The sequence below is a fragment of the Pedococcus sp. P3_C7 genome (assembly GCF_056402615.1).
On the sequence record NZ_JBFUHC010000001.1, the window covers coordinates 571,568 to 629,238 of the forward strand.

Annotated in this window: 49 protein-coding genes and 2 pseudogenes (2 of these 51 running past the window's edge); 31 read left to right on the plus strand and 20 right to left on the minus strand. The window is 70.4% G+C overall.

Annotated features, from left to right (window positions below):
• Positions 1–765, minus strand: partial view of a PAC2 family protein gene (locus tag AC1DS4_RS02715; protein WP_477612906.1) — the 5' portion only. Its footprint begins 87 nt before the window's first position; the window shows 765 of its 852 coding nt (coding positions 1–765); its start codon is at positions 763–765; the stop codon falls past the left edge of the window.
• 126 nt (positions 766–891) lie between these two features.
• Between AC1DS4_RS02715 and AC1DS4_RS02720 the strand changes: the two genes are divergently transcribed.
• A complete protein-coding gene (locus AC1DS4_RS02720; protein ID WP_477632151.1) occupies positions 892–1,617 on the plus strand; it encodes an HAD family hydrolase in 726 nt (241 codons plus the stop codon).
• Between the two features lie 15 nt (positions 1,618–1,632).
• Here the strand turns inward: AC1DS4_RS02720 and AC1DS4_RS02725 are convergent, their stop codons facing one another.
• The 4 genes from AC1DS4_RS02725 to metH all read right to left on the minus strand — a co-directional run bounded on the left by AC1DS4_RS02725 (position 1,633) and on the right by metH (position 8,370).
• On the minus strand, positions 1,633–2,478 hold the full coding sequence (locus tag AC1DS4_RS02725) for a RecB family exonuclease (RefSeq protein WP_477632152.1): 846 nt from the start codon (positions 2,476–2,478) through the stop codon (positions 1,633–1,635).
• Positions 2,479–2,595: 117 nt separating this feature from the next.
• Complete coding sequence (locus AC1DS4_RS02730) at positions 2,596–3,528, minus strand: hypothetical protein (protein ID WP_477623780.1); 933 nt, start codon at positions 3,526–3,528, stop codon at positions 2,596–2,598.
• A complete protein-coding gene (locus AC1DS4_RS02735) occupies positions 3,525–4,076 on the minus strand; it encodes an RNA polymerase sigma factor (protein ID WP_477623779.1) in 552 nt (183 codons plus the stop codon). The genes AC1DS4_RS02730 and AC1DS4_RS02735 overlap by 4 nt, the downstream gene beginning before the upstream one ends.
• A gap of 496 nt (positions 4,077–4,572) precedes the next feature.
• Positions 4,573–8,370, minus strand: coding sequence for a methionine synthase (gene metH, locus AC1DS4_RS02740; RefSeq protein WP_477632153.1), 3,798 nt, complete (start codon positions 8,368–8,370; stop codon positions 4,573–4,575).
• 59 nt (positions 8,371–8,429) lie between these two features.
• On the opposite strand from metH, the gene AC1DS4_RS02745 reads away from it, so the two are divergent.
• From AC1DS4_RS02745 to AC1DS4_RS02760, 4 genes are all read left to right on the plus strand, one after another.
• Positions 8,430–9,542 carry a site-2 protease family protein gene (locus tag AC1DS4_RS02745; protein ID WP_477632154.1) on the plus strand — a complete coding sequence of 371 codons (1,113 nt, stop codon included), beginning with the start codon at positions 8,430–8,432 and terminating at the stop codon, positions 9,540–9,542.
• Positions 9,543–9,553: 11 nt separating this feature from the next.
• A complete protein-coding gene (locus AC1DS4_RS02750; RefSeq protein ID WP_477612913.1) occupies positions 9,554–10,600 on the plus strand; it encodes a tRNA (adenine-N1)-methyltransferase in 1,047 nt (348 codons plus the stop codon).
• Positions 10,601–10,693: 93 nt separating this feature from the next.
• Complete coding sequence (arc, locus tag AC1DS4_RS02755) at positions 10,694–12,433, plus strand: proteasome ATPase (RefSeq protein ID WP_477612914.1); 1,740 nt, start codon at positions 10,694–10,696, stop codon at positions 12,431–12,433.
• A 54-nt stretch (positions 12,434–12,487) separates the two neighbouring features.
• The gene (locus AC1DS4_RS02760; RefSeq protein WP_477632155.1) at positions 12,488–13,336 is read left to right on the plus strand and encodes a sterol desaturase family protein; all 849 of its coding nucleotides are present in this window, start codon (positions 12,488–12,490) and stop codon (positions 13,334–13,336) included.
• Here AC1DS4_RS02760 and AC1DS4_RS02765 read toward each other — a convergent pair.
• From AC1DS4_RS02765 to AC1DS4_RS02775, 3 genes are all read right to left on the minus strand, one after another.
• Positions 13,263–15,938, minus strand: a complete 2,676-nt coding sequence (locus tag AC1DS4_RS02765; protein ID WP_477632156.1) for an AMP-binding protein — start codon at positions 15,936–15,938, stop codon at positions 13,263–13,265. The genes AC1DS4_RS02760 and AC1DS4_RS02765 overlap by 74 nt on opposite strands.
• An 86-nt stretch (positions 15,939–16,024) precedes the next feature.
• Entirely contained in the window at positions 16,025–16,432 is a 408-nt protein-coding gene (locus AC1DS4_RS02770; protein WP_477612917.1) for a DUF3054 domain-containing protein, read from the minus strand.
• An 18-nt stretch (positions 16,433–16,450) separates the two neighbouring features.
• Positions 16,451–17,440, minus strand: coding sequence for a ribose-phosphate diphosphokinase (locus AC1DS4_RS02775; protein ID WP_477612918.1), 990 nt, complete (start codon positions 17,438–17,440; stop codon positions 16,451–16,453).
• Positions 17,441–17,593: 153 nt separating this feature from the next.
• Between AC1DS4_RS02775 and dop the strand changes: the two genes are divergently transcribed.
• From dop to prcA, 4 genes are all read left to right on the plus strand, one after another.
• Positions 17,594–19,111: a depupylase/deamidase Dop gene (dop, locus tag AC1DS4_RS02780; RefSeq protein ID WP_477632157.1), complete on the plus strand. Its 1,518-nt coding sequence runs from the start codon at positions 17,594–17,596 to the stop codon at positions 19,109–19,111.
• A 69-nt stretch (positions 19,112–19,180) separates the two neighbouring features.
• Positions 19,181–19,387 (plus strand): ubiquitin-like protein Pup, encoded by a 207-nt coding sequence (locus AC1DS4_RS02785; protein ID WP_056914404.1) that lies wholly within the window; start codon positions 19,181–19,183, stop codon positions 19,385–19,387.
• Positions 19,384–20,211: a proteasome subunit beta gene (prcB, locus tag AC1DS4_RS02790; RefSeq protein ID WP_477612920.1), complete on the plus strand. Its 828-nt coding sequence runs from the start codon at positions 19,384–19,386 to the stop codon at positions 20,209–20,211. Before AC1DS4_RS02785 ends, prcB begins: the two co-directional genes overlap by 4 nt.
• Positions 20,208–21,029 (plus strand): proteasome subunit alpha, encoded by an 822-nt coding sequence (prcA, locus tag AC1DS4_RS02795; protein ID WP_477632158.1) that lies wholly within the window; start codon positions 20,208–20,210, stop codon positions 21,027–21,029. The genes prcB and prcA overlap by 4 nt, the downstream gene beginning before the upstream one ends.
• A 97-nt stretch (positions 21,030–21,126) precedes the next feature.
• Here prcA and AC1DS4_RS02800 read toward each other — a convergent pair whose 3' ends face one another.
• From AC1DS4_RS02800 to AC1DS4_RS02820, 5 genes are all read right to left on the minus strand, one after another.
• A complete protein-coding gene (locus AC1DS4_RS02800; protein WP_477632159.1) occupies positions 21,127–21,762 on the minus strand; it encodes a peroxiredoxin in 636 nt (211 codons plus the stop codon).
• A 49-nt stretch (positions 21,763–21,811) separates the two neighbouring features.
• Positions 21,812–22,747 carry an alpha/beta fold hydrolase gene (locus AC1DS4_RS02805; protein WP_477612923.1) on the minus strand — a complete coding sequence of 312 codons (936 nt, stop codon included), beginning with the start codon at positions 22,745–22,747 and terminating at the stop codon, positions 21,812–21,814.
• Positions 22,748–22,877: 130 nt separating this feature from the next.
• Positions 22,878–23,870: an NAD-dependent epimerase/dehydratase family protein gene (locus AC1DS4_RS02810; RefSeq protein WP_477632160.1), complete on the minus strand. Its 993-nt coding sequence runs from the start codon at positions 23,868–23,870 to the stop codon at positions 22,878–22,880.
• 76 nt (positions 23,871–23,946) lie between these two features.
• The gene (locus tag AC1DS4_RS02815) at positions 23,947–25,122 is read right to left on the minus strand and encodes a hypothetical protein (RefSeq protein WP_477632161.1); all 1,176 of its coding nucleotides are present in this window, start codon (positions 25,120–25,122) and stop codon (positions 23,947–23,949) included.
• Positions 25,115–26,674, minus strand: a complete 1,560-nt coding sequence (locus AC1DS4_RS02820; RefSeq protein WP_477632162.1) for a coiled-coil domain-containing protein — start codon at positions 26,672–26,674, stop codon at positions 25,115–25,117. Before AC1DS4_RS02820 ends, AC1DS4_RS02815 begins: the two co-directional genes overlap by 8 nt.
• 64 nt (positions 26,675–26,738) lie before the next feature.
• Between AC1DS4_RS02820 and pafA the strand changes: the two genes are divergently transcribed.
• From pafA to AC1DS4_RS02835, 3 genes are all read left to right on the plus strand, one after another.
• On the plus strand, positions 26,739–28,106 hold the full coding sequence (gene pafA / locus AC1DS4_RS02825) for a Pup--protein ligase (protein WP_477612927.1): 1,368 nt from the start codon (positions 26,739–26,741) through the stop codon (positions 28,104–28,106).
• Positions 28,107–28,211: 105 nt separating this feature from the next.
• Positions 28,212–29,162, plus strand: coding sequence for an FKBP-type peptidyl-prolyl cis-trans isomerase (locus AC1DS4_RS02830; protein ID WP_477612928.1), 951 nt, complete (start codon positions 28,212–28,214; stop codon positions 29,160–29,162).
• Between the two features lie 58 nt (positions 29,163–29,220).
• A complete protein-coding gene (locus AC1DS4_RS02835; RefSeq protein ID WP_477612929.1) occupies positions 29,221–29,607 on the plus strand; it encodes an FKBP-type peptidyl-prolyl cis-trans isomerase in 387 nt (128 codons plus the stop codon).
• Between the two features lie 33 nt (positions 29,608–29,640).
• Here the strand turns inward: AC1DS4_RS02835 and AC1DS4_RS02840 are convergent, their stop codons facing one another.
• The gene (locus AC1DS4_RS02840) at positions 29,641–30,786 is read right to left on the minus strand and encodes a DUF3866 family protein (protein ID WP_477623820.1); all 1,146 of its coding nucleotides are present in this window, start codon (positions 30,784–30,786) and stop codon (positions 29,641–29,643) included.
• A gap of 52 nt (positions 30,787–30,838) precedes the next feature.
• Between AC1DS4_RS02840 and AC1DS4_RS02845 the strand changes: the two genes are divergently transcribed.
• The 7 genes and pseudogenes from AC1DS4_RS02845 to AC1DS4_RS02875 all read left to right on the plus strand — a co-directional run.
• Positions 30,839–31,828, plus strand: coding sequence for a helix-turn-helix transcriptional regulator (locus AC1DS4_RS02845; RefSeq protein WP_477623768.1), 990 nt, complete (start codon positions 30,839–30,841; stop codon positions 31,826–31,828).
• Positions 31,825–32,838, plus strand: coding sequence for a helix-turn-helix transcriptional regulator (locus tag AC1DS4_RS02850; RefSeq protein WP_477623767.1), 1,014 nt, complete (start codon positions 31,825–31,827; stop codon positions 32,836–32,838). The genes AC1DS4_RS02845 and AC1DS4_RS02850 overlap by 4 nt, the downstream gene beginning before the upstream one ends.
• A gap of 10 nt (positions 32,839–32,848) precedes the next feature.
• Positions 32,849–33,160: a hypothetical protein gene (locus AC1DS4_RS02855; protein ID WP_477632163.1), complete on the plus strand. Its 312-nt coding sequence runs from the start codon at positions 32,849–32,851 to the stop codon at positions 33,158–33,160.
• A 72-nt stretch (positions 33,161–33,232) separates the two neighbouring features.
• On the plus strand, positions 33,233–33,520 hold the full coding sequence (gene tatA, locus AC1DS4_RS02860) for a Sec-independent protein translocase subunit TatA (protein WP_477612934.1): 288 nt from the start codon (positions 33,233–33,235) through the stop codon (positions 33,518–33,520).
• Between the two features lie 32 nt (positions 33,521–33,552).
• Complete coding sequence (gene tatC, locus AC1DS4_RS02865) at positions 33,553–34,359, plus strand: twin-arginine translocase subunit TatC (protein ID WP_477612935.1); 807 nt, start codon at positions 33,553–33,555, stop codon at positions 34,357–34,359.
• Positions 34,360–34,368: 9 nt separating this feature from the next.
• Positions 34,369–35,289 (plus strand): diacylglycerol/lipid kinase family protein, encoded by a 921-nt coding sequence (locus AC1DS4_RS02870; RefSeq protein WP_477632164.1) that lies wholly within the window; start codon positions 34,369–34,371, stop codon positions 35,287–35,289.
• Positions 35,290–35,299: 10 nt separating this feature from the next.
• Positions 35,300–35,797, plus strand: a pseudogene (locus AC1DS4_RS02875) (DEAD/DEAH box helicase); the annotation flags it as partial.
• Here AC1DS4_RS02875 and AC1DS4_RS02880 read toward each other — a convergent pair.
• Positions 35,749–36,012: a hypothetical protein gene (locus AC1DS4_RS02880; RefSeq protein ID WP_477645982.1), complete on the minus strand. Its 264-nt coding sequence runs from the start codon at positions 36,010–36,012 to the stop codon at positions 35,749–35,751. The pseudogene AC1DS4_RS02875 and the gene AC1DS4_RS02880 sit on opposite strands and share 49 nt — an antisense overlap.
• A gap of 80 nt (positions 36,013–36,092) precedes the next feature.
• Here AC1DS4_RS02880 and AC1DS4_RS02885 point away from each other — a divergent pair, with 80 nt between their 5' ends.
• Positions 36,093–38,060, plus strand: a complete 1,968-nt coding sequence (locus AC1DS4_RS02885) for a DEAD/DEAH box helicase (protein WP_477645983.1) — start codon at positions 36,093–36,095, stop codon at positions 38,058–38,060.
• Positions 38,061–38,205: 145 nt separating this feature from the next.
• On the opposite strand, the gene AC1DS4_RS02890 is transcribed toward AC1DS4_RS02885, so the two are convergent.
• Positions 38,206–39,201, minus strand: coding sequence for a 5'-3' exonuclease (locus tag AC1DS4_RS02890; protein WP_477612938.1), 996 nt, complete (start codon positions 39,199–39,201; stop codon positions 38,206–38,208).
• Positions 39,202–39,249: 48 nt separating this feature from the next.
• Between AC1DS4_RS02890 and AC1DS4_RS02895 the strand changes: the two genes are divergently transcribed.
• Positions 39,250–39,672 (plus strand): Lrp/AsnC family transcriptional regulator, encoded by a 423-nt coding sequence (locus AC1DS4_RS02895; RefSeq protein ID WP_477612939.1) that lies wholly within the window; start codon positions 39,250–39,252, stop codon positions 39,670–39,672.
• 5 nt (positions 39,673–39,677) lie between these two features.
• Here the strand turns inward: AC1DS4_RS02895 and AC1DS4_RS02900 are convergent, their stop codons facing one another.
• From AC1DS4_RS02900 to AC1DS4_RS02915, 4 genes and pseudogenes are all read right to left on the minus strand, one after another.
• On the minus strand, positions 39,678–40,901 hold the full coding sequence (locus tag AC1DS4_RS02900; RefSeq protein WP_477612940.1) for a glycoside hydrolase family 15: 1,224 nt from the start codon (positions 40,899–40,901) through the stop codon (positions 39,678–39,680).
• Positions 40,902–41,038: 137 nt separating this feature from the next.
• The gene (locus AC1DS4_RS02905; RefSeq protein ID WP_477645990.1) at positions 41,039–41,458 is read right to left on the minus strand and encodes an aminoacyl-tRNA deacylase; all 420 of its coding nucleotides are present in this window, start codon (positions 41,456–41,458) and stop codon (positions 41,039–41,041) included.
• A 34-nt stretch (positions 41,459–41,492) separates the two neighbouring features.
• A pseudogene (locus AC1DS4_RS02910) lies at positions 41,493–42,014 on the minus strand (biotin transporter BioY); the annotation flags it as partial.
• A gap of 86 nt (positions 42,015–42,100) precedes the next feature.
• Positions 42,101–43,546, minus strand: coding sequence for a KamA family radical SAM protein (locus AC1DS4_RS02915; RefSeq protein ID WP_477612943.1), 1,446 nt, complete (start codon positions 43,544–43,546; stop codon positions 42,101–42,103).
• A gap of 86 nt (positions 43,547–43,632) precedes the next feature.
• Here AC1DS4_RS02915 and kdd point away from each other — a divergent pair, with 86 nt between their 5' ends.
• The 10 genes from kdd to AC1DS4_RS02965 form a co-directional block, all read left to right on the plus strand.
• Positions 43,633–44,685: an L-erythro-3,5-diaminohexanoate dehydrogenase gene (kdd, locus tag AC1DS4_RS02920; RefSeq protein ID WP_477612944.1), complete on the plus strand. Its 1,053-nt coding sequence runs from the start codon at positions 43,633–43,635 to the stop codon at positions 44,683–44,685.
• A 54-nt stretch (positions 44,686–44,739) separates the two neighbouring features.
• Positions 44,740–47,187 carry a phosphoketolase family protein gene (locus tag AC1DS4_RS02925; protein WP_477632166.1) on the plus strand — a complete coding sequence of 816 codons (2,448 nt, stop codon included), beginning with the start codon at positions 44,740–44,742 and terminating at the stop codon, positions 47,185–47,187.
• Positions 47,188–47,196: 9 nt separating this feature from the next.
• Entirely contained in the window at positions 47,197–49,254 is a 2,058-nt protein-coding gene (gene pta, locus AC1DS4_RS02930; protein ID WP_477632167.1) for a phosphate acetyltransferase, read from the plus strand.
• Complete coding sequence (locus AC1DS4_RS02935; protein ID WP_477632168.1) at positions 49,254–50,459, plus strand: acetate/propionate family kinase; 1,206 nt, start codon at positions 49,254–49,256, stop codon at positions 50,457–50,459. Before pta ends, AC1DS4_RS02935 begins: the two co-directional genes overlap by 1 nt.
• A 9-nt stretch (positions 50,460–50,468) precedes the next feature.
• Complete coding sequence (locus AC1DS4_RS02940; RefSeq protein WP_477632169.1) at positions 50,469–52,112, plus strand: amidohydrolase; 1,644 nt, start codon at positions 50,469–50,471, stop codon at positions 52,110–52,112.
• Positions 52,113–52,194: 82 nt separating this feature from the next.
• A complete protein-coding gene (gene kamD, locus AC1DS4_RS02945; RefSeq protein ID WP_477623761.1) occupies positions 52,195–53,784 on the plus strand; it encodes a lysine 5,6-aminomutase subunit alpha in 1,590 nt (529 codons plus the stop codon).
• On the plus strand, positions 53,781–54,629 hold the full coding sequence (gene kamE / locus AC1DS4_RS02950; RefSeq protein WP_477623760.1) for a lysine 5,6-aminomutase subunit beta: 849 nt from the start codon (positions 53,781–53,783) through the stop codon (positions 54,627–54,629). The genes kamD and kamE overlap by 4 nt, the downstream gene beginning before the upstream one ends.
• Positions 54,626–55,036 (plus strand): 3-aminobutyryl-CoA ammonia lyase, encoded by a 411-nt coding sequence (kal, locus tag AC1DS4_RS02955; RefSeq protein ID WP_477645984.1) that lies wholly within the window; start codon positions 54,626–54,628, stop codon positions 55,034–55,036. Before kamE ends, kal begins: the two co-directional genes overlap by 4 nt.
• A 417-nt stretch (positions 55,037–55,453) precedes the next feature.
• On the plus strand, positions 55,454–57,094 hold the full coding sequence (gene lnt / locus AC1DS4_RS02960) for an apolipoprotein N-acyltransferase (protein ID WP_477632171.1): 1,641 nt from the start codon (positions 55,454–55,456) through the stop codon (positions 57,092–57,094).
• Positions 57,087–57,671: the 5' portion of a polyprenol monophosphomannose synthase gene (locus tag AC1DS4_RS02965; protein ID WP_477612953.1), read on the plus strand. Its footprint extends 201 nt past the window's final position; the window shows 585 of its 786 coding nt (coding positions 1–585); it begins with the start codon at positions 57,087–57,089; its stop codon lies off the right edge, out of view. The genes lnt and AC1DS4_RS02965 overlap by 8 nt, the downstream gene beginning before the upstream one ends.

Below are 57,671 nucleotides of genomic sequence, written 5' to 3' on the forward strand. Positions count from 1 at the left end.
GGTGTCCTGGGCCTCCTCGAGGGACTGGACGTACTCGGCGACCTCCTCGTCGGTGTCGGCGAGCTCGTTGATGCCGCGCTCCCACGCCTTGGCGCCCTCGGCCAGGTCGCCGTGGGGGATGGTCGCGTCGAGCAGCTCCTCGAGCCGCGAGATCAGCGCGAGGGTGGCCTTCGGCGAGGGAGAGTGGCCGGCGTAGTGCGGCACCGCGGCCCAGCAGGACAGCGACTGCATCCCCGACTGGGTGGCGGCGTCGGCCAGCACCCCGACGATGCCTGTCGGCCCCTCGTAGCGGCTCGGCTCGAGGTCGAAACGGTGGATCACGTCGTCGTCGTCGGAGGTCGCGGTCACCGGGATCGGGCGGGTGTGGGCCACGTCGGCCATGAGCGCACCGAGCGTGAACACCGTGCTCGCGCCCACCTCCTGGGCGAACTCCATGAGCTCGATGGTGAAGGCCCGCCAGCGGAAGGAGGGTTCGATGCCCTGGATCAGGATCACGTCGCGGTCCAGCCCTGCCGAGCGGGCGACGAGGATCCGGGTGGTCCGCCAGTGGATCCGGCGCCGGCCGTCCTCGAGCACCACGCGGGGCCGGTTGACCTGGAAGTCGTAGTACTCCTCCGGGTCGAGTGCTGCGATGGCCTCGGCGTCCCACACGTCGACGAGGTGGTCGACGGCTGCGGTCGCCGCCTCTCCTGCGTCGTTCCAGCCCTCGAAGGCGGCAATCACGACGGGGTTGTTGAGCTCGGGGACGTCTTCGAGTTCTATCACCACCGCTCCTTCCTCTGCTGGCGATGCGCGGTCCAGGTCCAGCCTACGGTCCGTGGTCCGGAGCCCTCCGCACGGCTGCGTATAGTCGGGCGCGCCGCCATCCCCGCACCACGAAGGCCACCCGCAATGCCGCCTCCCGAGTCCGATCAGTCCGAGGACCCCTCGCCTCGCGTGGACGGTCTCCCGTCCGCGGTCTTCTGGGACATGGACGGCACGCTCGTGGACACCGAGCCCTACTGGATCAACGCCGAACACGCGATCGTCGAGGAGGCCGGCGGGATCTGGAACGACGAGTACGCGCACCAGCTCGTCGGCAACGACCTCATGGTGTCGGCGGAGTTCATCCGGGACAACAGCCCTGTCTCGCTCGACCCGGTCGAGATCATCGAGGAGCTGCTCAGGCGGGTCATCGCCCAGGTCACCGAGCACGTGCCCTGGCGCCCGGGTGCGGTCGAGCTGCTGACAGCCCTGGGCGAGGCCGGCGTGCCGAACGCCCTCGTGACCATGTCCTGGCGGTCGCTGGCCGACGCAGTCGTCGAGGCACTGCCACCGGGCACCTTCACCGCGGTCATCACCGGTGACGAGGTGGAGCACGGCAAACCCCACCCCGAGCCCTACCTCGCCGCGGCTCGGGCCCTCGGGGTCGAGGTCACCGACTGCGTGGCGATCGAGGACTCGCCCACCGGGGTCCGGTCTGCCGTGGCCGCCGGCGTCCCGACCCTCGCGGTGCCGCACGTCGTGCCGGTGCCCGTGATCGTGGGTGCGGTCCAGGCGCCCAGCCTGCGTGGGCTGACGCCCCGGGACCTTCGGACCCTGTTCGTCGGTGCCCGAAGTAACGAGGCTCGCGGATAGCCCAGGGCACGGGGCTCACTCGTCGATCGGGGTCACCTGGCCGGAGACGGAGGGGTTCAGCGCGATCTGGGCGGCGTTCTCGGGCAGCGGCGGGGGAGTGCCACCCCAGGCGGGGCAGAACTCGCGGTAGTCGCACCAGTCGCACAGCCGTGAGGTCTTGGGCCGCCAGTCGCCGGTGGTGGCGGCGTGCTCGATGGCCGTCCACACAGCCTTGAGGTTGCGCTCGAGGCTGAGCAGGTCGTGCTCGTCGGGGGCGTAGCGGACCACCTCCCCGTTGCCGAGGTAGACCAGCTGGAGCAGGCGCGGGATCTCGCCGCGCAGCCGCCACAGGACCAGGGCGTAGAACTTCATCTGGAAGAGCGCCTTGCCCTCGAAGAGCTCGCTCGGCGACCGGCCGGTCTTGTAGTCCACGACCCGCATCGCGCCGTCGGGGGCAACGTCGAGACGGTCGACGTAGCCACGCAGGACGAGACCGTCCACGTCGGCCTCGACGTAGAGCTCGCGCTCGGCGGGCTCCAGCCGGGTCGGGTCCTCCAACGTGAACCAGGTCTCGATCAGCGCCTGCGCGTCACCGAACCAGCCCGCCTCGGTGAGCTTGTCGTCCGACAGGATCATCTCGGCCAGCTCGGGTTCCTGCTCGACGAGTGCCTCCCACTGCGGACCGAGCAGGGCCTGGGCGGCGGCCGGCGTGCGCTCCTCGGCCGGCAGGTCGAACAACCGCTCCAGGACGGCATGCACGAGCGTGCCCCGTGCGGCTGCCGGGCTCGGCGGGGACGGCAGCTTGTCGATCGTGCGGAACCGGTAGAGCAGCGGACACTGCTTGAAGTCCGATGCTCGGCTCGGTGAGAGGGCTGGAACCATGGACCACACGGTATGCCGCGCCGCTGACAGCGGTGCCGCGGCGCACCGGCGGTGCCCGGCGGCATACCGCTCGATGCCGGTGCCGCTCGTCCGGCGCGGTGCCGTGACGGGTGGGGGTCAGCGGGTGCTCACTAGGACCCAGCCGGCCTGGACGGTGGCCCGGGCACAGGTGGGGGTCACACCGCCCTTGGCCTCGACGCTCTGGGCCGCGACCACCATCACATCCCGCAGGACAGTACGAGGGCGTCCGGGGCTGGCGCACCCGGCGGTGGGGGACTGCGAGCTGGTCAGGGTGACGGTGCCGTCCGACGAGACCGTCACGGTGCCGGAGTCGCGAGGGTTCCTGGCCAGGTTGCCCCTGTCGTCCAGCGCGTAGGTGCCGCGGCTGCCGTCGATCGCGAGGAGCATGCCGGTGCCCGGCATGATCCACACGCCACCCACCTGCGCGACCCGACGAACGGGTGTGGCGCCCGTCATCGAGAACATCGGGATCTCCGTCCCCGCGGGACTTGCCGGGGACAGTCGCACCAGGGACACAGGGGGTGCGGTGTTGCCGCAGAACTCCAGGACGTCTCCCGTGAGCTGCCTGCTCTGGCGGTACCCCGTCAGGCGGAAGGAGAAGTCGCATCCAGTGGCGTCGCGCACCCCGAGCTTGTTCCCCTTGAGGGTGTAGTGGAAGGGGGTCTCCAGGGTGTTCGCGTTGTTGCTGTACCCGCCCGTCCCGTCCGCGTAGAAGGTCCAGAGCCCGAGACCGGTCCAGACGCCGACCATCTCCTCGGGCGAGATGACCGACGGGGTTGCGGCGGGCACGGGAGGTGGCCGGTGGTGGGTGCCGCGTTCGGCCACCGCCCAGTAGGCGGTCGCCCCGCCCAGCAGGAGGGCCGCGGCCGCGCAGGCCGCTGCCAGGCGCTGTCCGCGCCGACGGCGCGACGCGCGGGCCGAGCGGTCCGTGAAGTCGGTGAACGCCGCGTCGACGTCCGCCGCCTCGAGCACGACCTCGTCCGCGAGGCTCGCGATTGCGCGTTCGAGATCTCGATCCTGCAGCGTCATCGGCCGGCTCCCATCACTGCCTGGAGGGCGGCTCGCGCCCGGTGGGTGTGCTGTTTGACGCTGCCCACACTGATGTCCAGCTCGGCCGAGGTCTCGGCCTCGCTGAGTCCCAGCAGGAACCGGCACACGATGACTTCGCGCTGACGGAGTGGGAGTGCCCGGATGGCCCTGCCCAGGCGGTGCGTCTCGTCGAGCAGGACGGCAGAGTCCTCCGAGCTGGGCACCAGCTCCGGCGATCCGAGCTCGCTCACCGCCCTCCGACCCCGGATGAGCCACCGCTGCCTGGATCGGCACTGGTTGAACACCACGGACCGGAGGTAGGGCAGCAGGGCGCCGCGGTCTCGCAGGGTGCCCCAGTGCAGGTGCAGGGAGACGAACGCCTCTTGTGCGACGTCCTCGGCGGCGCTGCGGTCGCCGAGCAGGCAGTAGGCGAGGCGGACCATGCTGCCGAACTGCTCGCGGAACAACGCCTCGACCACGGCGTCCTTGTCGTGGGATGTGGGCGCCTCGAAGGCGAGCACGACCGCTGACTCCTCGCCACCGTTCACTCCGGCCTCCCGGCACCAGTCTCCTGCGGTGTAGTCGTCACAGCGCGCTGGAGGTTGACACGGATGTCGGGGAATTTTCGAAAAAGCTGGAAACGGCAGGAGTCGGCATCGGGATCGGCGGGGCCAGAGACCTTCAAAGAATCTTCCGCGGCGCCGACGTCAACCTTTTGGTCGGCATCGACGACTACCCCACATGCAACCAAAAACTATGCAGCAGAGGCACATTCGTCGCCTGGCGCCCACCGCAGCAGCTGTTGCCGCTGCGCTCATTCTATGCGTTTCCTCGACCGCCACTGCGCGGCAGGACCCAGGGCCACGGCCCCATGCCACCACCGTGTTCTGGGACTCCACCCCGTTCCGGTGTCCGGTGGAACGTGTTGGGTCCCAGATCGTCCGCTGCGACAACCTCTCGGGCGCCGGCGTCTCAGCCCCGCTCGGCATTCCCCAGCAGCACTGACTGTCGCCTGCGGCCGTGGGACTGGGGCCTGGTGGCCGGTCAGTCCTCCGGCAGGTAGCCGAGGTTGGGAGAGAGCCAGCGCTCTGCCTCGGCGAGGGTCCAGCCCTTGCGCTTGGCGTAGTCCTCGACCTGGTCCCGGCCCAGCCGACCCACGACGAAGTACTGCGACTGCGGGTGCGAGAAGTACCAGCCCGACACCGACGCGCCCGGCCACATCGCCATCGACTCGGTGAGCTCCATGCCGGTGTTCTGCTCGACCTGGAGCAGGTCCCAGAGCAGGGCCTTCTCGGTGTGGTCGGGGCAGGCCGGGTAGCCGGGAGCCGGGCGGATGCCGACGTACTTCTCGGCGATCAGGTCCTGGTTCTTCAGGTGCTCGTCGGGAGCGTAGCCCCAGAAGTCGTGACGAACGCGCTCGTGCATGCGCTCCGCGAAGGCCTCGGCAAGGCGGTCCGCCAGTGCTTCGAGCAGGATGGCGTTGTAGTCGTCCATCGCAGCCTTGAACTCGTTGACCTTGTCGTGCGAGCCGAGTCCGGCGGTGACGGCGAACGCCCCGACGTGGTCGGACCTGCCGGTGTCCCGCGGCGCCACGAAGTCGGACATGGCGCGGTTGGGGATGCCCTCACGGTGCTGCCCCTGCTGGCGCAGGGTGTGCAGCGTCGTGGCCACCGTCTCTCGGGACTCGTCGGTGTAGACCTCGATGTCGTCACCGACCGAGTTCGCGGGGAACAGTCCGATGACACCGTTGGCCCGCAGCCACTTCTGGTCGATGATCTGGTCGAGCATCTTCTGCGCGTCCTGGTAGAGCCTGGTCGCGGCCTCGCCCGTCGCCGGGTTGTTGAGGATGTCCGGGAACCGGCCCTTCATCTCCCACGCCAGGAAGAACGGTCCCCAGTCGATGTAGTCGCGCAGCTCGGCGATGGGGTAGTCCTTGAAGGTCCGCACGAACTGGGTGACGGTGCGGTTGCGCGTGCCGGACTGGCGACGCAGCAGCTCCTTCTCCTGGGCCGCGACGAGGTGCGGCACCGGCGGCCGGTAGCCGCTCCAGTCGATCGGGGTCGCCTGTTCCCGGGCCTTCTCGATGGACACGAGCGGCCGCTCGGTCGTCTTGGCCGCGTGGCGGGCGCGCAGCGAGTCGAAGTCCGCCTTCACCTCGGCCATCAGCTTGGGGCGCAGCTCGTCGGACAGCAGCTGCGCGACGACGGGCACAGAGCGGGAGGCGTCCTTCACCCAGACCACGGGGCCGTGGTACTTCTGGTCGACCTTCACGGCCGTGTGCGCCCGTGACGTGGTGGCGCCGCCGATGAGCAGCGGCAGGTCGAACCCCTGGCGCTCCATCTCCGTGGCGAAGTTGACCATCTCGTCGAGGCTCGGCGTGATCAGGCCGGACAGCCCGATGACGTCGGCCTTCTCGGCCTTGGCAGCATCGAGGATCTTCTGCGCCGGCACCATGACGCCGAGGTCGACGACGTCGTAGTTGTTGCACTGCAGGACCACGCCGACGATGTTCTTGCCGATGTCGTGGACGTCGCCCTTGACGGTGGCCATGACGACCTTGCCCTTGGCCCTGTTCTCGGCCACCTCGGCCTCGGTCTTCTCGGCCTCGATGAACGGGATGAGGTAGGCCACGGCCTTCTTCATGACCCGGGCCGACTTCACGACCTGCGGCAGGAACATCTTGCCGGCCCCGAACAGGTCGCCGACGACGTTCATCCCGTCCATGAGGGGGCCCTCGATGACCTCGATCGGACGACCGCCGCGGGCCGAGATCTCCTGGCGAAGCTCCTCGGTGTCGGTCTCGGCGTGCTCGTCGATCCCCTTGACCAGGGCGTAGGTGATGCGTTCGCCGACGGGCAGGGAACGCCACTCCTCGGCGATCGCCTCCTGCTTGGTGTCGCCGGTGTTGAACCGATCGGCGATCTCGAGCAGTCGCTCGGTGGAGTCGGGCCGCCGGTTGAGGACGACGTCCTCGATGCGTTCGCGCAGCTCGGGGTCGACCTGGTCGTAGACCACGAGCGCACCGGCGTTGACGATTCCCATGTCCATGCCCGCCTGGATGGCGTGGTAGAGGAACACGGCGTGGATCGCCTCGCGCACGGCGTTGTTGCCGCGGAACGAGAAGGACACGTTGGAGACGCCGCCCGAGACCAGCGCCCCGGGCAGGTTCTCCTTGATCCAGCGGGTGGCGTCGATGAAGTCCGTGCCGTATGCCGCGTGCTCCTCGATGCCCGTCGCCACGGCGAAGATGTTGGGATCGAAGATGATGTCCTCGGCGGGGAAACCGACCTCGGTCGTGAGGATGTCGTAGGCCCGCTTGCAGATCTCCTTGCGGCGCTGCAGGGAGTCTGCCTGGCCGTCCTCGTCGAAGGCCATCACGACGATGGCGGCGCCGTACTTGCGGCACAGCCGGGCGTGTTCGATGAAGGGCTCGACGCCTTCCTTCATCGAGATGGAGTTGACGATCGACTTGCCCTGGACGCACTTGAGCCCGGCCTCGATCACCTCCCACTTGGAGGAGTCGACCATCAGGGGCACCCGCGAGATGTCGGGCTCGGTCGCGACGAGCTTGACGAAGCGGTCCATCGCGGCGACGCCGTCGATCATGCCCTCGTCCATGTTGATGTCGATGACCTGCGCGCCGGACTCGACCTGCTGTCGCGCCACGTTGAGCGCCGTGCCGTAGTCCTCGGCCTGGATCAGCTTGCGGAACCGCGCCGACCCGGTGATGTTGGTCCGCTCCCCGACGTTGACGAACAACGACTCCTCGGTGACCGTCAAGGGCTCGAGCCCGGACAGGCGCAGGGCGGGGGCGATCTCGCTAGGCACGCGCGGCGACTGGTCGCTGGCCGCCTTCGCGATGGCGGCGATGTGGTCGGGGGTCGTCCCGCAGCAGCCACCCAGGAGGTTGACCAACCCGGACTGCGCGAACTCGCCGACCACCGACGCCATCGCATCAGGGGTCTCGTCGTACTCGCCGAAGGCGTTGGGCAGCCCTGCGTTGGGGTAGCACGAGACGAAGGTGTCGGCGACGCGAGCCAGCTCCGCGGCATACGGGCGCATCTCGGCGGCGCCCAGGGCGCAGTTGAGCCCGACCGCGAGGGGACGGGCGTGGCGGACCGAGTTCCAGAAGGCCTCGGTGACCTGACCCGAGAGGGTGCGGCCGGAGGCGTCGGTGATGGTGCCGGAGATGATGACCGGCCAGCGACGGTCGTGCTCCTCGAACAGCGTCTCGAGGGCGAAGATGGCGGCCTTGGCGTTGAGGGTGTCGAAGATCGTCTCGACGATCAGCAGGTCCGAACCACCGTCGACCAGGCCGCGGGCCTGTTCGAGGTAGGCCTCGACCAGCTCGTCGAAGGTGACGTTGCGCTTGCCGGGGTCGTTGACGTCGGGGGAGATGGACGCGGTGCGGTTCGTCGGGCCGAGCGCCCCGAGCACCCAGCGCGGCTGGTCCGGCGTCCTGGCAGTCATCTCGTCGCACGCCTGGCGCGCGAGGCGCGCGGCGGCGAGGTTGATCTCGTAGCCGAGGTCCTCCATGCCGTAGTCGGCGAGGGAGATCCGCTGCGCGTTGAAGGTGTTGGTCTCGATGAGGTCGGCACCAGCTTCGAGGTATGCCGTGTGGATGCCGCGGATGATCTCCGGCTGGGTCAGGCTCAGCAGGTCGTTGTTGCCCTTGAGGTCGCTGTCCCAGTCGGCGAAACGCTCGCCGCGGTAGTCGGCCTCGCCGAGCCCCTCGCGCTGGATCATCGTCCCCATCGCGCCGTCCATGACGAGGATGCGCTCGGTGAGCGCGGTCGTCAGCTGGTCGGTGGCATCGGGCCGAAGCGTGGGGGAGTCAGGCACCGCACAAGTATGGCCCAGTGCGGGAATCGACGTCGGGGCCGGTCACGTAGGGTCACCCCATGACGACCAGGGCTCCCGAGACGGAACCAGAGGAGTCCGGTCACGGGGTGCGGATCGCGAGGGTCGGCGGTGTGCCGGTCTACCTCGCGCCGAGCTGGTTCGTCATCGCACTGGTGATCGTGGCGATCGTGGCAACGCCCTACTTCCCGGACCGGGTCGGCACGGGGATCGCCATCGGCATCACGCAGGCACTGCTGCTCCTCGTCAGCGTCCTGGTCCACGAGGCCGCCCACGCCGTGAGCGCCCGCATGTTCGGAATGCCGGTCATCCGCATCGTCGCGAACCTGTGGGGCGGGCACACGTCCTTCGAGGCGGCGCGAAGCACTCCCGGGAGGTTGGCGGCGATCGCGGCCGCCGGCCCTGCCTCGAACGCGGTCCTCGCCGTCGTGGCGTGGCTGCTCCTGCTGGGGACGACGGGCGACCGCACGAGTGCACTCCTCACGGGGCTCGTGATCATCAACGGCTCCCTCGCGGTGCTGAACTTCCTCCCGGGTATGCCGCTGGACGGTGGGCAGGTCGTGGAGAGCCTGGTCTGGAAGACCACCGGCGACCGCAGCAAGGGTTCCGTGGTCGCGGGGTGGTGCGGCAGGGTGCTCACCGTCCTGCTCGTCCTGTGGTTCTTCGTCCGACCGCTCACCGACGGCCAGCAGGTCGGCTTCGACTCCATCTGGGTGCTGGTCGTGGGCTCGGTCCTGTGGGCCGGCGCCACCGACTCCATCCGCCGCGGGCGAGCTCTTTCCCAGTTCGCGGGCCTCCGGGTGTCGCAGGTCATGGAGCACGCAGTCTTCCTCGACCCGCAGACCCCCTTGGGGGTGGCCATCGACCATCCTGACGCCGTCGTGACGGCCGACGCACGCGGCATTCCCTGCCTGCTCCTCGCCTCGCCGGGCGGCGTCACCCCTGTGGGACTCGACCCGGCCGCCCCGCTCATCACCGCGGTCATGCGCATCCCCGAGGAGAACGTCCTCGAGGTCTCGCCGGACGCCAACGCGCTCCCCGTGGTCGAGCTCATGCAGTCGACCCGCTATCAGGACGTGGTGCTCACCTGGCACGGCCAGGTCTACGGCATCGCCCACGGCCGCCTGGTCATCGCGGCACTGTCGCGCAATTAGACTTCCCGCCCATGAGCACAGCCCCCGAGCCGACCAGTCCCGCCCCGGCCTCGCCGATCGGCGCTGCGCTGCGTCGCGGAACGTTCACCGAGGGGGAGCGGGTCCAGCTGACCGACCCGAAGGGCCGGTTGCACACGATCACCCTCGAGCCCGGGCGCGAGTTCCACACCCACCGCGGGCGGCTGGCCCACGACGACCTCATCGGTGCACCCGACGGGTCCGTCGTCCGCAACACGGCTGGGGTCGAGTACCTCGCCCTGCGGCCACTGCTGTCCGACTACGTCATGTCCATGCCACGCGGGGCTGCCGTCGTCTACCCCAAGGATGCCGGCCAGATCGTGACGATGGCCGACATCTTCCCGGGGGCGCGGGTCGTCGAGGCCGGCGTGGGGTCCGGTGCATTGTCGATGTCGCTGCTGCGGGCAGTGGGCGAGCTCGGCCACGTGCACTCCTTCGAGCGGCGTGAGGACTTCGCCGACATCGCCAAGGGCAATGCCCGGGCGTTCTTCGGGCTCGACCACCCCGCGTGGCAGGTCACCGTGGGTGACCTCGTCGAGACGTTGCCGTCCGTCGAGGAGCCCGGGTCCGTCGACCGCGTGGTCCTGGACATGCTGGCCCCCTGGGAGTGTCTCGAGGTCGTGGCCCAGGCGCTCGCCCCCGGGGGCGTCCTCATCTGCTACGTCGCCACGGCCACGCAGCTGTCCCGGGTCGCCGAGGCGCTGCGCGACCATGGCGGCTACACCGAGCCCGAGGCGTGGGAGTCCCTGGTGCGCGGCTGGCACCTCGAGGGTCTCGCGGTGCGCCCCCAGCACCGGATGCACGGCCACACCGGCTTCCTCATCACCAGCCGTCGGCTGGCGCCCGGGGTCACCCCGCCCCTGCGCAAACGCCGTCCGGCAAAGGGCTCCACGGACGAGGAAGGCGCCCTCGAGAGTGGACTCGCGTTCGGTGCCGAGAGCGACTTCACCCCCGAGGACGTCGGCGAGCGCGTCCCATCAGACAAGAAGATCCGGCGGCTTCGCCGTTCTGTGACTCAAACCTCCCCGACACCCGAGTAGTTCGGGGTTAGGTTTGTGTCATCGGCCGCGCCAGGCGCGGGCAGGGCACGGTCGGTAGCTCGATCGCCACCGCGTTGTCTTGAGGGAGCCGACATGACCGATCACAGCACCCCTGCAGGCCACTCCGAGGAGCGCCGCCAGGCGGAACTCCTCGCGGAAGAGGTTGCGGCGCTGCGCCAGCGGCTGTCCGACGCCCCAGTCCGATCCCGCGAGCTCGAGACCAAGGTGCTGCAGCTGCAGTCCAACCTCGCCACGGTGTCCTCGCAGAACGAACGGCTGGTGCGGACCCTCAAGGAGGCGCGCGAGCAGATCGTCACCCTGAAGTCCGAGGTGGACCGGTTGGCCCAGCCGCCCGCGGCCTACGGCGTGATCCTCGAGTCCTACGACGACGCCACGGTCGACATCCTCACGGGCGGACGCAAGATGCACGTTGCCGTCAGCCCGGCGGTCGACCCGGCCGAGCTGTCCAGCGGACGCGAGGTCCGCCTCAACGAGGCGATGAACGTCGTCGCCACGTGCGGCTACGAGCGCATCGGTGAGGTCGTCATGATCAAGGAGCTGCTCGGCGAGGGCCGAGTGCTCGTCGTGGCGCACGCCGACGAGGAGCGGGTCTGCCGGATGGCCGACTCCCTCGAGGGCGAGCCGATCCGGGTCGGCGACGCGCTCATGCTGGAGCCGCGGTCCGGCTTCGTCTACGAGCGGATCCCCAAGGCCGAGGTCTCCGAGCTCGTCCTCGAAGAGGTCCCCGACATCGCCTACGAGGACATCGGTGGCCTGGCCGGCCAGATCGAAGCCATCCGTGACGCGGTCGAGCTGCCCTACCTGCACCCCGACCTGTTCACCGAGCACAAGCTCAAGCCCCCCAAGGGTGTCCTCCTCTACGGGCCGCCCGGGTGTGGCAAGACACTGATCGCCAAGGCCGTCGCCGCGTCGCTGGCCCGGAAGGTCGCTGAGAAGGAGGGCAAGCCGGTCGGCAAGTCGTTCTTCCTCAACATCAAGGGCCCCGAGCTCCTCAACAAGTACGTCGGGGAGACGGAGCGGCACATCCGGCTCATCTTCCAGCGGGCTCGCGAGAAGGCGTCCGACGGCACGCCGGTGGTGGTGTTCTTCGACGAGATGGACAGCCTGTTCCGCACCCGTGGGTCAGGTGTCTCCTCGGACGTCGAGACGACGATCGTGCCGCAGCTGCTGTCGGAGATCGACGGCGTCGAGCGGCTCGAGAACGTCATCGTGATCGGCGCCTCAAACCGCGAGGACATGATCGACCCCGCCATCCTGCGCCCGGGACGGCTCGACGTGAAGATCAAGATCGAGCGCCCCGACGCCGAGAGCGCCCGCGACATCTTCACCAAGTACCTCGTCGCCGACCTGCCCCTGCACGAGCACGACCTGGCCGAGCACGGTGGGTCACCGCAGGCCACCGTCGACGCCATGATCACCGCGGCCGTCGAGCGGATGTACTCCGAGATCGAGGAGAACCGCTTCCTCGAGGTGACGTACGCCAATGGCGACAAGGAGGTCCTCTACTTCAAGGACTTCAACTCCGGGGCGATGATCCAGAACATCGTCGACCGGGCCAAGAAGATGGCCATCAAGGACTTCCTCACCGTCGGGGCCAAGGGCATCCGCGTCGAACACCTGCTGGCCAGCTGCGTGGACGAGTTCAAGGAGAACGAGGACCTGCCCAACACGACGAACCCGGACGACTGGGCCCGCATCTCCGGCAAGAAGGGCGAGCGGATCGTCTACATCCGCACGCTCGTCACCGGCAAGAGCGGCACCGAGCCGGGTCGCTCGATCGACAACGTGGCCAACACCGGCCAATACCTGTGAGGCGGCGCACAGCGGACTTCCCGACCTAACTTACTCTGGGTAACATCGTGGTCCATGGACCACCTGCTCGAGGACCCGGCGTTGCTCGCCGTGCCGTTCTTCGTTCTGTGCATCGTGCTGGAGCTGGTCGCACTGCGGGTGCTCGAGACGGACGAGGACGCGCCGCGGGTGGGGTACGCCAGGCAGGACTCGGCGGCGAGCCTGTCGATGGGCGTCGGCTCGGTCGTCGTCAACCTCGGGGCGCGGGCGCTGGCCCTGCTGGGCTACGCCGCCCTGTATGCCGTGACGCCCCTGCGCCTCGACCCGCGTGACTGGTGGACCTGGCTCGTCGCGCTGCTGCTCGTCGACCTGCTCTGGTACTCCTACCACCGCAGCAGCCACCGGGTCCGCGTGCTCTGGGCGATGCACCAGGCCCACCACAGCAGCGTCCACTTCAACTACACGACCGCCCTGCGGCAGAAGTGGAACCCGTGGGGCGAGCTGCTGTTCTGGGTGCCGCTCCCGCTGCTGGGGCTGCCCCCGTGGATGATCTTCTTCGTCTTCTCGCTCAACCTGACCTACCAGTTCTGGGTGCACACCGAGACGATCCCCAAGCTGTGGCGTCCCATCGAACTCGTCTTCAACACGCCCTCCCACCACCGGGTCCACCACGCCAGCGATGCCGAGTACCTCGACCGCAACTACGGCGGGATCCTCATCGTCTGGGACCGGCTCTTCGGGACGTTCCGCGAGGAGCAGCAGCGCCCGACCTACGGCCTCACCCACCCCGTCACGACGTTCAACCCGTTCAGGTTGCAGTACGCCGAGTTCGCGCTGATGTTCCGCCAGGTCAGAGCAGCGGGTCGCTGGCGCGACCGGCTGGGCTACCTTTTCGCCCCACCCGGGTGGGCACCCCGGTCGTGAACGCGGTCGTGAACCCGGTCCTGAGGCCCGGACGGGAGCGCAGGGCGCGGCGCGCGCTCGCCTCGAGCCAGGTCCACATGCGGCAGTAGGCGATCCCGACCGCGAGGCAGCAGGCCATCGCGAGCACCGAGCTCGTCCCCATGATGCGCGGGTAGACCACGAAGTGGGTGAGGTAGACGAACAGCGACGCGGTCGCGACCTGCGATGCCGCGCGGCCGACGAAGCCTGGCACCCTCGCGGTCGGGAACCAGATGAGCGCGAGCAGCCCGACGATGATGGTCACCTCGCGCCCGGGCATGCTCGGCCAGAAACCGGGCACCGTGAGCACCGGGATGGCGGACACGAGGACCCGCTGCCAGGTGGTGGAGGCGCGGGCCGCGGCCCAGCCGGTCGCAAACAGCCAGACGAGCACGTAGGCGTTCGCGCCCCGGTAGGGCCCGGCGTCCGGCACCACCACGGCATACCTCGTCAACAGGCCCAGGCCCATGAGCGCGACGGGGAAGGCGAAGGGCCACCGCCGCTCCCACCGGTCCACAGCAGGAACCGCCATGAGCACGGCCGTGCCGACGAGCAGCGACGTCACCGCCTCGATGAACCAGAAGTGCCAGTGGTCGGACCAGCGCCCCCAGTCGCCGAGCACCTGGTTGAGCATCAGGACGTTGCGCCAGTCGTACGTCCCGGCCACGAGCGCGACGACCCCGATCCACGCGGCGCTCGGCAGCACCACGCGGGCGACGCTGCGCCCGATCCCGCGGACCCGTTCGCCGCGCGGGCGTGAGGTCAGCTGGAAGCGGGCGACGTTGTAGCCGACGAGGGCGAGCAGGGTGTGGGCGCCACCGGGCACGAACGACAGGTGGGTGTGGTTGGCGAGGATGAGCAGGATGGCGAGGGCTCGCACCAGGACGGTGGTGTCGACGGTGTGCAGCCGCCGGCCAGGACGCCTGCGGGCAGGCTCCGACGCGGCCAGCTCGCCGGGGGACAGCAGGTGCCAGCCGTCGGGAAGGGTGTGCAGCAGCGCCTCCAACCGAACCGACACCTCGACGTAGGACAGCGAGTCGCCGCCGAGGTCGACGAAGCTCGTCGTCGTGTCGGCGCGCGGCGCCGCGAGCAGCTCGCGATAGAGGGTCACCACCGCGTCGGTTCGTTCCTCGGCGGAGCGCGCGGCACCACCAGCGAGTCCGTCGGCCTCGGCCGCGCCAGCCCGGTGAGCTCCGATCAGCTCCGCCATGCCGCGATAGTCGGGCTTCCCCGTGGGGAGGCGCGGAGCCTCCAGCCCGTCGAGGACGACGACTCCGGACGCGGGTATGCCGTGCCGCCGGGTCACCGTCTCCGTCACCTCGGGCCCGGCGCCCACCGCCGTCGCGAGGACGCCGACGGCGTCGCCGAGGTCGACGCAATGCGCTTCGTGGCCGGCATTGGCGAGGTCACGCTCGACCTGGTCGAGGTCGATGCGCAGACCCACCACCTTGGCGAACCGGCTCCGGCGGCCGACGATCTCGACCAGGCCGTCAGGGCCGAGGCGGGCGAGGTCGCCGGTGCGCAGCTCGTGCACCTCGCGTCCCCGCGACAGGTCCAGCACGGACTCGGCATAGCCCAGCATCACGTTGGGTCCGGAGTACACGAGCTCGCCCAGCCCGCAGTCGAGGTCGCTGAGCGGGTCGAGGCGGAACGAGCCGCCGGGCACGGGCAGTCCGACCGTCTCGGGCCTGGTCTCGAGCAGGTCAGGGGGCAGCACGGCCATGCGCGCGGTTGCCTCGGTCTGCCCGTACATCATGAAGAGGTCCCAGCCCCGCTCCCGACCGAGGGCGGCATACCGCCGCACCCTGTCCGACGGCAGCCGGCCGCCTGCCTGCGTGACCACCCTCAGGGTGGGGTGCGCGCGGTGGGCGAAGCCGCTGCGGTCCAGCAGGTCGAAGCTGTGGGGGACGCCGGCCAGGGTCGTGGCGCCGACGTCGTCGAACAGGGTCCAGAAGCAGGGGTCGACGACGGACAGGTCGGTGAGCACCACGGCAGCCCCCGCGCTCAGGTGGCTGTGAAGGACGGACAGCCCGTAGCAGTAGTGCAGCGGGAGGCTGGTGATGGCCCGGTCGCTGCTCCGCACGCCGAGCGACTCGGCGATGGCGGTGGCGTTGCTGTCGAGGTTCTCGTGGGAGAGGCGCACCAGCTTGGGGGAGCCGGTGGAGCCGCTCGTCGTGAGCAGCAGGGCAAGGTCGGCGTGCAGGTCGTGCGCGGCGCCCGCGTGACGCGAGACCACCTGCCACCCGGAGTCCCCGCGCCCGGCGACGACGTCGGGGTCGTAGGCCTCGATCAGTCCGTCCAGGTGCTGGAGGCGGTCGCCGGGGGCCAGCAGTGGGACGTGTCCGGCGTGGAGTGCGCCGAGGTAGGTGACCAGTGCCTCGACCGAGTTCTCGGCGGCAATGAGGACCAGACGCCGTCCGGTGCCCAACTGGGCACCGGCGCCGGCCACGAGGGCAGCGAGGTCCGCGTAGGTGAGCGTCGTGCCGGGGGAGAGGAGGACCGCGGTCGCCTCGCCCCTGTCCGCCAGCGTCGCGACGAAGTCGACGCGGTGGCGCTGTGGTGCAGACAGGAGATCGGCGGTCACGCGGGGATGGTATTAGGTAAGCCTTACCAAACTCAAATGGCGTTCACAGTGGCGTCACAGAGAGGGGCGGAGCGTTCACGCGACCGTCAGCGGCGCGCCGCCGCCCTGTCGGCCCAGCGGTTCAGCCCCTCCTGAACGAAGCGGAACACCTCGACGGCGCAGCGCCAGCCGATCAGGAACAGGCCCAGCGTGAGCAGGGTGACCACGCCGAAGCTCCAGGCGAAGCCGCCACCTGTGGCGACGCGCAGCCCCAGGCCCAGGGCGACCGTGACCAGCCAGACCGTGGTGGAGCCGGGCATCCGGACCGGCCAGCCGCCACGCCGGTGGGCGATGGCCCACCCCACGAGCAGGGCCGCCACGAACGGCCAGGCGACGGCGAGGACGCCAGTGACGGTGACACCCTCCGCGTGGCTGATCCGTCCGACGGTGGCGAAGAGGAGGACGAAGGTCAGGTCGACGAGCAGGGCGAGCCGGGCAGACCCCGGTGCCCTCACGAGGCCCTCACCGAGATCTCAGACATGGACCTTGTCGAACAGGGAGGCCTGAGGTGGCGCATGGGTGGGGTCGACGCCGTCGAACAGGCTGCTCACCGACTCGCCGGCGTGGATCCGCTTGATCGCCTCCGCGAACAGCTGCGAGACCGAGCGGACCCGCAGCTCGGGCCAGTGACCGGGAGCGGGGACGGTGTCGGTCGTGACGACCTCACCGACCATCGGGTGCTCCCTGAGGCGCTCAACCGCCTTGCCGGCGAACAGGCCGTGGGTGCAGGCGACGTCGGCACGCGGGCAGCCGAGGTCTGCCAGCCGGTCCAGCAGCTCGACGATCGAGCCTCCGGTGGCGATCTCGTCGTCCAGGATGATGGCGCGCTTGCCGGCGACGTCACCGACGATCGAGTCGATGATGACCCGGTCGTCCGCGAGGCGTTGCTTCGACCCGGCTGCGACCGGGAGTCCCAGGAGTCGCGCGAACTGGGTGGCCGTCTTGGCGTTGCCGAGGTCGGGGGAGACCACCACCGAGTTCTCGAGGTTCGCCCCCCGGAAGTGGTCGGCCAGCACGCCGATCGCCGTGAGGTGGTCCACGGGCACCGAGAAGAAGCCGTGCACCTGCGGTGCGTGCAGGGTCATCGTCAGGACCCGGTCCACGCCTGCCGCCACCAGCATGTCGGCGACGAGGCGACCCCCGAGCGAGATCCGGGAAGCGTCCTTCTTGTCGGAGCGGGCGTAGGCGTAGTGGGGGATGACCGCGGTGATCTGGGCGGCCGAGGCTCCCCGGGCCGCGTCGATCATCAGGAGCAGCTCCATGAGGTGCTCCTGCGTCGGGGGCACCAGCGGCTGCACGATGTAGACGTCGCGCTGGCGGCAGTTCGCGAGCAGCTGCGCCTGGAGGCAGTCGTTGCTGAACCGCTTGATCTCGGCAGGGGACAGCCGCACCCCGAGGGCCTCGCAGATGCGTTGGGCCAGGGCGCGGTGCGCGTTCCCGCTGAAGACCACGATGTCGCGCAATGGCACTCCTGGTGGCTGGGTGTCCGGCAATGAGGTCTTGGTGCGAGCCTAACCCTCCTGGGCGCGCTGTGGCGCGCGCAGGCGGCATACCCGTGGCAGCAGGGCTGGTCCGGCGGGTCTCGCCTAGGGTGAGTCCATGAGCGTGAGCCAGGTATGACGGTCCGCAGGGTGATGGGGGTCGAGACCGAGTACGGCATCTCGGTGCCCGGGGACCCGGCCGCCAACCCGATGATCCTCTCGGGGCAGGTGGTCAACGCCTACGCGTCGGCCCAGGGGATCAGGGCCGCCCACGCGTCGTGGGACTACGCCGACGAGGCGCCGCTGAGGGACGCACGTGGGTTCGAGATGGGACGCGGCGTCGCCGACGCGAGCCAGCTCACGGACGAGGAGGATCCCACCCTCGCCAACGTGGTGCTGACCAACGGCGCTCGGCTCTACGTCGACCACGCCCACCCCGAGTACTCCTCGCCCGAGGTGACCTCTCCCCGGGCCGCGGTCGCCTTCGACCGGGCCGGCGAGGCGATCATGGCCGAGTCGGTCCGCCGGCTCTCCCAGTTCCCTCCCGGGGTGAACCTGTACAAGAACAACACCGACGGCAAGGGCCAGTCCTACGGCACGCACGAGAACTACCTCATGCGTCGCGAGACCCCGTTCACCGACATCGTCCGGCACCTGGTGCCGTTCTTCGTGGCTCGTCAGGTCATCACCGGCTCCGGCAGGGTGGGCATCGGCCAGGACTCCCGCACCGCCGGCTACCAGCTGAGCCAGCGCAGCGACTTCTTCGAGGTCGAGGTGGGTCTGGAGACCACGCTCAAGAGGCCGATCATCAACACCCGCGACGAGCCGCACGCGGTGGCCGACCTCTACCGCCGCCTGCACGTGATCATCGGGGACGCCAACCACTGCGACGTCGCCAACCTGCTCAAGCTCGGCACGACGTCGCTGGTGCTGGCCATGATCGAGGACCGCGCCATCGACGTCGACCTCACGGTGGCGCGCCCCGTCGCGACCCTGCAGGCCGTGAGCCACGATCCGACCTGCACGGCCATGATCGAGCTGCGGGACGGCACCAAGCTCACCGCGGTGCAGCTGCTCTGGCGCTACCACGACCTCGCGGAGCGCTACCTGAAGGACAGGTATGCCGGTGAGCTCGACAGCGACACCGCCGAGGTCATGCGGTGGTGGGCGATCGTGCTGGACCGACTCGAGCGTGATCCGCGTGAGGCCGCTCGCGAGCTGGACTGGGTGGCCAAGCAGCAGGTGCTGCAGGGCTACATCCACCGCGACGGCCTCGACTGGACCGACTCCCGGCTGCGGGCCATCGACATCCAGTGGTCCGACGTGCGCCCCGACAAGGGGATCTTCCACAAGCTCCGGGCCGCCGGAAGGTTCGAGGAGCTGGTCACCGAGGACGTCGTCCTCGATGCCGTCCACGAGCCGCCGGTCGACACCCGGGCCTACTTCCGCGGGAAGTGCCTGGAGAAGTACCCCGACCAGATAGCGGCCGCGTCCTGGGACTCGGTCATCTTCGACATCCCGGGTCAGACCTCACTCCAGCGGGTCCCGATGCTCGAACCGTTGCGGGGCACCAAGGCGACCGTCGGTCCGCTCCTTGACCGCAGTCCGGACGCGGCCACCCTCTTGCGTGAGTTGGCGTCCGCATCGGGATAGGTTCGGACTAGGTTCATGTGCAGCGGCTCGTCCGCGAGCTTCGAGAATCACGAGTGAGAGGTCACGCCAATGCCCAGCCAAGAGCAGAGCCGACCACAGCGACGCGACGACGCTCCCGACGAGGCGCCCGAGCCCACTCCCGCAGCGCCGGAGGCGACGGCCCGCAAGGAGAACCTGGACTCCGACATCGACAGCGTCCTCGACGAGATCGACGGCGTCCTGGAGTCCAACGCTGAGGAGTTCGTCCGCGGCTTCGTCCAGAAGGGCGGCCAGTGACCACTGGCGCCGACGCGGGGAAGCTCCCCGCGGCATACCTCTCGGCAGGGTCGTCCTCGTTCACCGAGTTCGTCGGCGCCCACGCCCCCCAGCTGCTGCCCTCACGACGCGTCCTGCCGCCCGGCAGCACACTGGAGGCCCCGCACGGCACCACCATCGTCACGGCGACCTTCGACGGTGGCGTGGTGATGGCGGGTGACCGCCGGGCCACGATGGGCAACATCATCGCCAACCGCGACATGGAGAAGGTCTTCGCCGGCGACGAGTACTCCGCCGTCGGCATCGCCGGCACGGCCGGGATCGCGATCGAGCTGGTCAAGCTCTTCCAGGTCGAGCTCGAGCACTACGAGAAGATCGAGGGCACGCTGCTGTCGCTCGAGGGCAAGGCCAACCGGCTCGCGTCGATGATCCGGTCCAACCTCGGCATGGCCATGCAGGGACTGTCGGTGGTGCCGCTGTTCGCCGGCTACGACCTCGACCGCGAGCTCGGCCGGATCTTCTCCTACGACGTGACCGGCGGCTGCTACGAGGAGCACGACCACCACAGCGTCGGCTCGGGCTCGCTGTTCGCCCGCGGCGCACTCAAGAAGGTCTGGCGACCGGGCCTGTCCGCCGACGAGGTCGTCAGCGTGGTCGTCGAAGCGCTCTACGACGCCGCCGACGACGACTCCGCCACCGGTGGACCCGACGTCGGCCGTCGGATCTGGCCGACCGTCGCCGTGGTGGGAGCCGAGGGCGTGCGGTTCGTCGGCGACGACGACCTGCGCACGGTCGTCGAAGCCGTCATCGCCGCCCGTCAGGGCAACCCAGGAGGTGCCCGATGAGCAGCATGCCGTTCTACGTCTCGCCCGAGCAGCTCATGAAGGACCGGGCTGACTACGCCCGCAAGGGAATTGCGCGCGGTCGGTCGGTCGTCGTGCTCGGCTACGACAAGGGGATCGCGTTCGTCGCCGAGAACCCTTCCCGGGCGCTGCACAAGGTCTCCGAGATCTACGACCGGATCGCCTTCGCTGCCGTCGGCAAGTACAACGAGTTCGAGAACCTCCGCGTCGCGGGAGTCCGGTATGCCGACCTGCGCGGCTACTCGTACGACCGCACCGACGTGACCGCTCGCGGTCTGGCCAACGCCTACGCCCAGACGCTGGGGACGGTGTTCACCCAGGAGTCCAAGCCCTACGAAGTGGAGATCGTCGTCGCCGAGGTGGGCAGCACCGCGGACGAGGACCAGATCTACCGGCTCACCTACGACGGTTCGGTCGCCGACGAGCTGGGCTTCGTCGCCATGGGTGGCGCAGCCGAACCCATCGAGACCGCGCTGAAGGATCGCTGGACCCCGGGGTTGTCGCTCGCGGACGCCCTCAGCCTCGCGGTGGAGCTGCTCGGGCAGGACCCTGCCGGTGGTGCCTCGCGGACCCTGACTGCCGCCCAGCTCGAGGTGGCCGTGCTCGACCGCGAGCGACCGCGCCGAACCTTCCGCCGGATCGGCGGCGGGCTCCTCGATGCGCTGCTCAGCACCGAGGACCCGACCAGCGACGCCCCTGCTGAGGACGACCCCACACCCGGGCGCCACGACACCCTGACGGGTGAGGGAACGCCCCGCGACGAGTCCAGCAACCCGCAGACCCAGCGCGCCCAGGAGTAGGGGAGAGCCAAGGAGTAGGGGAGAGCCAGGGAACGACGATGCCGCGCAGGCCCGGGAACGGGCCGACGCGGCACACGCGTTCGAGGTGGGACCGCCGTCAGGCCGTCGGTGCCTCGGCGTAGCGCAGGTAGGGCTTGACGACCTCGACGCCCTTGAACCGCGCCTGCGCGTCCTCGGTGGTGACGGTGGGGGCGACGATGATCCGCTCGCCCGCCTTCCAGTCGGCGGGGGTGGAGAACGGGCCGGCGTCGTTGACCTGCAAGGCGTCCAGCGCGCGCAGGATCTCGTCGAAGTTGCGGCCGGCGCTCTTGGGGTAGGTCAGCGAGAGGCGGACCTTGCCCACCGGGTCGATGAGGAAGACCGAGCGGACCGCGGACGTGTCTCCCGCGCCGGGGTGGATCATGTCGTAGAGCTCGGCGACCTGGCGGTCCTTGTCAGCGACGATCGGGTAGTCGACGGCAGCACCGGAGACCTCCTCGATGTCGGCCTTCCAGGCGGTGTGGTCCTCGAGTGCGTCCACGGACACGGCGAGAACCTTGGTGTTGCGGGCTGCCCACTCGTCCTTGAGCTGGGCGACGCGGCCCAGCTCGGTCGTGCACACGGGGGTGAAGTCGGCGGGGTGGCTGAACAGCACTGCCCAGCCGTCGCCCTTCCAGTCGTGGAAGCTCAGCTCGCCCTCGGTGGTCTCGGCAGTGAAGTCGGGGGCGTCGTCGCCCAGTCGCAGCGTGGCCATGACGGTCCTCTCAACGGTAACGCGAAGTTTGTCGTGACCAAACATGCCGTTACTTGACCGAGGAGTGGATGGCCCGTCCGGATGCTGGTACGCCGCCGACCCCGGCAAGACCCGCAACGGCCTCGGCGATGAGGCCCACTGCGGTCGGCTCGAGCAGGACGCCGTAGTGGTCCCCAGCCAGGCCGGTGACCGCGACATCGTCGGGCAGGCGGGCCCCCGCGATCTGCTCGAGGGAGTAGAGCCCCTGGTCCTGGCCGAGTGGCCCCCGGGAGGCCCAGAGCAGGTGGGCCCGGCACTGGAGGGTGTGCACGGCGCTGAGCGTCGCGGGGTCGCTCATCAGGTCGGCCCAGTCGGCCCGCACACACTCCAGCGAGCTGGTCGACCGCATGGCTCCCTGGGGCCCGTCCAGGTCGTGCAGCAGGTAGGCCGTCAGGTCAGCGCCGGACGCCGAGTCCAGCAGCGGGCCCATCACCGGATGGGCAGCCCAGTGGCGCAGGTAGGCGGACTGGTCCTCGAAGGTCATCGACAGGCGGCCCATCGCCGGCCCGATGATGCCGTGCAGCACCTCGTCGACGTCGAAGGTGCCGGGGGAGGGAAAGGCCAGGCCGCCGTCGACGAGGACCACGCCGCGCACGCGTTCGGGGTGCGTGGCCGCCGTCAGCGCGGCGGCGAAGCCACCCATGGCATGACCTGCGAGGGTCGCCGATGCGGATCCGAAGTGGTCGAGCACCCGTATGACGTCGGCGACGTGGTCGGCCAGCCCGGTCGAACGCAGCGCCGCGCTCTCGGCACGGCCGCGCATGTCCGGTGCGATCAGGGTGACCCGTCCGGCCAGCGCGCGAGCCACGGGCACCCAGGCCAACGCGTTCGAGGAGATGCTGTGCAGGGCCACGACGACGGGCGCTCCGGGCAGAGCCTCGGCCAGGACGTGCACCATGAGGTGGCCACCGTCGACGGGAACCCGTTCGGTGCGCTCCGCCAGCACGATGCCCCCAGTCTGGTGATCGGTCGGGACAGCGACGTTACGCAGACAGGGACTGGCGTGACATGGCGACGCGGACCACATCGACGAGCCGCGGGTGTGCCGGCGCACCACCTGCGACGGGCCGGGTCCCCTAGGCGCGGGCGTCGGCGAGCAGGTCGAGCTCGTCGGCCACCGTCAGGCCGGCCTTGCGGGCACGACCGGGACCGGACGCGACCTCCCAGGCGAGGGTGTCGCTCAGGGTCTCGGCCAGGGGGCGGCTGGTGAGTCCCAGGGCTTCGGCGGCGGCGGTGCTCCGGGCCATGAACCCGGCATGCTCGGGCACGGGCAGCCACAGCGGCAGGCTGCGTTCGCCGGACCAGGGCTGCACCTCGTGTGCTGCAAGCCAGTCCTGGTCCACCCCCACGGTCTCGCCACGGTGACCCGCGACCTCCCGCGCCGTCTCGAGGTGGTCACCCAGGGGCAGCACCGGGCCACTCACGTTGACCACGCCGGTGGTGCGGTCCAGGCCCGCCCGGACGAGCCACCCGGCGAGGTCGCGGACGTCGAGGACCTGGGTGGCCACCTCGCTGTCCGGCACCAGGACTGCCCCGTCGGGGCTGGCGGGATGGGCGAACCGCAACGGCCAGTATCCAGTGCGGTCAGTGTGGTCACCGGGCCCGGCGATCAACCCTGACCGGGCGACGAGCGCCCTGTCGCCGACCTGGGCGAGGATGCTGCGCTCACAGGCCGCCTTGCGACCGCCGTAGGTCTCCCAGCCCTCGTCGTCGGCCACGTGGGCGGGGAGAAGCTCGGCGCTCTCGTCAGCTCCCGCCACGTCACTGCTGGCGTAGACCGAGGCCGAGGACACGAACACCCACGAGGCGGTGCGCGCCGCCAGCGCCTCCAGGGCGCCGGCGACGTGGCTCGGCTGGCGGGCGACGTCAACGACGACGTCCCAGGCGCGACCGGACACGTCGTCGTATGCCGCGGGGTCGCCGCGATCTGACCGCACCACCTCGACGCCCGGTGGCGGCGGGCCGGAGGCTCCTCGGGCGAGGACGGTGACGTCCTGGCCGAGAGCGAGGGCGGCAGCGACCACCTCACGACCGAGCCAGGCGGTCCCACCGAGGACGAGCAGCGACATGCCCCCACGCAACCAGCGGGCGTGGGGGCATGTCGAGCGGTTGTGCTGACGGCGTAGCGGGCGTCCTGCAGCCGACTCAGGCGCGGGTGCTGGCGCGTTCGTCCACGTCTGCCTCGGCGTCGGCGTCGTCCTCGTCGCCTTCGTCGTCGTCGGAGGCGTCGGCCGAGTCCTCGTCCGCATCGCCGTCGGCGGAGTCGGACTGGTCGACGGCTGCGTCGCCCACGGTGTCGACGTCGGCGTCGACATCGTCCTCGGCCGGGGCGGCCTTGGCTTCTGCTCCAGCCTCGGCTCCGGCAGAGGTGACGGGCTGAGCCGCCTGCTCGTCGTGGTCCCCGAACGCCTCGGCGATGGCGCCACCGCCGAGGGTTGCCAGCATCTGGCGGACGTTGCTCAGCTGCGCCGTGATGCTGTCTCGTCGCGCGGTCGCGGCGGAGAGCTCGCGCTCGGAGTCACGACGGATGCGCTCTGCCTGCTCACGGGCCGCGCTCACGAGCTGCTCGGCCTCGGCCTTGGCGGCGTCCAGGGCGCGCTGGCTCTCACTGAGGCTGTCCGCGTGGGCCCGGTCGCTCTCGGCAGCCAGCGTCTCGGCACGCTCCTGGGCCTGGGTGAGGGCGGTCTCGTGGGCGGCCATCTGGGCGGAGAACTCTGCTGCGGCCTTGTCGCGGCGCTGGCCGAGGGTGGCCTCGAAGTCCGCGGCAGCGGAGGCGGCCCGGGCACGCTGGTGCTCGTAGAACGCCTCGGCCTCCTCGCGACGGGCAGAAGCCTCGCGGTCGGCGTCGTCGAGGATGCTGTCCGCCTGCTGCTTGGCCTTCTCCACGACCTGGGTGGCCTGCGCCTCGGCCTTGGTCCGGACGTCCTCGGCGTATCGGTCTGCCTCGGCCCGAGCGCGGTCGGCCTCGAGGGTGGTCGTGCCCTTGAGGGTGTCGGCGTCGGTCTTCGCATTGCTGCGGATCTCGGCTGCCTCCTCGTCGGCCAGGCTCAGGATGGTGCCGATCCGCTCACCGAGGTTGGCGTAGGTGGGGGCGGCCGCCTTGCTGTGCTCCTCCCGGAGGCTGGCCAGCGTCGTTGCCGTGCCGGCCTGCTCCTCCTGGACGCGGGCCAGCGCTGCGCGCAGCTCGCTGACCTCGACAGTGCGTTCGGCGGCCTCCTGTCGAGCCTGGTCCAGGGCGCCTGCGTGTTCGGCGCGCCACTGGTCGACCTGCGCCGGGTCGTAGCCGCGCAGGACGCTGCGGAAGGAACTGGTGTCACTCATGGTCGGTCCGTTCTTGGTGGGGGGAGGGGTCTTCGCTGGTGGGAGTGTCGGTGGAGGTGTCGGTTTGGGCGGAGGTGTCGGCAGAGGTGTCGGCGGACGTGGTGGAGGGCGAGGTGTCGGTCGTGGAGGTCTCGGCGACGCGGTCCGGCACGGACAGCGCGTCGATGACCCCGGAGAGATGGCCGAGCTGGGTGGTGATGTCCTGCCGGCGCGAGGCCAGGGCCGCCACTTCGGCGCGGGCGCGCTCGAGCATCGCGTGGGCCTCCTCACGCACCCGGTCGGCGTCGGCGCGGGCGGCGGCGGTGGTGGTCACGAGCTCCTCCCGTGCCTGACGGTGCGACTCGTGGGTCTCCCGCTGGAGACGCTCGATCTCCTGGGCCGTGCGTTCCCGGACCAGGCGCGCCGCCTTGTCAGCCTCGTCTAGCCGGCGGGCTGCCCGCTCGTCGGCAGCCCGTTCGGTCTCGGCTGCGCTCGCCCTCACCCGCTCTGCCTCCGCAGCGGCGGCTGCGGTGGTGCGCTCGGCCTGGGACTGCGCGGCAGCCATCACGGCTTCGGCCTGGGCTCGCAGGCTGTCGGACTCGAGGCGCGCAGACTCCCGCTCGGACCGGGCGCGGTGCGCGGTCTGGGCCAGCGACGTCTGGATCAGCTGACGACGGGACCGCATCCGCGCGGCGAGCTCACGGTGGGTCTCCTTGCGCATGCGGCTGACCTCGGCCTCGCCCTCGTCGAGGATCCGGCGCACCGTGTCCTGCCCCCACTTCAGGTGCTCCTCGGCCTGCGCCATGATCTCGCTCGCCTCGGAGCGGGCGCGGTCCACCCGCGCATCCGCGTCGACCTGGGCCTGCTCGACGAGCTCGGCCGCACGCGCCGCGGTCTCCTCCTGGTGGATCGCCGCGGCACCGATCATGCGCTCGGACTCGACCTGCGCGTCCTCCCTGAGCTTCGCGGCCGCAGCCGTGGCCTCCTCGAGCAGGGCGGCACGGGCCGCCTTCTCCTGCTCGTCGCGCTCCGCGAAGTGGCTGTCCATCTTCTCGACGCCAGCCGCGAACGCGGCGTCGCGCTCGGTCTGGTGCGCGGCATACCGGGCCATTGCTGTGTCGTAGTCGGTCTGCGCGCTGGTGCGCAGGGCCTCGGCGCGGGCGTTTGCCTCGGTGAGGACAGCGGAGGCCTCGGCGCGAGCGGAGGTGACCGCCTCGTCGCTGGTCCTGGTGGCGGACTCCGTCAGCATGGACGCCTGCTCGGTGGCGTCCTCCACCAGGGACTCCGCCTCGCGGGTCGCCTCGGCGAGCGCGCGACCGGCCTGCTCGCGGTCCCTGACGGCGTCCGCGTGCTGCCGCTCGGCGTCGTCGAGGAGGCGTTGGACCTCATCGCGGATGCTGGCGGCCTCCGCGCGAGCAGCAGCTAGGACCTGGTCGGTCTCGGCTCGCATGGCATCGGCGTAGGCCTGGGCACGTTCGAGGATGGACTGGGTGTGCCGCGTCAGGTCGCCCACCTGGGTGGTGGTCGTACCGGCGACACGGGTCCCCGCGTCCGTAGCGTGGGCGTCGGGCATGCGCCCATCTTCCCACGCGTGGCGTGACCCGCAGCCCGAGACCCCGGAAGCCTAGAGTGTGGGCATGGACCGGCGGATCTTCGGCATCGAGAACGAGTACGGCATCACGTGCACGTTCGAGGGTCAGCGCCGCCTCACCCCCGACGAGGTGGCGCGCTACCTGTTCCGCAAGGTCGTCTCGTGGGGGCGCTCGTCAAACGTCTTCCTCTCCAACGGCAGTCGGCTCTACCTTGACGTCGGCTCGCACCCTGAGTACGCCACCCCGGAGTGCGACCACGTCCGCCAGCTCGTGGTTCACGACAAGGCGGGCGAGCGGATCATCGAGGGCCTGGTCGCCGACGCCCAGGACCGGCTCGCCGAGGAGGGCATCGAGGGCGAGATCTACGTCTTCAAGAACAACACCGACTCCGCGGGCAACTCCTACGGCTGCCACGAGAACTTCCTCGTGGGCCGGGCGGGGGAGTTCCAGCAGCTCTCCGACGTGCTCATCCCCTTCCTCGTCAGTCGTCAGATCACGTGTGGCGCCGGCAAGGTGGTCACGACGTCGAAGGGCGCGACCTACTGCGTGAGCCAGCGGGCCGACCACATCTGGGAGGGAGTGTCCTCGGCGACCACCCGTAGCCGCCCCATCATCAACACGCGCGACGAGCCGCACGCCGACGCCGAGCGCTACCGCCGCCTGCACGTCATCGTCGGTGACTCCAACATGAGCGAGACCACGACCATGCTCAAGGTCGGGTCGGCCGACCTCGTGCTGCGGATGATCGAGGCCGGGATGGTGGTGCGCGACCTCACCCTGGAGAACCCGATCCGCGCGATCCGTGAGATGAGTCACGACATGACGGGGCGCAAGACGGTCCGCCTCTCCAACGGACGTGAGCTCTCCGCCCTCCAGATCCAGACCGAGTACCTCGAACGAGCCCAGGCGTTCGCCGACCGCGAGGGCCTGGAGGACCCGATCCACAAGCAGGTCCTCGACCTGTGGGAGCGGACCATCCGGGCGGTCGACACCGGCAACCTCGGCCTGGTCGACACCGAGATCGACTGGGTCATCAAGCACAAGCTGATCGCCGGCTACATGGCCAAGCACGACCTGCCGATGGAGCACCCCAGGATCGCCCAGCTGGATCTCGCCTACCACGACGTCAACCGTGACCGGGGGGTCTTCTACGTGCTCCAGAAGCACGGGCGCGCGGCCCGGATCACCACCGACCCAGAGGTCTTCGAGGCCAAGACCGTGCCTCCACAGACGACCCGGGCCAAGCTGCGCGGCGACTTCATCAAGGCGGCGCAGGAGCACCGTCGCGACTTCACCGTCGACTGGGTGCACCTCAAGCTCAACGACCAGGCGCAGCGCACGGTCCTGTGCAAGGACCCCTTCGCGGCGGTGGACGCCCGCGTGGACCGGCTGATCGAGGGCATGCGCGGGTGAGCAGCGGGGTATGCCGCGTGGGCGGCATACCGGCGAATCGGGTATTGCCAGCGGCCACGGTTATGGTGGTCGCTGGTTCCCCGCCCCCAGCGAAAGTTCTCCATCGTGCATCTGCGTCGTTTTCCCGCCCTCACGGCGGTCGCCCTGGCCGCAACCCTGGCCCTGACCGGCTGTGGTGACGCCAAGGACACCAAGACCTCCGTGCTCGACAAGATCACGGTGACGGGCGGCAGCGACACCACGGCCCCCACGGTGACGGTCAACCCCAAGCCCCTCTCGGTGACCGAGACCACCACCAAGGTCGTCAAGCCCGGCACCGGTGCACAGGTCAAGGGCGACGAGATCGTCAGCCTCAAGTACGTCCTGCTGAACGGCAAGGACTCCTCGGTGCTCGACACGAACTTCGGCAAGCAGAACCTCGGCCTCAACCTCGGTGCGGCCGACCTGCTGCCAGGCCTCAAGAAGGGACTCCTGAACCAGAAGATCGGGTCCCGCGTCCTGGTCGCCATGCCGCCCAAGGACGCCTTCGGCACCCAGGGCAACACCGAGATCAAGGTCGGCGGGACCGACACGGTGGTCTTCCTCATGGACGTCCTGTCGGCGACCAAGCCGCTGGCTTCCGCCGAGGGCAAGGAGGTCAAGCCGGCTGCCGGGCTGCCGGCGGTGAAGGTCGAGGGCAACGACAAGCCCGCCACCATCACGATCCCCAAGGGCGCCAAGCCGCCGACCAAGACCGTCGGGCAGCTCCTCATCGAGGGCGCCGGCGCGAAGGTGCAGGCAGGCCAGACGATCCGCGTGACCTACACCGGCGCGCTCTGGAAGGACGGGTCGGTCTTCGACTCCTCCTCCAAGACGCCGAACAAGTACTTCGAGACCTCGATCGGCACCCAGCAGGTCATCAAGGCCTGGGACACCCAGCTCGTCGGCAAGACCGTCGGCAGCCGCGTTCTCATGGTGGTTCCGCCGGCCGACGGCTACGGCGCTGCCGGCAGCCCGCCGAAGATCAGCGGCACCGACACCCTCGTCTTCGTGGTCGACATCCTCGCGGCCTTCTGACGTCACCTGACACCGCTTCACCCACCCCCAGTTCTCACCCTGCGAAGGAGCATGACCCATGGGTTTCGACCCCAACACCACCAAGCCCGAGATCGACTTCCCCGGCGACGCGGCGCCGACCGAGCTGGTCATCGAGGACCTCACCGAGGGCGACGGCCAGGAGGCCGGGGCGGGTGACACCATCTCGGCGCACTACGTCGGAGTGGCCCACTCCACCGGCGAGGAGTTCGACGCCTCGTGGAACCGTGGAGCACCCCTGGACTTCCGCCTCGGCGTCGGCCAGGTCATCCGCGGCTGGGACGAGGGCATCGTCGGCATGAAGGTCGGCGGTCGTCGCAAGCTGGTCATCCCGGCCCACCTCGCCTACGGCGACCGCGGTGCCGGCGGCGCGATCAAGCCCGGCGAGACCCTGATCTTCGTCGTCGACCTGGTCGACGTCCGCTGAGGCCGAGCCAGACCGCGCGCTGAAGCCAGCGCGTCAGCTCTCCAGCAGCCGGGCGGCATGCCGCCCGGCTGCTGCGCTGTACAGGAACGCCGCGTGGTCCTCGTCGAGGCCACGGCCCATCGTCGAGAGCCTGACGGGAGTCGCTCTCAGGGCTGCGTCGAGCCCGTCCGGGTCGACACTGCGGACCGTGAGCGCACCCTGTGCCGTGCGCGCGAGGGTGTGCGCCTGGTCGGCGACCAGGGCGCCGAACTCATCGCCGGTCGCGGGGACCGGCAGGTCCGCGGTGACCAGGCAGATGCGCCCGTATGCCGTGGTGCTGTGGTGGGAGATCCCGCGGTGCCGTTCCCTGGCGTCCGCGTCCGAGACGCGGAGCGCGGCCACGCCGCGGCCCCCCAGGGTGCCGACCGCGTTGAGCGCCTCGCCCGCCGCGACCCCGGTGTAGCCCCAGGTCGTGCCCGTGCCGACGTTCCCCGGGCCCTGGATGACGATGGCGATGTCCGCGCCGAGCACATGCTTCGCGGCCAGCAGACCTGAGTGCAGGGTGACTGCCTCGTGCTCGCCGCCGTAGGCCTGCCCGACCGTCACGGTTCCGGCCAGCCAGCCGTGCTCGGTGAGGGTCGCGACGTTGCGGGAGAACGCGATCGGCAACGCCCCGCCGTCGGTCATGAGGTAGACGCATCGCGCCTCGGGACGGTCGACCCTGATCCCCGCGAGGATGGCGGGCAGCGCTGAGTGGAGGTCGGCCACGACGACCGGCATGCCGAGCAGGTCACCTGCCGTGGCGAGCGCGCCCGTCATCACGGCGTGGTGCGGGCTGTCCTGTTCGTCGACGGCCATGAACATCTGCTGCTGGGGCGTGTAGCGGGCCTTGACGATGTGCCCTGCGGAGGCCTCGGGGTCGCTGGGCAGGCGGTCGGGCGCGGCGACGATGAAGGCGAGCCCGCCGGTCCCGAGCCCTCGCAGCAGCGCCGAGGCGTTGAGCAGCACCCGGTCGCCGACCTGCGGCTCACCCACGAGCGCGGTGTAGGCCAGGGCCCGCACCAGGGTGTCGTCGAGCGTGTCGTCGGCGATGTCGTCGGCGGTGTCGGAGCCGGCTCCACGCAGCCGCACGGCATACTCCACCGCGCCCGGCCACCGGCCACGCACCTGCTCGACCGTTCCCTCGCGCCACTGCATCACGACACGCAGACTAGCCACGGGGCGTGCCTGCCACTCGGGTAGCGTCGGGCGGGTGAGTTCACCCACCGGTCCGGCGGCCAAGACAGAGCGACTGCTCAACCTCGTGCTGTGCCTGCTCTACACCCGTCGGCCCCTACCCAAGTCGCGGATCCGTGCTGTCGTCCCGCAGTACGGCGACGCGGTCAGCGACGAGGCCTTCGACCGGATGTTCGAGCGCGACAAGGACGAGCTCCGCGAGCTCGGCATCCCGCTCGTGACGGAAGACATCGGTGGGGCCTGGGACGACGAGGTCGGCTACCGGATCGACCAGCGCGAGTACGCCTTGCCCGACATCACCTTCGAACCGGACGAGCTCGCCGTGCTCGGCCTGGCCAGCCGCACCTGGGCGCACGCCTCGCTGGCCGGTCCGGCAGCCCAGGCACTGCGCAAGCTCAAGGCGGCGGGGATCGAACGCGACGGCGACTCCCTCATCGGGATCGAGCCGCGCCTCGGCACCAGCGAGCCGGCGTTCGACCCGGTCAAGAACGCCGTGGTCGGTCAGCGCACGATCACCTTCGGCTACCGCACCGGTGGTCAGGGCGAGGTCAACGCGCGAACGGTCCAGCCGTGGGGGCTCGCCTCGTGGCACGGCCGCTGGTACCTCACCGGTTTCGACCTGGACCGCGAGGCGCCGCGGGTCTTCCGGTTGTCACGCATCGACGGCGACGTCGCCGAGGTCAAGAAGGCTCCGGCGTATGCCGTGCCGGCCGACCACCGGGCGCAGGAGATGATCCGCAACTTCGTCGGGGAGCAACCGACCCGCGACGCGGTCGTCAGGGTGCGGGCCGACCGGGGCAACAGCCTGCGCCGACGTGCCACGAGCACCACCGACCTGGGGGAGTGGAGCGAGCTGGTGGTGCCGTTCGGCGACGACGACGCGTTGGCCGACGAGGTGAGCGGCTACGGCGCGGACGTCGTCGTCGTGTCGCCGCCCGAGGTGCGTGAGCTCGTGGTCGAGCGGCTGCGCGGTGCGCTGTCCGCCCACAGCGGGGGCGCAGCATGACCCCGCCGCCCAAGAGGGCTCGCACCGTGCCCGAGACCGCCACCGACCGACTCGCGCGACTCCTCACGATGGTGCCCTGGCTGGTCGCCCGACAGGGGATCGACCTGGGCCGGGCCGCGGCCGAGCTCGGCATCACCGTCGACCAGCTCGAGACCGACCTCCGGTTGCTCTACCTCTGTGGCTACGGCCAGATGCCCGACGAGCTGATCGACGCGCAATGGGAGAGCGGCAGGGTGTTCGTCACCAACGCCGACACCATCGCCCGGCCGCTGCGGCTCGGGCGCGACGAGGCACTCACCCTGATGGTCGGACTGCGGGCCCTCGCGGCCGTGCCGGGACTGGGGGAGCGTGACGCGATCGAGCGCGCCATGGCCAAGCTCGAGCAGGGCACGGGTGCCAGCGCCGAGGCGGCCGCCCGGGTCGAGGTCGCGATCAGCGAGGGCGTGGAGGCAGACCTGCTCGCCGACGCCCGCCGCGCCGTCGAGGGGCACCGTCGGGTGCACCTGCGCTACCTCGTGCCCAGCCGGGACGAGGCCACCGAACGCGACGTCGACCCCATGCGCGTGGTCAACCTGGACTCGCGGTGGTACCTCGAGGGCTGGTGCCACCTGGCCCAGGACACGCGAACGTTCCGCATGGACCGGATCGCCCGTCTCGACGTCCTGGACGTCGACGGGACTCCCCCTGCCGATGCCCAGCTGCGGGATCTCGACGCGGGTGCCTTCACCCCACGGCCGGACGACACGCTGGTCACGCTGCTGCTGCAGCCCGGCGCGACGTGGGTCAGCGACTACTACCCGACCGAGTCGGTCGAGACTGCCGCCGACGGGTCGCAGACCGTCACACTGCGCACCGCCGACACGCTCTGGCTCCGACGCCTGCTGTGGCGGCTGGGGGGACGCGGTGTCGTGGTGTCGCCCCCGGAGGTGGCGCAGGCGGTGAGCGAAGGGGCGCAGGCCGCCCTCGCGGCATACGGAGCGGACGCGAACCCACCCACCACGGGCGGGTAGGGTCGACGCCGTGTGGTGGTGGGTTCTCATCTGGGTGCTGCTCGTGGTCATCGCGGCGGCCTACCTGGCGACCCGCGCGTGGGGCGTCTGGGGGCAGTTCAAGGAGCTGACCGCCGAGGTGCGCCGTTCCTCGGAGACCGTCGCCGCCCTCCAGGCGGAGACGAGCCGACTGGGGGAGAGCCCGCGGGCGCCGCAACCCGACGTGTTCGGGGACCCCCGCCAGCTGCGCCGGGAACGAGACGCCACCCGCGCGTCGTTGAAGCACCAGCGGCGCGCCCGTCAGGCCGCGCGGCGTCCCAGCTGGGCCAGACACCTAGACTGAGGCCAGAAGGCCCGGCAGAGGCAGGGCAGCACCGTCACACTGGCCACGACGTGGTCGAGAGGAATGAGTCACATGGGTCGCGGATTGTTCGAAGGCTGGCACATCATCATCCTGCTCGTGCTCCTCGTCGTGCTGTTCGGCTTCAAGCGGCTCCCGGACGCAGCCCGCTCGATCGGCCGGTCGATGCGCATCTTCAAGTCCGAGGTCCAGGAGATGAAGACCGACGGCAAGTCCGCAGCGAGCAGCGACACCGTCAAGGGCGAGGCCATCAAGGATCCCGAGGCTCCTGCCGCTCCCGAGGCTGCCAGCCCGATCCGTGAGGACCGTCCCCGCACGGACAACTCCTCCGGCGCCTCCTAGTCCGACCCGTCACCGCACCAGTCACCTCGACCATGGCGTTCCGGCGTGCCCGCAATCCCGACGGGCGCATGTCGCTCGGCGACCACCTGCGTGAGCTCCGCCGACGCTTCCTGATCTCCGCTGTGACGGTCCTGCTCGGTGGCGTGCTCGGCTGGATCATCTACCCGCAGGTCTACGGCAGGCTGGCCGCGCCGTTCAACGACTACAAGGCTGCCCACCCCACGAGTGTCATCAACCTGAACTTCGGGACCGCCACCGCTGCCTTCTCCCAGCAGGTGAGCCTGTCGATCTTCGTCGGGATCATCGTGTCGAGCCCGGTGTGGCTCTACCAGCTGTGGGCGTTCATCGTGCCCGGGCTGACCAAGAAGGAGCGGCGGATCTCGCTGGCCTTCATCGGAGCGACGGTCCCGCTCTTCCTCGCCGGGTGTTCCATGGCCTACTACGTCCTGCCCAAGGTGCTCGCGGTCCTCTACGGGTTCACGCCTCCTGGGGCGTCGAACATCCAGCAGGTCAGCGAGTACTTCTCCTTCGTCACGCGGTTCATCCTCGTCTTCGGCCTCGCCTTCCTGCTGCCGGTCTTCCTGGTCGCACTGAACGCGATCGGCATCCTGCCGGCCAGGGCGATGATCAAGGCGTGGCGCCCCGCCATCTTCGGGATCTTCGTCCTCTCCGCCATCGCGACGCCGACACCGGACGCCTTCACGATGTTCCTGCTCGCCATCCCGCTGTGCGTCCTCTATGCCGCCGCGATCGGGGTCAGCAAGCTGATCGAGCGTGGCCGGACCAAGAACCGGCCGAAGTGGACCGAGGTGCCCGACGACGAGGCGTCGGCCCTGTAGCCTCCGCGCGTGAGTCCGAACCCATCCACCGTGAAGAAGCGCATCGGCCTGGTGGTCAACCCGACCTCCGGCAAGAACCGCGGGATGGCACTCGGCATCGAGGTGGCCCAGCGGATGCGGGCGGCCGGCCACGAGGTGCTGGACCTCTCGGACGAGTCGTATGCCGCGGCGCGCGACCGCGCCCTCGGCGCCATCTCCCAAGGCCTGGACGTGCTGGCCGTGGTCGGCGGTGACGGCATGGTGCACCTGGGTGTCGACCTCGCCGCCGAGACCAAGACGACGCTGGCCATCATCGCCGCCGGGACCGGGAACGACGTCGCCCGCGGCCTGGGCCTGCCGGTCCACGACCCGGTGCGCGCGGCCGACCTGGTCAGCACGGGGATCCCCCGCACCATCGACGCCGTCCGCCACGTCGACGCCCATGGGGGCCGACACTGGTTCGTGGGGGTCCTCGGGGCCGGCTTCGACTCGGTCGTCAACGAGCGCGCCAACACCTGGCCCTGGCCCAAGGGCAACATGCGCTACAACCTGGCGATCCTGCGCGAGCTCCCGCTGTTCAAGGCGATTCCCTATGTCGTGACGATCGACGGCGTGCGACACGCGACCCGCGCCATGCTCGTCGCGGTGGGCAACGGCCCCAGCTACGGCGGCGGGATGCAGGTCCTGCCCGGCGCCAGGTTCGACGACGGGCTGCTCGACGTGCTGATCCTGCACCAGATCAGCACGCTGGAGTTCCTCAAGGTCTTCCCCAAGGTCTTCAAGGGCGCCCACGTCACCCACCCCGCGGTGGAGATCATCCAGGGGCGCTCGGTGACGCTGGAGGCAGAGGGCATCGTGGCCTACGCCGACGGGGAGCGGTTCGCCCCGCTGCCGATCACCGTCGAGGTGGTCCCCGGCGCGGTGACGGTGCTGGCGCCTGCCGCCACGTAGGCTCGGGAGCATGTCGACGCCCGCTGAGCGATTCGCCGCAAGCGCCAGCCGCGCGGCATACGAGAAGTCTCGGTTGGCCGCCTTCGCGGCGACGGTGGACTTCCCCCTCGACGACTTCCAGGTGCAGGCCTGCGAGGCCGTGGAGGCCGGGCGCGGCGTGCTCGTCGCGGCGCCCACCGGGGCAGGCAAGACCATCGTGGGCGAGTTCGCGGTGTTCCTGGCCCTCGCCACCGGGCGCAAGGCGTTCTACACGACCCCCATCAAGGCGCTGTCCAACCAGAAGTACAACGACCTCGTGAAGCGTCACGGTGTCAAGAACGTCGGGCTGCTCACCGGGGACTCCTCGATCAACGGCGAGGCTCCCGTCGTCGTCATGACGACCGAGGTGCTCCGCAACATGATGTATGCCGGGTCGTCGACCCTGCACGGGCTCGGCTTCGTGGTCATGGACGAGGTGCACTACCTCGCCGACCGGTTCCGCGGCGCAGTGTGGGAGGAGGTCATCATCCACCTGCCGCAGGACGTGCAGGTCGTGTCGCTGTCCGCAACCGTGAGCAACGCCGAGGAGTTCGGCGCCTGGCTGTCGGAGGTGCGCAGCGGCGTCGACATCATCGTGTCCGAGCACCGCCCCGTGCCGCTGTGGCAGCACATGATGGTCTCGCAGTCGATGTACGACCTGTTCGTCGACGAGGCGTCCGCGCCGGTCACGGGACGACGGCGCACGCCACGGATCGCAGTCGGACCGGCACAGCCGCGGTGGGCGGGGGCCTCGCGGCCCCGGCGGCGGCTACGGCGGGCACGGCATGGCCCGCAGCTCGGGCGGGCGCCCCGGTGGGGGAGCGACCCGTTCCGAGGTCGTCCAGCGGCTCGAGCGCGAGGGGCTGCTGCCGGCCATCACCTTCATCTTCAGCCGGGTGGGGTGCGAGGCCGCCGTCGGCCAGCTGCTGCGCGACGGGGTCCGGCTGATCACCGAGGCCGAGGGCGACCGGATCCGGCGCACCGTCGAGGAGCGCGTCTCCGCGCTGGCCGACGAGGACCTCGGCGTGCTCGGCTACTGGGACTTCGTGGACGGCCTGACGCGTGGGTTCGCGGCGCACCACGCCGGCATGTTGCCGACGTTCCGCGAGATCGTCGAGGAGCTCTTCACGGCAGGGCGGATCCGCGCCGTCTTCGCCACCGAGACCCTCGCACTCGGCATCAACATGCCCGCGCGCACGGTCGTCATCGAGAAGCTCGTGAAGTTCAACGGCGAGACCCATGCCGACATCACCCCCGCCGAGTACACCCAGCTGACCGGACGGGCCGGGCGTCGGGGGATCGACGTCGAGGGCCATGCCCTGGTCCAGTGGAACCGCGGGATGGACCCGCTCGCCGTGGCCGGACTGGCGTCCACCCGCACCTACCCGCTGAAGTCGTCCTTCCGGCCCACCTACAACATGGCCGTCAACCTCGTCGCCCAGGTCGGGCGCGAGACCGCCCGCGAGATCCTCGAGACCTCCTTCGCCCAGTTCCAGGCCGACCGCGCCGTGGTGGGGATGGCCAGGGCCGTGCGCAAGAACGAGGAGGGCCTCGAGGGCTACGGCGAGGGCATGGCGTGTCACCTCGGCGACTTCAAGGAGTATGCCGCGCTGCGCCACGAGATCGCGCGCCTCGAGAAGGAGGGGGCCAAGGTCCGCTCGGCGAGCAACCGGGCGCAGGCAGCGGTGTCGCTGGAGGCGTTGAAGATCGGGGACGTCATCAAGATCCCGTCGGGTCGCCGCGCGGGCTACGCCGTCGTCGTCCATCCCTCCAAGTCCTACCGGGGAGAGGTGCCGGCTCCGACCGTGGTGACCGAGGACAAGCAGCTCCTCAAGCTGACGCTCGTGGACGTCCCGACGCCGGTCGAGGCGATCGCGCACGTCAAGGTGCCGCCACACTTCAACTCCAAGAGCCCGAAGGCCCGCCGCGACCTGGCGACCTCACTGCGGATCGCCGTCCCCTACGACCCCCCGCCCGGCCGCTCGCGCGACCACGCGGCATACGCGGGAAGCGCTGAGGACGAACGCATCTCCGAGCTGCGCCGCCAGCTCAAGGCGCATCCCTGTCACCAGTGTCCGGACCGCGAGGACCACGCCAGGTGGGCCGAGCGGTGGTGGCGGCTCAAGCGCGAGACGCTCGGGCTGCAGCACAAGGTGGAGGGGCGCACCAACTCGGTCGCCCGCACGTTCGACCGGATCTGCACCCTGCTCGGGGAGATGGGCTACCTGTCCGACAGTGGTGACCTCGTGACGCCGCAGGGGGAGAACCTGCGCCGGCTGTACACCGAGAAGGACCTGCTGGCCGCTGAGTGCCTGCGGCTGGGGGTGTGGAAGCGGCTGGACCCGGCCGGCCTGGCGTCGATCGTGTCGGCCCTGATCCACGAGCCGCGTCGCGACGAGACCGACCCGTCACCCCGGATGCCCAACGAGGACGTCGCCGAGGCGGTCCGTGAGATGAACCGGCTCTGGTCGGTGCTGGAGGACCGCGAACGCGAGCTCGGGCTCCCGCTCACCGGTGACCCCGATGCCGGGATGGTCTGGATGATGCACCGGTGGGCGAGCGGTCGTCAGCTGGAGGAGGTGCTTCGGGGGTCGGACATGGCCGCTGGTGACTTCGTGCGGCGGTGCAAGCAGGTGGTCGACCTGCTCGGTCAGATCGGCGACGCGGCACCCGAGCCGACCCTGCGCGCCACGTCGCGCAGGGCCATCGACGCCGTCATGCGCGGCGTGGTCGCCGCCGACCGCCTCGACTGAGCGCTCTCGGGTGGGCACTTTCGGGCGAGTGGCCGATTTCCCGGGCACAGGTGCGCCCCTCCCTCCGAACGACCGGGCGAGTGGCCGAATGTCCACCGTCGACGCCTGACGATGAGGCTGCACGCCTGACGATGTGGCTGCACGGCTACTCGATGCGCAGAGCCGACAGCACGCGGTTGAACGAGCTGGTCACCCCGAACTCACTGGCGACCCGGCTCATCAGCACGGGGTCCGCTACCTCGGTCGGCAGGGCCAGGTCCACCTCGTCGACCGGTGCGTCGCGAGTCACTCGCACCACCGTGGGCGCCACGTCGAGGTACGCCGTCGCCGCCTCCAGGTTGGCCCGCCGGGCTCCCTTGATGGCCGGAGCTCCAGAGTCCACCGCCGCCCGGAGACCGGCGAGCGAGCCGTACTCGGCGATCAGCTGGGCCGCGGTCTTGTCGCCGATGCCCTTGACGCCGGGCAGGCCGTCGCTCGTGTCACCGCGCAGGATCGACATGTCCAGGTAGGCGTCGCCGTTCTCCACGGCATACCGCTCCCGCAGGTAGTCCTGGGTCGCGAGGTCGGGGTCACGCACCCCGCCCTTGCCGGTGTAGAGGACACGGACGCCTCGGGCGTCGTCCACGAGCTGCAGGAGGTCGCGATCTCCCGTGACGATGTCGACCTTCATGGTGCCGCCCCACCGGGTGGCCAGCGTGCCGATCACGTCGTCGGCCTCGAAGCCGTCAGCCCCGAGGCGGGCAATACCCAGCGCTGCCAGCGCATCGACGATGACCGGCACCTGGGGAGCCAGGTCGTCCGGGACCTCTTCGGCGACGGTGTCGTCCGAGGCCGGGTGCGCCTGGTCGGGCACGGAGCCGGCCACTGGGGCGGGGGACTCCTCGGTCACCCGGTGAGCCTTGTAGCTGGGCAGCAGGTCGACCCGCCACTGCGGTCGCCAGTCGTTGTCCCAGCAGGCTGCGAGGTGGGTCGGCTGGTGGGTCGTGACGAGCGAGGCGATCATGTCGAGGAACCCGCGGATCGCATTGGTGGGCGGCTGCGAGGGATCGCTGCGCTGGTCCGGCACCCCGAAGAAGGCGCGGAAGTACAACGAGGCGCTGTCGAGCAGCATGAGACGGCCGGAGCTGTCGGGCGAGGTCATGGCGGACATGCTGCCACCCCCGACCCCGGTCCTCAGTAAGGTGTGGGCGTGGAAGACCTCGATCGACGCATCGTCGACCTGCTGCGCGCCGACGGTCGGATGAGCTACACCGACCTGGGCAAGGCCATGGGCCTGTCCACCTCGGCGGTCCACCAGCGGGTGCGTCGGCTCGAGGAGCGCGGGGTCCTCAAGGGGTATGCCGCGCTCGTCGACTACACCGCGTTGGACCTGCCGCTCACGGCGTTCATCTCGATCTCACCGCTGGACCCTGCTGCGCCGGACGACATCCCGGACCGGTTGCGCGACATCACCGAGCTCGAGGCCTGTCACTCGGTGGCGGGCGATGAGAACTACATCCTCAAGGCGAGGGTCCGCACGCCCGGTGACCTCGAGGTGCTGCTGGCTCGGGTGCGGTCCGCCGCGAACGTCGCCACCCGCACCACTGTGGTCCTTTCCACCCCCTGGGAGTAGCCGCCTCAGGGTTGGTCCAGCTCGTGCAGGGTCAGCAGCGTGAGGGCAGCGGTCCACACGAGCGGAGCTGGCCCGGCAGGGCGCCCGGTGCGCGTGACCTTCTCGGGCAGGGATCCGTAGGCCGTGCGGTGGTCATCCAGCCAGTTCAACCACCGTGTGGCTGTCCCGTCACGGGCCGTCGCCGCGGCCGTCAGAGCCACGAGGGCGGTCTCCGGCGTCCACGACGCACCGTCGTCCTTGGGCCAGTCGGCGCCGGGGGCCAGACCGCCGGCCGGGCGCAGGGCTTCACGCTGGTAGCGCAACCACGCGTCACGCAGGGCGTGGTCGGCCTCCTGGCCTCCCGGTGGACCGTGGAACGGGGGCAGCAGCATCGCCACCGCGGCGTCGACGCCTCCACCGTCCCGTCCGAACCGCTCGTACCGCGGACCGAAGCTGCCGGTGACGACCTCGCTCAACCGCGAGGCCACGACGCCGACGGTGACGGCCTCCGTCGGCTGTCCGGTGGCGCGGTAGTCACCGGCCGCGGCCTCCAGGCCCGCGAGCATCGGCGCCACGGTCCCCAGGGAGGTGCGGTCGACCGGCAGCTCCCAGTAGTCCGGGGACGGTGGCGGGAGCCGGCTGCCCGAGTCGACGAGCGTGGTGAGGGCTTGCACACAGCGGTCTCGGAGGCCGGCCGCCGTCGCCGGGACACTCGCGGGGCTCGCGGTCCGCACCTGCGCGATGGCCCAGAGCACCCAGCCACACCCGTCGGACTGGCGTGGGCGGTCGGTCAGGGGCGACCCGTCCAGACGGTATCGAGCCTGGAAGCCCTGCAAGGGGTCGAACTCCAGTCGCGCCAGGCGGTCGAGGATCGACGCAGCCTCCTTGTCGTGACCGCTGATGCTCAGAGCGGCCGCCGCGAACGAGCCGTCCCGCGGCCAGAAGTATCCCCACGGCCCGCCGGGCCCGGCCGCCACGGTCCCGTTCGGGGACAGGAACGAGTGGATGTCGACGAGCGCCCACCTCGCCAGGTCCTCCCAGCGGGTGCCGTCGCCGGGCACGGTGCCGGTCTCCAGCCAGAGCTGGTCAGCCCTGCTCTGGCCACCGGCTGCATACACCTCGGGTGAGCGGTAGCCAGGCGCCGTGAGGAGTCGGGCCTCGGGGAGGTGCGCCCGGGGGCCTGCGGTCGCGCCGACCATGACGAGCGCGAGCAGCAGGATGCCCAGCGACCCTGTCCGCGTGGTCCTCACGTGTCACCCCCGATGGTGGGCCAGTCAGCCCACGGTAGATCGCCCCGGGGGCCGACGCACACCACCTTTGGGGGAGTCGGCGGCACGGCGGGTGAGCAGGGCGTCGACGACCGCGACGTCAGGGCGCGGTCAGGGCGTCACCGCGATATCAGCGCGACCTGTGCCCGCGTGGCGGTGACCAGGTCGTCAGGCGTGAGGGAAAGGTCGAGGCCACGACGGCCTCCCGAGACGTACACGCGGTCGAACCCGAGAGCAGACTCGTCCACGACGGTCGGGAGTGCCTTCTTCTGCCCGATGGGGGAGATCCCGCCCACGACGTAGCCGCTCGACCGCTCGGCGTCGGCGGGTTGGGCCATCGCCACCTTCTTGAGGCCCAGTGCGGCCGCGATGGCCTTGAGGTCGAGCTGCCGGTCGACCGGCACCACCCCGACGGCCAGGCCGCGCTCGGACTCGACCAGGAGGGTCTTGAAGACCTGTCCGGGGGGCACCGACAGCGCAGCGGCGGCCTCCAGTCCATAGGTTGACGAGCGCCCAGGCGGCCGGGAAGAGGCCCGCAGCCGCCGCGATCTTGATGGCGTCGCCGAGGAGGAAGGGGGTGAAGCCGGCGGCCAGGCCGGCCTCGAGGTCCATGCCGGTGGAGCCCATCAGCCACGACACGCCGACGGCGTAGATGACGAGGTTGCCGAGCACCATGGTGACGCCCGTCCTCACCACGGTGCGGTCACCGCCGCGCTGGGCCAGCCACCCCACGAGCGTCGCCGCAGCGACGAAGCCGATGACGTAGCCGAACGTGGCGCCGCCCCAGCCGTCGTTGTGGTCGGCGAACCAGTTCACGCCCAGTCCGCCGGCGACCAGGTAGGTGCCGACGCTGAGCAGGGCCCGCAGGCCGCCCAGTGAGGCTCCCGTCAGCAGGACGGCGAACGTGCCGAGCGTGAGGGGCACCGGGGTGCCCGGGAGCGGGACGTGCCACTGGGACAAGAGGCCGATGAATCCGGCGCCGGCAGCGATGAGCAGGACGTCACGAACGCGCGATCCGACCCATGCGGGCACGCCCACCACTGCGGGGACGTAGTCGGCCAGGACGCGCTTGCGGGGGATGGCGATAGCAGTCACGGGAGCAACCTAGCGAAGCCCGACCGCGCGGCATGACAGGCCCTCACGTCGTGAACGTCACACGCCGCGGCCGCGCACCGTCCGACTCAGACCAGCGAGGCCTCGCGGCTGGCCGCGGCGCGCTCGACGGCGATCGCGTGGGCAGCCTCGTGGTCACCCTCCTCACGCCACCACTGCTGGCCCGCCTCAGGGAGGGTGTAGATCGGGTCGTAGTAGACGTAGTCGCGCGACAGGGCGTCGGTGTCTGCGTTCTCGATCGAGGTGCGGTAGTTCTTGCGCCAGAACGACATTCCGCGCTCGGTGTCGTAGCTGTCGACCTGGTGCACCCATCGCTTGCCGACGAACGGCACGTCGCAGACGATGCGCGGCGTGGCGAAGCCGGGCAGGTAGCCCATCATCGAGTGCTGCAGGTGCTGCGCCTCGGCGAGCGAGAGCCGCCAGTGCTCGGAGAACGGGATCATGTCGCACATGTAGAAGTAGTACGGCGTGATCATCGCGTCGTCCTGGAGGGCGAAGCAGAGGTCGAGCAGCTGCTCCACCGAGTCGTTGATGCCGCGCATCAGGACGCCCTGGTTGCGCACGTCCCGCACGCCGGCCTCCAACATCGCCTTGGAGGCGTCGGCCACCAGCGGCGTGACGGACTGCGCGTTGTTGACGTGGGTGTGGATCGCCAGGGAGACACCGCGCGAGCGGGCCTTGGCCGACACGCGGGCAACCCCCTCGACGACGTCGGGCTGCAGCCAGTGCTGGGGCAGGCCCATCAGCGCCTTGGTCGCCAGCCGGATGTCGCGGATGTTCTCGACGTCGAGCAGCTTGTCGATGAAGCCCTCGAGGTTCTTCCACGGCATGTTGGCGACGTCGCCACCGGAGACGACGACGTCACGCACCTGTGGCGTCTGCTGCAGGTAGGCGAGCATGGCGGCGTAGCGGTCGACCGGCTTGCCGGTGAGCTTGAGCTTGTCGATCACCGGCGTGGAGTTGCCGACGAGGTCCATGCGGGTGCAGTGTCCGCAGTACTGCGGACAGGTCGGGAGCAGCTCGGCGAGCACCTTGGTGGGGTAGCGGTGGGTCAGGCCCTCGGCGACCCACATGTCGTGCTCGTGCAGGCTGTCGCGGGTCGCGTGCGGGTGGGACGGCCAGTCGGTGCGTCGGTCGGAGAACACCGGGAGCATGTAGCGCCGGATGGGGTCGGCGTAGAACGCCCGGGTGAACTCGGCACCGGCGGCGGGCATCCGCCCGTCGGTCCAGGTCATCTCACTGACCATGGTGTTCATCATCTGCGGGGGGACGAGCATCGACATCGTGGCGCGCTCGGCCTGGTCGCGCTCGAGGTCGGCGTAGAAGGCGTCGGTCAGCAGGTCGCCCATCAGCTCGCGCAGCTGCTTGATGTTCTTGACGCAGTGCGCCCGCTGCCACTGAGCGCTGGCCCAGTCCTCGGCAGTGACGTCGCGCCACCCCGCGAATCGGGTCCAGTCGGGCTCCACCAGCTCGCGGTGGCGGTAGACATAGGGCTGCTCGATGGCGGTGCTCATACGTGGCAGGATACGGGACAGGTTCCGATGAAATCGACATCCGGCCGCAAGATTTGCGCTCTGTGTCGCAATTGATAGGAGATTCTGTGGTCCGCACCCCCTCGTCGCCCGTGGGTTTGCACCGCGTCCTCGACCCCGCCGGGGCCTCGCTGCCCCAGGCCGCCCAGCGGCTCGACGCCTCGCCCGAGCTGTGGCCGGACGAGGTGCGCATCAGCATCGAGACGCTCAACCTCGACGCGGCGTCCTACCGTCAGCTCTCCGAGAAGCACGGCGGCGACGGCGATGCCGTCCGCGCAGAGGTGCTCGACATCGTGGCCACGCGCGGGAAGATGCAGAACCCCGTCACCGGTTCCGGCGGCATGCTCATCGGCACGGTCGAGGAGGTCGGACCCGAGTCCACCCTCGGCCTGGCGGTCGGCGACCACGTCGCCACGCTCGTCTCGCTGTCTCTCACGCCGCTGGTGGTCACCGACCAGCTGGCTCGGTGGGACGGCAAGAGCGAGCGGGTGCCCGCCCGGGGACACGCCATCCTCTTCGGCCGCTCGATCGCGGCGCAGCTGCCCCCCGACCTGGCCCCGGACCTCGCCCTCATGGTGATGGACGTGTGCGGCGCACCGGCGCTGGTGGCCCGCGTGGTGGAGGAGTATGCCGCGCGCGGCGTCAGCCCCACCGTGTGCGTGCTCGGCGGGGCCGGCAAGTCCGGCTCGCTGTCCCTCGCCGCGGCGGCGCGGGCCGGCGCAGGCCGTCGCATCGCCGTGGTGCCCTTCGAGCGCGAGGCCGACCTGCTGTCCGGCACCGGACTGGCGGACGAGGTGGTCATCGCCGACGCCCGCAGCCCGCTCGGACTGTCCGAAGCCGTTGCCGCTGCGGGGGGACCAGCGGACATCACGGTCGTCTGCGTGGACGTGCCCGGGTGCGAGCAGCCGGCCATCCTCTCGACGGCACAGGGCGGCACGATCATCTTCTTCTCCATGGCCACCCACTTCGCGGCAGCGGCGCTCGGCGCCGAAGGTGTCGCCGCCGACGTTCGCATGCTGGTGGGCAACGGCTACGTGCCCGGCCACGCGGCATACGCCCTCGACCTGATCAGGGGCAACGCCGCGGTGCGGAGTCTCTTCGAAGGTCGCCTCGCGGAGTAGCGGCGGGACCAAAGGCCTTCCCCTCGGGTGCGGGTCCGTGGTGTCGTGGGGCGCATGCCGCAGACGTCCGCTGTGCCGGTGACCGTGTCCTACGCCCCGGAGGACCTCGCGCTGGACCTGCGGTGGTGGGCTGCCGCCAACTACCTGACGGTCGGCCAGATCTACCTGCGGGACAACGCCCTGCTCCGGGAGCCGCTGACCCTGGCGCACACCAAGCCCCGCCTGCTCGGCCACTGGGGCACCAGCCCCGGCCTGTCGATGATCTACGCCCTGGTGAACCGCCGCATCCGCGAGACCGACACGGACTGGCTCTACGTCACGGGCCCGGGGCACGGCGGCCCCGCCCTCGTGGCGGCAGCCTGGCTCGAGGGTACCTACAGCGAGATCTACCCCCACATCGGTGACGACGCCGAAGGGGTGCTGCGGCTCTTCCGCCAGTTCTCCTCGCCTGGGGGCATCCCCAGCCACGTCAGCGTCCAGACCCCCGGCTCGATCCACGAGGGGGGCGAGCTCGGCTACGCACTGGTGCACGCGGCGGGGGCGGCGTTCGACCACCCGGAGCTGGTGGTCGCCTGCGTCGTCGGCGACGGCGAGGCCGAGACCGGACCCCTGGCCGCGTCGTGGCGGCTGCCGAACTTCCTGAACCCGCGCCGGGATGGTGCGGTGCTGCCGATCCTGCACCTCAACGGATACAAGATCGCCGGGCCCACCGTGTTGGGACGCACCTCCGACGAGGATGTGGAGGACTACCTGCGCAGCCAGGGCTGGGACCCGGTCACGGTCAGCGGGGACGACCCCGCGCAGGTCTTTCCTGCCTTCCGGTCGGCGCTGGCGACAGCTCACGACAAGATCCGGTCGATCCAGGAAGCGGCGCGCAGTGGCTATGGTCCGGCCGAGCCGGTGCGGCACCCGTGGCCCGCCATCGTGCTGCGCACCCCGAAGGGCTGGACCGGTCCCGACATCGTCGACGGCGTGCAGGTGCAGGGGACCAACCTGTCCCACCAGGTGCCGCTGGCCGGCCTCGCCGAGGACCCCGGACACCTGCGGCTGCTCGAGGAATGGCTGCACACCTACCGCCCCGACGAGCTGTTCGACGCCGATGGCCGGCTCGCGCCAGAGCTGCGGGACCTCGCGCCGGCAGGGGACAAGCGCATGTCCGCGACGCCCTACGCGAACGGCGGACGGCTGCGCACGGAGCTGCCAACGCAGGACCTGACGGCATACGAGGTCCCCCTCACGCCCACCAGACGCGGACAGGACTCGGTGGAGAACACCATCACGTCCGGTCGCCTCATGCGCGACCTGTACGCCGCGACGACCCGACCCGACGGAGGCGGCACCTTCCGACTGTTCTCCCCGGACGAGACGGCGAGCAACCGCCTCCAGCCGGTGTTCGAGGTGACGGACCGCTGCTTCATGGGACCCCTGCGGGAGACCGACGACCACCTCGCGCCGGACGGCCGCGTGATGGAGGTGCTGAGCGAATACCTGTGCCAGGGCTGGCTCGAGGGATACGTGCTGAGCGGTCGGCACGGGATGTTTGCGACCTACGAGGCCTTCGCGATGGTGTCGGCGTCGATGGCCGTGCAACACGTGAAGTGGCTGCAGCACGCGCAGGAGCTGCCCTGGCGGGCCGACGTGTCGTCGCTGAACGTTCTGCTCACGTCGACCTGCTGGCGCAACGACCACAACGGGTTCTCCCACCAGGGTCCTGGCCTGATCGACTGCCTGATCCCGTTGTCGCCACAGGTCGTGCGGGTGTGGCTGCCCCCGGACGCCAACACGACGCTGTCCATCACCGACCACTGCCTGCGCAGCACCAACTACGTCAACCTCATCGTCGTGGACAAGCAGAAGCACCTGCAGTACCTCACGCTCGAGGAAGCCCACGCACACTGTGCCGCGGGTGCCGGCGTCTGGGACTGGGCCAGCACCTGCGGACCGGACGACGAGCCCGACATCGTGCTCGCCTGCGCCGGCGACGTGCCGACCCAGGAGGCGCTCGCCGCCGCCGAGCTGCTCGCCGAGCACGTGCCAGAGCTCAGGGTGCGCTTCGTCAACGTCGTCGACCTGATGGCCCTGCTTCCCGAGAACGACCATCCCCATGGCTACTCGGACGGCCAGTTCGACGACCTCTTCACCGCCGACAGACACGTCGTGTTCGCGTTCCACGGCTACCCCCGTGCCGTGCACCAGCTCATCCACGGGCGCAACGACCCCGGGCGCTTCCACGTCCGCGGGTTCAACGAGCAGGGCACGACCACCACACCCTTCGACATGGTCGTGCTCAACCGGATGAGCAGGTTCCACCTCGCCCAGGAGGTGCTCCGCCGCGCTGATCGCCGCGTGCCAGGGTGGGACGCGCTCACCGAGCTCTGCGAGCGCCGGCTCGCCGAGCACCGGCCCTACATCGAGGAGCACCTCGAGGACATGCCGGACATCGCGGACTGGACCTGGAGGGGACCTGCCCGCCCCAGCGCGCCCGACGAGTCGGGCCGGTAGTTTCGACCCGTGACCACCAGCATCTACATCGCCGGCACCGAAGCCCGGTCCGGCAAGTCGGCGGTGGCGGTCGGACTGCTGCACCAGCTGAGCAGGCGCGCGGGCCGGGTGGGCGTGTTCCGCCCCATCGTCCGCGCCTCGGGGCCGGACGAGCTGGTCCTGACGCTGTTGTCCCAGCTGCCTGGCGACCTCTCGGCAGAGCAGGCGTGCGGCGTGACCTACGACGACCTGCACGCCTCGCCCGAGCGGGCCATGGGAGTGATCGTCGACCGCTTCCACGACGTTGCCCGTGACCACGACGTCGTCCTCGTCGTGGGATCCGACTTCACCGACGTCTCGGCACCGACGGAGTTCTCGGTCAACGCCGCGGTGGCCGCCAACCTCGGCTCCCGACTCCTCCTGGTCGTACCGGCACAGGGACACGACCCTGTGGAAGTGGCGACGACGGCCGAGATGGCGGTCACAGCGGCCCGCGAGGCGCATGCGCACGTGACCGGTGTGGTGGCCAACCAGGTGGCACGAGAGCTCCTGGCGGCCACCACGACCGCTGTGTCGGACCGGGTCGGGCTCCCCGTGCAGTCGCTGCCGGAGACACCACTGCTGCGGGCCCCGACCGTCAAGGACCTCGTCGACGCGTGCTCCGGCCGGCTCGTCCACGGCGAGGCCGGGTGGCTCGACCGCGAGTGCATGGGCCTGGTGGTCGCAGCCATGACCATGCCCCACGTCCTGGACCGGCTCATCGAGGGCGGCGTCGTGATCGTGCCCGGCGACCGTGAGGACGTGGTCCTTGGCGTCCTGCTCGCCCACCGGTCCAAGACCTTCCCGACCCTGTCGGGGATCGTCCTCAACGGCGGGTTCCCGCTCTCGCCGCAGGTCCAGCGGCTCATCGAGGGCCTCGACGTCGTACTGCCGATCGTCGCGACCGACAGCGGCACGATGACGACCGCGACGAGGTTGGGCGCGGCGCGTGGGCGCCTGACCCCCGGGTCCACCCGCAAGCTCGAGGCCGCAGTGGCCATGGTCGAGCGCGGACTCGACGCCGAGGCGTTGCTCGGACCCGTCGCGACGACGGGGGAGGGTGCCGTCACCCCGTTGATGTTCGAACACCAGCTGGTCGACGACGCTCGAGCGGCAGGCGCTCACATCGTGCTACCCGAAGGTGCCGAGGACCGGATCCTGCTCGCGGCCGACACCGTCCTGGCGCGCGAGATCGCGAAGCTCACCCTGCTCGGCGACGAGGAGACGATCCGCGCCAACGCAGCCCGCCTGGGTGCGGACATCTCCGGGGCGGCGATCATCGACCCGTCCAGCAGCTCCCTGCGCGAAGGATTCGCTGCAGACTATGCCGGGCTCCGGGCCCACAAGGGGGTCACACTCGACCAGGCCCGTGACCGGGTCGTCGACCCGTCCTACTTCGGCACGCTGATGGTGCACCAGGGCCTCGCTGACGGCATGGTCTCGGGGTGCATCACGACCACGGCACACACGATCCGCCCCGCCCTCGAGATCGTCCGGACCTCGCCTGACGTGTCGGTGGTCTCGAGCGTCTTCCTGATGTGCCTGGCCGACCGCGTCCTGGTCTACGGCGACTGTGCGGTCAACCCCGACCCGACCGCCGAGCAGCTCGCTGACATCGCGATCTCCTCGGCCCGCACGGCGCAGCGGTTCGGTATCGAGCCGAAGGTGGCGATGCTGTCGTACTCGACAGGCGAGTCGGGGACCGGCGCTGATGTCGACAAGGTCCGTGCCGCCACGGCGCTGGTCCATCAGCGTGCTCCAGAGCTTCTCGTCGAGGGTCCGATCCAGTACGACGCCGCGGTCGACCCCCACGTCGCGGCGACGAAGCTCAAGGACAGCCCCGTGGCGGGGCGCGCGACAGTCTTGGTGTTCCCTGACCTCAACACCGGCAACAACACCTACAAGGCGGTCCAGCGCAGCGCGTCGGCCGTCGCGATCGGTCCGATCCTCCAGGGCCTCAACCGGCCGGTCAACGACCTGTCCCGTGGAGCGCTGGTGCGCGACATCGTCAACACGATCGCCATCACGGCGATCCAGGCCGGCGCCTGATGCCGAGGTCGCGCACGGTCCTGGTCGTCAACTCGGGGTCGTCGTCGCTGAAGTACCAGGTCATCGATGCCGACACAGGTGCCACCGCAGCCTCGGGGCTGGTCGAGAGGATCGGGGGCGCTGGACGTCTCAAGCACACGTCCGGCGGCGAGACGCACGAGCGTGACGTCACCTGCAACGACCACCGGGCCGCCCTCGACGCGGCCCGAGCCGCGCTGCGCGAGCACGGACCGGATCTCGGAGAGGTGGGGCTCTTCGCCGTCGGGCACAGGGTAGTGCACGGCGGCCCACGGTTCACCGAGCCGGTGGTTGTCGACGACGACGTGATCGAAGCCATCCGCGAGCTCGTGCCGCTGGCACCCCTGCACAACCCGGCGAACCTCGAGGGCATCCTCAGCGCCCGGGAGTCCTTCCCCGACGTTCCCCAGGTTGCCGTCTTCGACACCGCCTTCCACCAGACCCTTCCCGCTCGGGCCCACACGTATGCCGTGCCCGCGGACTGGCGGGACCGCCACCACGTGCGGCGCTACGGCTTCCACGGCACGTCGCACCGCTACGTCTCCCGTCGCACGGCGGAGCTCCTGGGGCGCAGCCCCGCCGACTGCAACGTCATCGTGCTCCACCTCGGCAACGGCGCCAGCGCCTGCGCGGTGCAGGGTGGTCGCAGCATCGACACCTCGATGGGGCTGTCTCCACTCGAAGGCCTGGTGATGGGTACTCGCTCCGGTGACGTCGACCCGGCGCTCGGCGCCTATCTCGCGCGCGTCGCGGACCTCGACGCCACCGCATACGACGAGGCACTGAACAAGGGCAGTGGCCTGCTGGGCCTCGCCGGCATCTCCGACGTGCGCGAGCTCGAGCAGCGGCGTGCCCATGGCGACGCGGACGCCGCTCTGGCCTTCGACGTGATGGCCTACCGGCTGCGCAAGTACGTCGGTGCGTATGCCGTGGCGCTGGGCCACGTCGACGCCATCGCGTTCACCGGTGGCATCGGTGAGAACAGCGCCGAGGTGCGACACGCTGTGCTCAGCGGTCTCGAGGTCCTCGGAGTCGAGGTCGACGCGTTGGCGAACGTCGCGGGGGAGCCCACCCGGCTGGTCACGACGGCCCGCAGCAACATCGCTGTGTACGTCGTCCCGACCAACGAGGAGCTGGAGATCGCCCGCGCCTGCCTCGACGTCCTGGGGCAGGACGGTCCCGTCTAGGGTGCTGGCGTGACCACCCTGTACCGCGGCGGCTTCGTCTACACCCCCATCGACCCCTTCGCCAACGCGATGGTGGTCGACGACGCGACGGGCACGATCGCCTGGATCGGCGGTGACGACGCGGCGGCTGTGCACGCCGACGCGGTCGACGAGGTGGTGGAGCTCGACGGTGCGCTGGTGACCCCGGCGTTCGTCGATGCCCACGCCCACACCTCGCAGACCGGGGCGGGTCTTCGCGGAGTCGACCTCGGCACGACGCAGTCGGTCGTCCAGGCGCTCAGCCGCATCGAGGACGCCGCGCGCGCCAACCAGGGACGCCCCGTCTACGCCCCCAACTGGGACCAGGGCGGCTGGGCGGAGGGCCGGCCGCACACCGGTGCCGAGCTGGACCGCGCGACCTACGGGGGAGTCGTCTACTCACCCCGCGTCGACGGTCACTCGGCGGTCATCTCCTCCGCCCTGGCGGCTGCCTCCGGTGCCCGAGACCTGCCAGGCTGGGAGGGCGACGGCCTGGTCACCAAGGACGCCCACCATGCAGCCCGGGAGGCCTTCAACGGCGCGGTCACCGCAGCGCAGCGACGGGCTGACATCGACCTGGCCCTCCAGGCCGCGGCGGCAGCCGGGATCGGACTCCTGCACGAGAACGGCGGCCGCACCCTGTCGGGCACCGACGACTTCGCGGAGGTCTTGGCGGCGGGGGAGCGTGGCGACGGGCCCCAGACGATCGGCTACTGGGCCCAGCTCGTGGCCGACGAGGCGCAGGCCCGGGACGTCGCCACCCTGCGCGGCGCCCGCGGGCTCGCCGGCGACCTCAACATCGACGGCTCGATCGGGTCACGCACCGCCCACCTCCGGGCGGACTACTCCGACGCCTCCGGTCACGCCGGCAACGCCTACCTCACCGTCGAGCAGGTTCGCGACCATGTCGCTGCCTGCTCGCTCGCGGGCGTCCAGGCCGGGTTCCACGTGATCGGCGATGCCGGGGTGGACACCGCGATCGAAGGGTTCGAGGCTGCCGCTGCCCTCGTCGGGGCTCCCGTCGTGACGCGGACCCGGCACCGCCTCGAGCACCTCGAGATGATCTCGCGAGACGGCATCGAGCGCCTCGTGCGACTTGGGGTCACTGCGAGCGTCCAGCCCGCCTTCGACGCCTTCTGGGGTGGCGACCAGGGCATGTATGCCGCGCGGCTGGGCGCCGACCGCGTCCACGGACGCCGCGGCGGCGACTGCGCCCCGATGAACGCCTTCGCAGAGATGATGGCGGCCGGGATGATCGTTGCCCTGGGATCGGACTCGCCGGTGACCCCGTTCGCCCCGTGGGAGGCCGTGCGGGCCTGCGTGAACCACCACGACGAGAGCCAGCGGGTCTCCGCGCGTTCGGCCTTCCTTGCCCACACCCGGGGTGGCTGGCGGGCGGCCGGGTACGACGACCGGGGCTACCTCGACCTGGGACTGCCGGCGAGCTTCGCCGTGTGGGAGGTGGGCGACCTCGTGGTGCAGGCACCGGACGACCGCATCCAGACCTGGTCCACCGACCCGCGCTCCGGGACGCCCGGCCTGCCGGACCTCTCGCCGGGCAGTCCCTCACCGACCTGCCAGCGGACCGTCGTGCGCGGTCGCACCGTCTTCGACTCCGGCGCGCTCGGCTCGTGACCCTGGACCGGCGTGGGGGAAGAATTTGCGGCGCAGAGGACCATGCGCCGGAAATCCTCTCCCTCGCTGCTAGATTTGCCGCGTGTCTTCGCGCGTGAAACCCCTCCTCGACCTCGACCCGGCTGATGTTCGCCGGGCCCGCACCCTGGCTCGCAAGGCCGGGCGACCTGTCGTCAAGCTGGCCCAGAGCCACACGACCGTCAGTGTCGAGCGCGCCACCCTGCGGCTCGCGGGCCTGTCCGGCGCCGACCACGAGCGCGTCCCGTGGGTCAACCACCTCGTCGATGCGGTCCGTGGCGAGGTCGGGCTCGAGCACGGCATCACCAGCCCGGTCTTCGACGCCCTGCGCAGGGGGGAGGCGCCCGACCTGCTGACCCTGGCCCAGAAGGCGGCGAGCGGCTCGGTGCAGTTCCGGCTCCCCGAGGGCAAGGCGGCCACCACGGCAGCCAAGGACGCGCGCCGTGAGGTGAGCCGCGGCATCCGCACCATCGACAAGCAGCGCGCCAACCGCGACCGCCTCATCAAGCGCCACGGCGACCCCGAGCAGCGCCCCTGGATCTACCTCATCGTCGCCACCGGCGACATCTACGAGGACATCCCGCAGGCGCAGAACGCCGCCCGCGAGGGCGCCGACATCATCGCCGTCATCCGCTCGACCGGCCAGTCGTTGCTCGACTACGTGCCCGAGGGCGCCACCCGTGAAGGGTATGCCGGCACGTACGCGACGCAGGAGAACTTCCGCCTCATGCGCGCCGCCCTCGACGAGACGTCCAAGGAGCTCGGTCGCTACATCCGGCTGACCAACTACGCCTCGGGGCTGTGCATGCCGGAGATCGCCACGCTGGCCGGGCTCGAGCGGCTCGACATGATGCTCAACGACTCGATGTACGGGATCCTCTTCCGCGACATCAACCCCATCCGGACGTTCGTCGACCAGCGGTTCAGTCGGCAGATCCACGCCCGCGCCGGGATCATCATCAACACCGGCGAGGACAACTACCTCACCACCGCGGATGCCGTCGAGGCAGCACACACGGTCACCGTCAGCCAGCTGCTCAACGAGTACTTCGCCAAGGAGGCGGGGCTCGAGGACTGGCAGCTGGGCCTGGGCCACGCGTTCGAGATCAACCCCGAGATCCCCGACTCGTTCCGGATGGAGCTCGCGCACGCACTGCTGGCGCGGCAGCTGTTCCCCGACGCACCCCTGAAGTGGATGCCGCCCACCAAGCACATGACCGGCGACGTGTTCCGCGGCTACCTGCTCGACGGGTTCTTCAACCTCGTGGGCGCCATGACCGGTCAGGGCATCCTGCTCGTCGGCATGATGACCGAGGCCGTGGTCACCCCGTTCCTGTCCGACCGCGACCTCGCCCTCCAGAACGTCCGCTACGTGCTCAACGCGGCGGGCGGTCTGACCGAGGACTTCCACCCGCCCCGCGACGGCTTCATCCAGACCCGGGCTCGAGGCGTGCTCGGCGAGGCCATCGACCTGCTCACCGCGATCACCGAGGAGCCCGGGAAGGCACCCCTGCTCGAGGCGATCGCGGACGGCACCTTCGGCCTGATGAAGCGTCCCGCGAACGCCGGCAAGGGGCTCGACGGAGTGGTGGTCCGCGCCGACGGCTACGACAACCCGGCCACGACCCTCCTCGAGACCGGGGAGACCCGATGACACCGGCCCAGAACCCGCGCACGACCGACGAGGCCATGCCGCTCGACCCGATGCCCGCCAAGGCCGTGGCCAAGGGGGCGAAGGCTGCTCGCAAGACCCCGGACATCGTCCGCCCCTACGGCGACACCACCGGGGACGGCATGGTGCAGGTGTCGTTCACGCTGCCGGTCCCGCACGACAAGCGGGCTGAGGGCGCCGCCCTCCAGCTCGCAGCCAAGATGGGCCTCGAGCCGGCTCTGCTCGTCCACGCCAAGCCGATGGGTCCCGACTTCACGTTCTTCGTGGTCTACGGCAGCGCGACCCACCTGGTCGACCTGCGCGACGTCACCGTCGTGGAGCGTGAGTTCCCGCTGCTGAGCCCCACCGAGGTCAACAAGGCGATCAAGTCGCGGCTTCGTCGCAAGCTCGTCGTGGTCGGCGCGTGCATCGGCACCGACGCCCACACCGTCGGGATCGACGCCATCCTCAACATCAAGGGGTTCGCGGGGGAGAAGGGCCTGGAGTACTACCGCGAGATCAAGGTCGTGAACCTCGGCGCCCAGGTGCTCGTCCCGGAGCTCGTCGCCCGCGCCAGGGCCGAGAAGGCCGACGCCGTCATGGTCAGCCAGGTCGTCACGCAGCGCGACGCGCACATCCACAACACCACGACGATGAGCGCAGCCTTCCGAGAGGCCTACCCTGCCGGGCAGGTGCCACTGCTCGTCGTCGGTGGTCCCCGGTTCGAGGAGGGTTCGGCCCCCAAGCTCGGGGTCGACCGGATCTTCGGCCGCGGTACCACCCCCGGCGAGGTCGCCAGCTACCTCGTCCATGCCCTCGCCTCGCCCGTCTCGAAGGAGAAGTCATGACCGCCCCCACCCGAGCGACCGTCGGCCTCACCGTCACCCATCGACGCTATGTGCCGTACAGCCACGCCCACTACGCGGGCAACCTCGTCGACGGCGCCTACTCGCTGGCGGCGTTCGGCGACGTGGCCACCGAGATGTGCATCCGCACGGACGGCGACGAGGGGCTGTTCGCGTCGTACTCCGACGTCCAGTTCAAAGCGCCGGTCCGGGCCGGCGACGTCATCGAGATCGAGGCCCGGCTGGTTCGGGCCGGGACCCGGAGCCGTGAGATGGACTTCGAGGTGCGGGTCGTCGGCCGCGGGACCCCCGMGCGCGGTGAGTCCGCCGCCGACGTCCTGGACCCGCCCGTGGTGGCCACCACGGCTCGTGGCGTCGTGGTGGTTCCCCCGCCGGCACCGACCGCCTGAGGGCCGCTTCCGGCGTGTCGCGCGCGMCACGCCGACCGTTCGCCGATTGCCTGAAGTTGCCTTGCAGCACAACGGATTTGGCGTGAGCACGCAACCAGGGCAAATGAGGTCCTGCACCAGTGAACACGGGGTTGACAGCCCTCGCCTCGGGGGTAAGTTTGCCCACGGTTGTATCACCGCAAGACCGTTGACCAGGGGGAATCCAGGCCGGAGACGTACGCATTGCCCGGTGGCTAGCGCGCGCAGCCACCGCCCGCCAGCAGTGACGTACGACCGAACTGGTGCTCCGCCTCTCGGCGGTGGTGGACGGCGGCTCGGCCCGCGCGCTTAGTAGACAACAGCAGGATGTCGGCACCCAGCCGGCCCCTTGCTGGTCCCAACGGCAGTGCGGGCCGTTCCGTGTCCTACCGTGGTCCCGTGCCGAAGCCGACCATCACCCTCCGAGCGGGGCTGCGACTCGTCGCCGCCCTGGGATCCGGCCTCGTCACCTCGTACGCCTTTCCCGGACACGACATCTGGTGGTTCGCCCCGCTCGGTGTGGGCCTGCTGTCCGCGGCGGTCCTCGGCGCCCGGTGGCGACTGGCCCTGCTGCTGGGGCTGGCCCATGGCTTGGGGTTCTTCCTGCCGACGCTGTCGTGGACAGGCGTCTACGTCGGCAACCTCCCGTGGATCGCCCTGGCCACGCTGGAGGCCCTCTACCTCGCAGCCATGTGCGCGCTGACGGCTGCGGCCCAACGCCCCTTCCTCACCTCCCGGCTGCGCCCCCTCGCGTATGCCGCCGTCCCCTTGGCCTGGGTACTCCAGGAGTGGGCTCGAGGGACGACGCCGTTCGGCGGTTTCCCGTGGGCGCGCCTGGCCTTCAGCCAGGCCGACGGCCCGTTGGCGCCGTTCGCCCGCTTCGGGGGAGCCCCCGGTCTCACCTTCGCCGTGGCCACCCTGGGCGTCCTGCTGCACCTGGTCGTCCGCGAGCTCACCCACCGGGTCGGGCGGCCGCGCCCGGCCCAGGCCGCGGCATACCGGCCCCTGGCGGTGGCCCTCGCAGTGCTGGCGCTGGCGCCGCTGGGCCTGGCCGTCGCGACGACGCCGCCCACGGACGGGCGGAAGGTGTCGGTCCTGTTCGTCCAGGGCAACGTGCCCAAGGCCGGACTGGACTTCAACGCCGAGCGTCGCAAGGTCCTGGACAACCATGTCCAGGGCACCCTCGGGGCGGTCGCCACGGGTCATCCGGCGCCGAGCCTGGTCGTGTGGCCGGAGAACTCCTCGGACATCGACCCGTTCGAGAACGCCGACGCGGCCGCCGACATCCGGCTCGCCGTCGGGACCGTCAAGGCGCCCATCCTCGTGGGTGCTGTCCTCGACGGCCCGGCCCCCTACATCTCCAACGCCAGCCTGTTCTACCGCCCGGGCGTCCCCGACCCGCAGCGGTACGTCAAGCAGCACCCGGTGCCGTTCGCGGAGTACATCCCCTTCCGCGACTTCTTCCGGAACTTCTCCGACAAGGTCGACCTGGTCACCCGGGACTTCACCAAGGGTGACCGGCCGGGCGGGTTCGAGGTGCCGGTGGCGGGGGAGCGGCCCTACTGGATCATCCCCACGATCTGCTTCGAGGTGGCGTACGACGGGCTGATGCGCGACTCGACCCTGCAGCCCGGGCGGGACGCGAGCATCCTCGCCGTGCAGACCAACAACGCGACGTTCGGCTACACCGCCGAGTCCGAGCAGCAGTTCGCGATCAGCCGGATCCGCGCCATCGAGCACGGACGCTCGGTCGTCCACGTCTCCACCGTCGGAGTCAGCGGGTTCATCAACCCCGACGGAACGTCCGTCGACAAGACGACGTTGTTCAGCGCAGCGGCCCGCTACGGGTCGCCGGTGGTCCGCACCGAGGTCACCGTGTCCGATCGCCTCGGACCGCTGCCGGAGTATGCCGCGGGCCTGGCGTTCGTCACACTCCTGGCGCTCGGTCTGTGCCTGCGGCGTCGGACCGCTAGGGTCGATCGCGCCACGGACGGACCCACCGCACCGGCTCAACCCCGAAGGGATCCTGTCGTTGTCTGACGAGATCGTGTTGTCTGACCAGGTCGACCGGGTGCTCGTGTGCATCCCGACGTACAACGAACGTGAGAACCTGCCCAGGATCGTCGAGCGGGTGCGTGCCGCGGTGCCGACTGCGGACGTCCTCGTGCTCGACGACAACTCTCCCGATGGCACCGGCAAGGTCGCGGACGAGATCGTCGCGGCCGACCCGCAGGTCCACGTGCTGCACCGACCTGGCAAACAGGGTCTAGGCAATGCCTACCTCGCGGGCTTCACCTGGGCCTTGGAGCAGGGCTACGGAGCCATCGTGGAGATGGACGCCGACGGCTCGCACCAGCCCGAGCAGCTGCCGGGCCTGCTGGCGGCCCTCTCCGACGCCGACCTGGTGATCGGCGCGCGCTGGGTTCGTGGCGGCAGCGTGGTCAACTGGCCACTGCACCGCAAGGCGCTCAGCGTCGGCGCCAACATCTACACCCGCGCGCTGCTCGGCATGCCGGTCCACGACGCCACCGCCGGCTACCGCGTCTACCGCGCCAGCGCCCTGCAGGCCATCGGGCTGGACCACGTCGCGTCCCAGGGCTACTGCTTCCAGGTGGAC

Excerpts from the sequence above, each read along its gene's own strand:
- AC1DS4_RS02730 (WP_477623780.1), bottom strand. The coding sequence starts at position 3,528 with ATGACGCTGCAGGATCGAGATCTCGAACGCGCAATCGCGAGCCTCGCG.
- AC1DS4_RS02815 (WP_477632161.1), bottom strand. The coding sequence starts at position 25,122 with ATGAGTGACACCAGTTCCTTCCGCAGCGTCCTGCGCGGCTACGACCCG.
- AC1DS4_RS02725 (WP_477632152.1), bottom strand. The coding sequence starts at position 2,478 with ATGGTTCCAGCCCTCTCACCGAGCCGAGCATCGGACTTCAAGCAGTGT.
- AC1DS4_RS02720 (WP_477632151.1), top strand. The coding sequence starts at position 892 with ATGCCGCCTCCCGAGTCCGATCAGTCCGAGGACCCCTCGCCTCGCGTG.
- AC1DS4_RS02835 (WP_477612929.1), top strand. The coding sequence starts at position 29,221 with ATGGGTTTCGACCCCAACACCACCAAGCCCGAGATCGACTTCCCCGGC.
- arc (WP_477612914.1), top strand. The coding sequence starts at position 10,694 with ATGACCGATCACAGCACCCCTGCAGGCCACTCCGAGGAGCGCCGCCAG.
- AC1DS4_RS02890 (WP_477612938.1), bottom strand. The coding sequence starts at position 39,201 with ATGACCTCGCCCGACAGCTCCGGCCGTCTCATGCTGCTCGACAGCGCC.
- prcA (WP_477632158.1), top strand. The coding sequence starts at position 20,208 with ATGAGCAGCATGCCGTTCTACGTCTCGCCCGAGCAGCTCATGAAGGAC.
- AC1DS4_RS02885 (WP_477645983.1), top strand. The coding sequence starts at position 36,093 with ATGGCCCGCAGCTCGGGCGGGCGCCCCGGTGGGGGAGCGACCCGTTCC.
- dop (WP_477632157.1), top strand. The coding sequence starts at position 17,594 with ATGACGGTCCGCAGGGTGATGGGGGTCGAGACCGAGTACGGCATCTCG.
- tatC (WP_477612935.1), top strand. The coding sequence starts at position 33,553 with ATGGCGTTCCGGCGTGCCCGCAATCCCGACGGGCGCATGTCGCTCGGC.
- AC1DS4_RS02935 (WP_477632168.1), top strand. The coding sequence starts at position 49,254 with ATGCCGAGGTCGCGCACGGTCCTGGTCGTCAACTCGGGGTCGTCGTCG.
- AC1DS4_RS02810 (WP_477632160.1), bottom strand. The coding sequence starts at position 23,870 with ATGTCGCTGCTCGTCCTCGGTGGGACCGCCTGGCTCGGTCGTGAGGTG.
- AC1DS4_RS02785 (WP_056914404.1), top strand. The coding sequence starts at position 19,181 with ATGCCCAGCCAAGAGCAGAGCCGACCACAGCGACGCGACGACGCTCCC.
- AC1DS4_RS02925 (WP_477632166.1), top strand. The coding sequence starts at position 44,740 with ATGCCGCAGACGTCCGCTGTGCCGGTGACCGTGTCCTACGCCCCGGAG.
- AC1DS4_RS02760 (WP_477632155.1), top strand. The coding sequence starts at position 12,488 with ATGGACCACCTGCTCGAGGACCCGGCGTTGCTCGCCGTGCCGTTCTTC.
- AC1DS4_RS02850 (WP_477623767.1), top strand. The coding sequence starts at position 31,825 with ATGACCCCGCCGCCCAAGAGGGCTCGCACCGTGCCCGAGACCGCCACC.
- AC1DS4_RS02915 (WP_477612943.1), bottom strand. The coding sequence starts at position 43,546 with ATGAGCACCGCCATCGAGCAGCCCTATGTCTACCGCCACCGCGAGCTG.
- tatA (WP_477612934.1), top strand. The coding sequence starts at position 33,233 with ATGGGTCGCGGATTGTTCGAAGGCTGGCACATCATCATCCTGCTCGTG.
- pafA (WP_477612927.1), top strand. The coding sequence starts at position 26,739 with ATGGACCGGCGGATCTTCGGCATCGAGAACGAGTACGGCATCACGTGC.
- AC1DS4_RS02800 (WP_477632159.1), bottom strand. The coding sequence starts at position 21,762 with ATGGCCACGCTGCGACTGGGCGACGACGCCCCCGACTTCACTGCCGAG.
- kamE (WP_477623760.1), top strand. The coding sequence starts at position 53,781 with ATGACACCGGCCCAGAACCCGCGCACGACCGACGAGGCCATGCCGCTC.
- AC1DS4_RS02820 (WP_477632162.1), bottom strand. The coding sequence starts at position 26,674 with ATGCCCGACGCCCACGCTACGGACGCGGGGACCCGTGTCGCCGGTACG.
- AC1DS4_RS02750 (WP_477612913.1), top strand. The coding sequence starts at position 9,554 with ATGAGCACAGCCCCCGAGCCGACCAGTCCCGCCCCGGCCTCGCCGATC.
- AC1DS4_RS02745 (WP_477632154.1), top strand. The coding sequence starts at position 8,430 with ATGACGACCAGGGCTCCCGAGACGGAACCAGAGGAGTCCGGTCACGGG.